Here is a 55,390-nt window from a genome sequence, read left to right on the forward strand (position 1 = left end):
CCCTGCCCGGACGACAAGGTGAACCGAGCCTTCGTGGCAGACATGCCAAACGAGCTGTGGGTTTCGGATTTCACCTATGTCTCCACCTGGCAGGGTATGGTTTACGTCGCCTTCGTGACCGACGTCTTTGCCCGCAAGATCGTCGGCTGGCGCGTCTCGACGTCGATGACGACAGGCTTCGTGCTCGACGCACTAAACCAGGCCATCTGCCAGAGGGCGCCGTCCGAGGCTGACAAGCTAATCCACCACAGCGACCGCGGCAGCCAATACCTGTCGATCCGATACACCGAGCGACTGGCAGAGGCGGGTATCGACACATCCGTCGGCAGCGTCGGGGATTCCTATGACAATGCCCTCGCGGAAAGCATCATCGGACTGTTCAAGACCGAGGTCATCAAGTTCCTTGGACCCTGGAAGTCGGTTGGTCAGGTCGAATGGGAAACCCTGAAATGGGTCGACTGGTATAACAACACGCGCCTGCACAGCGCCATCGGATATGTCACACCGAACGAAGCAGAGGAGGCTTTCTACGCTGCCTTGAATAACGTCGAAAAAGCCGCGTAATCATTGAACCAGAAACTCTCCGGTAAACCCGGGGCGGTTCATCGGCTGGAAGCGGGCCGCCGGCTTGCGGCGGTTCCGAACGGCCTATGTCGAGGTCGCCCGCAAGAACGGCAAATCGGCCCTGCTGGCCGGGATCGCGCTCTATGCGCTGGTGGCGGATGGCGAGGCCGGGGCGCATGTCTATGCCGCCGCGACCACGCGCGATCAGGCGCGGATCGTCTTCGGCGAGGCCGAGCGGATGGTCGCGGCGAGCCCGGCGCTGTCCGCCCGGGTGACCCGCACGGTGAACAACCTCGCGGTGCTGCCCACTGCCTCCTGGTTCCGGCCACTGTCGGCCGATGCCAGCAAGATGGACGGGTTGAACGTGCACTTCGCCGCCGTGGACGAGGTGCATGAGCATCCGGGACCCGAGATCATCCAGAAGCTCAACACGGCCACCGGTGCGCGGCGCCAGCCGCTGATCGTCGAGATCACTACCGCCGGCCACGACCGCCACTCGGTCTGTCGCCAGCATCATGAGTTCTCGGTCAAGGTGCTCGAGGGGACGCTGCCGCAGGAGACGGCCGATCCCTGGTTCGGCTTCATCGCCACCATCGATGAAGGCGACGACTGGACCGATCCGAAGGTCTGGGTGAAGGCCAATCCGAGTCTTGGCGTGACGGTGAAGCCGGATGATCTGAAGCGCCAGATCGACGAGGCGCGCGAGATGCCGGCGCAACAGAACGCGATCCGCCGGCTGCGCCTGAATGAATGGACCGAACAGGTCACCCGCTGGCTCGACATGGAGGTCTGGGCGGAGGGTGGACTGCCGGTAACGGCCGGCGGCGCGGACATCGCGGGGGAGCTTGCCCGTCTGGAGCAACTGCTCGCGGGACGTGAATGCTATGGCGGGCTGGATCTCGCCCGGGTCAACGACCTATCGGCCCTTATGCTGCTGTTTCCGCCGACGCGGGATTCGGCGCTCGGGAGCCTGGCCGAGAAGTGGATCACGCTCAGCCGCTTCTGGGTACCGGAGGAGGACATCCTGCGCCGCGCCCGGCGCGACCGGGTGCCCTATGATGTCTGGCGCGACCAGGGGTTCCTGGTGGCCAGGCGCATCTGCTCTTGCGCGGCAATGCCTATGCCATGATCGTCCGCTCCCGCGGTTCGGTGCAGGCGCTGATCCCGCTGCATCCGGATCGGGTCGAGGTGGTGCAGGACAAGGACCTGGCGCTGAGCTTTCTCTATACCCGCCCCGATGGAAGGCGTCTGCGGCTGACGCAGGACGAGGTGCTACATCTGGTCGGGCTGACGCTGGATGGAGTGCGGGGGGTCTCACCCATCGCCTATGCCCGCGAGACCATCGGGCTGGCGCTGGCGATGGAGGATCATGGCGCCACCACCTTCCGCAATGGCGCCCGAGTCTCGGGCGTGCTCAGACACCCGCAGAAGCTCGGACCCGAGGCGGTGGCCAATCTCAAGGCCGGGCTCGAGGCATTCCGCGCCGGCGGCGATCAGGAGGGCAAGCACCTCATTCTCGAGGAAGGTATGGATTACGCCCGTATCGCGATGACCGCCGAGGATGCGCAATGGATCGAGAGCCGCAAGTTCAGCCGCAGCGACATCGCCATGTTCTTCGGGGTGCCGCCGCATATGATCGGCGATACCGAGAAGTCCACCAGCTGGGGCACCGGCATCGAGCAGCAGTCGATCGGCTTTGTGGCCTATACGCTCGAGGATCACCTGACCATGTGGGAGGAGGCGATCGACCGCGACCTGATCGGCGCGGATGATCTGCTCTATGCCCGCTTCAACCGCGCAGCCCTCGTCAAGGGCGATATCAAGGCCCGCTGGGAGGCCTATGTGAAGGGTCTGCAATGGGGTGTGTGGAGCCCCAACGAGATCCGCGCGCTCGAGGACCAGAATCCACGTGCCGGCGGCGACATCTATTATCCGCCGCCCAACATGACGGCTGCGGCCGGGGACGCGGGTGACGATGCGGACGCGCCCACAAGCGAAGGAGTTTCCGATGAGCCTGCGTGATCTTCCTGCCGGACCGGCCTTGCCGCGCCCCGCGGCGTTCCAGGCCGATGCGCCATCAGACGCATTGGTCCGCTGGGCCGAAATGCCGGTCGCCGCGCAGGTCACTTCCGTCACCGAGAGCGACAGCACCATCACCATCTTCGACGTGATCGGCGAGGATGATATGGGCGGCGGGGTGAGCCTGCGCCGGATCGCAGCGGTCTTGCGCAGGATCGGGCCGCAGGCGGTGACGGTGCAGATCAACTCCCCCGGCGGCGACATGTTTGAAGGCATTGCCATCTACAACCTGCTGCGCGCCCATCCGGCCGCGGTCACCGTCGAGGTGTTGGGCCTCGCGGCCTCGGCGGCCTCCATCATCGCCATGGCCGGCGACGAGATCCACATGAGCCCCGGCAGCTTCCTGATGCTGCACAATGCCTGGGGCGTGGTGATCGGCAATCGCCACGATATGGCTGAGGCCGCTGCGCTCTTCGAGACATTCGATGCCGCGCTCACTGAGATCTATGTCGCCCGCAGTGGCCGGTCACCCGGCGAGATTGCCACGCTGCTCAATGCCGAGACCTTTCTCAGCGCCGAGGAGGCAATCGCGGCGGGGATGGCGGATGGCATGGTGGAGGGCGGTGACAAACTACCGCGCGCCGAAGCCGTGCCGCGCATCACCGCGCCGATCCGGCCCGACATTCACGCCCGGCGTCGCATCGATGCGGCGCTGGCCGGGCAAGGCATCCCCCGCAGCGAGCGGCGGGCGATGATGCGACAGATTGGCGGCATGCGAGACGCTGCTGCGACGGCCATGCCGGACGCTGGCCTTGACCCTGCTGCCCTTCGGCAGCTCATCGATACCATCCGTTCATAAGGACATCACCCATGACCTTCCATCATGCCTCCCGCATCCGCGGGACAGTTCGCCTGCGCGCCGAGGCCGGCGACGCCAACGCCATCCTCGCCGATCTGAACCGCGCCTTCGCCGCCTTCAAGGACGAGCATCAAGCCGAGATCAACGGCATCAACGCGAAGTTCGCCGATGTCGTGCAGGCCGAGAAACTCGAGCGCATCAATACCGAGATCACCAAGCTGCAGTCTGCGCTGGATGAGACCAACACCATGCTAGCCGCAGCCAAGCTGGGCGGCGCAAGCAGCGCGGATCGGGCGGACAGCCCCGAGACCCGCGAGCACGCCCGCGCCTTCAACCAGTTCTTCCGCCGCGGCGTCGAGGCCGGGCTTCGGGAACTGGAGGTGAAGGCCGCGCTTCGCACCGACAGCGATCCCGATGGCGGCTATGTCGTGCCTGATCAGATGGAACAGACCATCGACCGGGTGCTGGGCTCGGTCTCGGCCATGCGGTCGATCGCCAGCGTCATCTCGATCTCGGCCGGCAGCTACAAGAAGCTGGTCAATCAGGGCGGGGCCGCAGCCGGCTGGGTCGGCGAGCGTCAGGCCCGCCCCGAGACCGCCAGCCCGAGGCTCGCTGAACTGGCTTTCCCGGCGATGGAGATCTACGCCAACCCGGCCGCGACCCAGACCCTGCTCGACGATGCCCGTGTCGATATCGCTGCCTGGCTGGCAGAGGAGGTCTCGACCGCCTTCGCCGAGGCCGAGGCTGCCGCCTTCATCACCGGCGACGGGGTGAACAGGCCCCGCGGCATCCTGGCCTATGACACGGTCGCCAATGCCTCTTACGCCTGGGGCAAGATCGGCTACACCGCCTCGGGCGTCGCGGCCGCATTGACCGATGCCAGCCACAACGGCGTCGATGCGCTGATCGACCTCGTCTACGGGCTGAAGCAGGGCTACCGGCAGAATGCGCGCTTCCTGATGAACCGCTCACTGCAAGCCACCATCCGCAAGCTGAAGTCCAAGACCGAGGAGCTCTATCTCTGGCAGCCCCCGGTCCAGGCCGGCCAGCCGGCAACGCTGCTCGGCTATCCGATCAGCGATGACGACAACATGCCCGATATCGCCGCCGGAGCTTTCCCGATCGCCTTCGGGGATTTCCGGCGCGGCTATCTGATCGTCGACCGCTTCGGCATCCGGGTGCTGCGCGATCCCTTCACCAACAAGCCCTATGTGCATTTCTACACCACCAAGCGCGTCGGTGGCGGGGTGCAGAATTTTGATGCCATCAAGCTGCTGAAGATCGCGGCCAGCTGATCGCCCGGCTGAACCAAGGCGCGCGCGCGGCAGGGTTCAGCCCGCGTCTTCCCACCCACATTCCTGCACAGGAGGATCCGATGAAGGATCTGCATTCCAGTCTCTCGGTGGCCGCGGCCATCGACGTGGCCACGCTCACCGACGACAGCACCCCCGTGGCCATTGACCTGCGGGGTCATGACGGTGCCGAGATCATTCTCGCCATTGGCGCGGGCGGCATCACCTTCACCTCGACCAACAGGATCGAGCTCATCCTGACCCATTCCGATGACGACAGCAGCTATGAGGCGGTGACCGCAGCCGACCTGCTGGGCGTCCCGACCGTGGGCGAAGGCGGCATCGTCAAGGCGCTGGTCGAGGCCCACGCCACCGCCGCCGTCTATCGCTTCGGCTATGTCGGCACCAAACGCTATCTGAAGCTGCTGGCGGCGCTTGAAGGCACCCATGCCACCGGCACGCCGATTGCCGGCCTGGTGATCAAGGGTCACGGCCAGGTCAACCCACAGGAAAATCAGGGCTGAGCTCTGATGCAGGACTGCCTGTGCCCTTCTCAAGGAGCATTGCCATGTTCACGCTTACCCGCATAGTCGCCCCCGCGGAGGCGCCGGTCATGCTGGCCGAGGCCAAGGCGCAGCTCCGCGTCGATCATGACGATGAGGATCCGCTGATCCAGCAATACATCGATGCCGCCACCGCCTGGCTCGATGGGGCGTCCGGGATCCTTGGCCGCTGCCTCGTGAGCCAAACCTGGCAGATGGATCTGGACGCAATCACCGGTCCGATCCTGCTGCCATTTCCTGACAGTGTGATCGACAGCGTCGTCTTCACCGATGCGACGGGCGGGGATGTCGATTACGTGATTTCCCGTCAGGACGAGGGGCTGCTCCTTCGGTCCAGGACCGGCTTCGGCCGCCCCGCCACGATCACCTTCATCGCAGGCTATGGCGCCCCGGCCGATGTTCCTGCCACTCTCCGCCAGGCCATGCTGCTCCTCATCGCCCATTGGTTCGAGAACCGCGCGGCAATCAGCCTCGGGCCAAGCGCGTCGGCGCTGCCGCTGGCGCTTGATGCGATGCTGGCTCCGCATCGCAGGATCAGACTGTGACGATGGTCGCCGGGCGTCTGCGGCGCAGGGCCACCTTCCAGGAGGCGGTGTTGATCCGCGATCCGGACGGCATGCTGATCCAGGGGTGGGAGGATCGCTTCACCCGCTGGTGCCATATTCATTACCTGCGCGGCTCGGAGACCGTCATGCAGGCACGGCTGGTCTCGAAGTCGCCGGTCATCCTGACGGTCCGGGCAAGCACCGAGACGCGCGCCGTCACCTCGGAATGGCGGGCAGTGATTGCCGGGGTCATCTTCGATCTCAAGGAGGATCCCCGACCCGGCGAAGATGGTGCCGTCTTCGAGATGCTCGCCGAGGCGTGAAAGGCGCCGCGTCGACTTGGACTATTCAGGGGCTCGAAGGCGCGCCGGATCATGCGGTGCTGGCGTGCTGCGGGACAAGACATCGATGTGTCAGTGATATCCGAGCCGGGCAATCACCCTGCAGGAAGCAGCAAATGCCTCGACCGCAGCGTCACGCCCGGCCCGGTTCACGGTTCACAGTTTCAAAAAGCGGCAGAGATTCGCTGCTGGTGGATGATGGCACAGGAGGCCCAGTCTGTCCCGCGACGAAACGGGCACAGTTGTGCACTGTCAATGATCACCGGATAGAACGGTTTGCCTTCGCCGCCATCGGCAAGTCTCGCCGCGATGCGCTCTGAGCGGCACGGGCGCTACGCGCACCCAAACCCCTGCCGCTCTTTGGCAGCGATGGCGAAGGCGGACAGGAGCCGGAGGTCACACTGCCAGCAATGACGCTCGGACATCCTGCTCTGGGCCCTCGACGCCAGTGGAGGTGCGGCATGAGGTTCCATCCCAAGGGCTATGGCGGGCAGCGCAGGTCGCCCGATGAGGTGAAGCGCGACGGCTGGCGCGAACAGGGCGTGCTGGCCGTCAGCGTGGATGACCAGCGTCTGACCTGGCCCGAGCGCGAACTCGTCGAGCAGCTGGGCACGCGTCTCTATGGCCCGCGTCCGGCCGAGGACCTGCGCCATGGCTGAGCACAACTGGACCGCCGAAGACGTCGCCGATCATTTCGAGGAGGCGTTCCGCACCCTGCGCAAGCTGCCGCCCGTGAAGGTGCAGGGCTATTTCAACGCCTGGCCACAGGTCATCCGCACCGAACGCGAGATCCTCGCCATGGAGCCCGAACCGATGCGGGTCTGGCCCTCGGCCGCCGCGATCTCGCGGCTCGAGCAGACCTTCGACTGGGTGCTCTGGCTCGGCGAGAGTGAACGCCGCCTGATCTGGTGGCGAGCTGCCCGGCGGCCGTGGAAGCAGATCACCCATGAGCTGGGCGTCGACCGCAGCACCGCATGGCGCCAGCACAAGCTCGCGCTCACCAAGATCGCCGCGCGGCTGAATGCGCGCTGAAATACTTGGCTCGGGCGGTCTCGTAGGATGCCACCCGAACCAACTCGTACTGCCTTCCACGGCGCCGCGCTCGGGAAGTACCTGTTTGTCGGAGGAAAATCGACTTGCGAAGCTCGAGAAAGTATACTGATACGGCACGGGCGGCGGGATCAACGTCACAATCGTGGCGCGCGACGCCGAGAGCTTCCGGCAGTCGCGCACGCAGGTCGCGGCGGATATCGCCCGCGCGGTCTCGCTCGGGCGGAGGGGCATGTGATGGCGTTCCATGAGGTGCGGTTCCCGGACAACATCAGCCGGGGCGCGCGCGGCGGGCCCGAGCGGCGCACGCAAATCGTCGAGCTCGCCTCCGGGGACGAGGAGCGCAACGCCAGCTGGGCCAACTCGCGCCGCCGCTACGATGTCGCCTACGGCATCCGCCGCGCTGACGATCTGGCGGCGGTGGTTGCCTTCTTCGAGGCGCGGAATGGCCGCCTCCATGGCTTCCGCTTCAAGGACTGGGGCGACCACAAGTCCTGTCTACCCTCGGGTACGCCATCGCCAACCGACCAAGCCATCGGCACCGGCGACGACACGACGACCGCCTTCCAACTGGTCAAGCGTTACGCCTCGGGCGCGCAATCCTGGACGCGCGCCATTGCCAAACCAGTGACCGGAACCGTGCGCATCGCCCTCGCTGGGGTCGAGCAGCCCTCCGGCTGGTCCGTCGACACCACGACCGGCCTCGTCACCTTCAGCGCCGCGCCGGGCGCTGGCGTCGCGATCACCGCGGGCTTCGAGTTCGACGTGCCGGTCCGTTTCGACACCGACGTGCTCGACGTGACGCTCGACCTCGAGCGGCTCGGCTCGATCACCTCCATCCCGCTGCTGGAACTGCGCCGATGAAGACCCTCGACCCCGCCCTGCAGGCCCATCTCGACGAGGGTACGACGACGCTTGCCTGGTGCTGGCGTATCGCCCGCGCCGATGGCGCGAGTTTCGGCTTCACCGACCACGACCGGACGCTCAGCTTCGACGGGACCGACTTCGAGCCCGAGAGCGGGCTCACGGCATCCGAGGTGCGGTCGGGATCGGACCTGTCGGTCGATGCGCAGGATGCCGAGGGGGTGCTGACCTCGGACCGCATCACCGAGACCGACATCCTCGACGGCCGCTGGGACTACGCGGAGGTCGATGTCTGGCGCGTGAACTGGGCCGACACCGGCCAGCGCGTCCTGATGCGGCGCGGCGCCATAGGTCAGATCCGGCGCGGGCGGCTCGCCTTCGTCGCCGAGGTCCGCTCGCTCGCCCACGTCTTGGGCCAGACGGTCGGGCGGACGTTCCAGGCGACCTGCGACGCCGCGCTTGGCGATGCGCTCTGCGGCGTCGATCTGGAGGATCCCGCATTCAAGGGCACCGGCGGTGTGATTGATCTCCTGCGGGACCGGGCGTTCACCGCCTCGGGGTTGGGCGCATTCACGTCCGGCTGGTTCACCTTCGGCACGCTCGAATGGACCTCCGGCGCGAACGCGGGGCAACGACATGACGAACGGCCACTCCAGAAGAGTACTCCGCTGTCTGCGGCGACACCTTCCAATTCCGGTGCATCTGGCCCGGGGCGGGGCGGCTGGCGGGCCGTCAGGCAAGCGCGGCGAATAGGCCCAACGCGACGAGAATCAGGGTGACCGAGGTCGCCGCGTGGTCGTTGATCAACCGCTCCAGCCGTTCCAGCCCCTCAGCGATCACCGGTAAGGTCTTTCCTTTCTCGACCGGCTTCTCTGACCCGCCCGCCGATACGGCGGCTTGAGTTGCAGCGGCCGCACGGGCGCTGAACCTCGCGACCACTCCGAGCAGGTCGCCTTCGGGGAGCGACGGGGCGCGCAATCCGGTTCCCACCGCGGCGATGACGAGAACCGCTGCGAGCCCGAGGGGCCAGGCGCTGGCGCTGAGCGCTAGTAGGTCGATCGTCCCGTAGGGCGCCATGCCCATCACCGGAGTATAGAGATACCACGGCAGGGCGAGCGTAGCGGCGGCCAGCGTCACCATCGGCACGACCATGAGACCGGGGGGGCGATCTGCCGTTTCAGCCTTGGGCAGAGTAAACAGAAAGCGCGCAAGCAGAAGCCCCGACGTTAGCGCGGAGAGGCCGACTAACGTCGCGCCAAAGTCGCCCGCAGGGCCCTTGATCGCCGATTTCGCCAAGGCCCCGGCGGTGAAAGGCAGCCCGGCGATCGACAAGGCGACCAGTGCAAGGACCGCGATGACCAAAACCCGCGACGCGCCACGCGCCTTGCCGGCGACGCCGACGCCCAGAAACAGCGCCCCCTTTGCGAGCCCATGGTGCAGTGCATAAAGCGACACCGCCGGGAGCACCGAGACAGCCGGCAGGCCCGCCGCCAGCGCCGCGCCCATCGCGCCCATCAGGAGCCCCATTTGGCTGACGGTTGAATAGGCCAGCACGGTCTTGGGATCGCGCTGCATCGCGCCGTAAAGTGCCGCTGCGAATAGCCCGGTGAACGCAGCAAGGGCAAGCACAGTCCCGCTGACCGGCCACGCCTGACCCCACGGCAAAAATGTTACCAGTCCGAAAACACCTGCCTTGACAATGGCGCCCGACAGCACCGCCGAGGCTGGAACCGGCGCCGCCGGATGCGCCACCGGAAGCCAGACATGCAGCGGCACCAGACCCGCCTTGATGCCGAATCCCGCGATCAGCAGCCACTGGACCAAAGGATCGGCCGTTGGAGCGGCAAGGCTCACGCGGACTTTGTCGATAAGGGTGGTTCCCCCCGCCGCCTCGACGGCCATCAGGAACCCTGCCAGCAACGCCGTCTCACCGATCACCGCAAGGATGATGTAGACTGCCCCGGCCCACATTGAGGCTGGCTTGCGATCATGGATCACGAGCGGATAGGCAGCCAGCGACACCAGCGCGAAGTAGACGTAGAAGCTTGCTAGATCCGCCGCCAAGAATACCCCCAGATTTCCGGCAAGGACAAGCATCCAAAACAGTACGAAAGTTGGAGCCCGCGGATCGCCGCGCATGTAGCGCAGGGCATAGACCCCGGCGCAGAGCCATACCAGCCCGGCACCGCCCAGGAACATCGCGCCCGTGTCTGTCAGTCGTAGCCCGCCGTCGAGCAGGATCCATCTCACGCTGAAGGTGTCGTCTCGCGGCGCCAGTAACACGGCGGCGAGTGCCGGTAGCGGCCCGAGCGGCAGCGTCGGCAGCATCCTCGGCCCAAGTTTCGGCACTAGGCACAGGACACCTAGAAGGAGCGGCCAGAGGATCACGAACGGCAGCAGAAGGGTGGCTTCGGTTGTCATTTCAGGTATCCCCTCTCTGCGATCAGCACGGCCCAGCTCAGGGGGCTGAGCGGGAAAGTCGCAAAGAGTCCGGCTGCAAGCACTGTCAGGCCGGTCAACGCGGCAGGGAGGACCAGCATCCGATTCCAGGTGCCGTCCAGTTCCCGCACCGGCAACCGGCCTTCGGGTGGTGGAAGCAGGTAGGCGCGATAGAGAAGCGGCAGGAAGTAGAGTGCGTTCAGAAGCGACGATCCCGCCAGCACAGCGATGACCCATCGCGCGTCAGATTGCAGCCCGCCCAATCCCAGGTACCATTTCGAGATGAAGCCTGCGGTCGGCGGAATGCCGATCATGCCAAGCGCACCGATGCTGAATGCCGCCATCGTCACCGGCATCGCCCGCCCGGCGCCGTCGAGATCCGTCACCGACTTTATCCCCATCCGGTTGGCCAGTGTGCCCGCGCACATGAACAGGGTGATCTTCATGATCCCCTGATGCACTAGATGCACCAACGCCCCGATGATGGCGAAGGGACCGATCAGGCTGGCGCCGAGAATGATGTAGCTGACTTGGCTTACCGTCGAATAGGCGAGCCGCTTCTTGATGTCATTCTGCATCAGGGCGCGGAACGACCCGTAGAGGATCGTCGCCCCGGCCAGCATGGCGAGCGGCGTGGCGAGACCGAGATCCGAGACCGTCTCGATGCCGAAGACGTCGTAGATAATCCTCAATATCCCGAAGGCGCCGGCCTTGACCACGGCCACGGCGTGCAGAAGCGCGCTGACCGGCGCGGGTGCTGCCATGGCCTCGGGCAACCATCCGTGAAACGGGATGAGCGCCGCCTTGACCCCAAGCCCGCCGATACAAAGGATGAAGATTAGCGTGAGCTCGAGCCGCGGAATACCGGATAGGTCAGGCGGCGCAGTGAACTCGACCCTGCCTACGAGCGAACTCAGCCAGACGATGCCCGCCAGATAGGCGGCGCTGCCAGCCAGGGTGTAGATCAGGTAGATGCGCCCCGCGCGTAGAGACTTCTCGTCACCCCGGTGGACGACCAGCGGCCACGTCGCCAACGTCAGGAGCTCGTAGAACAGGAAGAACGTGATCGTAGTGCCCGACATGGCCACGCCGGTCGCAGCCAGGACGCAGAGGTTGAAGAACCCGAAAAAGCGCGCGAGGTGAGGGCCGCGCCCAAAATAGCCGATCGCGAAGACCGTTGTGATCAGCCACAGGAAGGCCGAGAGGGTGACAAACAGCAGCGCGATTGAATCAGCCCGGAGGATGAAGTCGTGGCCCGGCAGGAACTCGTAGCGCCATTCCGTGATCACGCCCTCCCGCGCTGCCAGCAGGAGAAAGCCCACGAGCCCCAGCTTGATCAGGGCGAAGCTGATGTTGGTCACGTCGCGCCATACCGCCATGCGGTCGGGCAGGGCGAAGCTGATCAGTGCCGGAACGAAGGGCAGGAAGACCAACAGCAGGGGGAGGAAATGGATCATCGGACATCCACCGCCACAGCCGCCGGCAGCCTTGCCGAGGTCGCACTGGCAGCGACATCGACCATCGCCTGTCCGGCGAACCCTAGAGACACTGCCAGAAGCGCCAACGCCAGCGGTGCGGCGGTGCGCAGCGGGGCCGTCGCCTCGACCACTGGCGTGTCGCTGCCGGCGAAGGTCCAGGCCAGCGGGTTGAATAGGTAGACTGCGGCCATCAACCCGCCGACGATCAGCACGGCGGCGGCGAACACGGCGCCCTGCTCCACTGCGGCCTCGAGCAGGAGAAATTTCGCGATAAAGCCGGCCGAAGGCGGCAGGCCCATCAGCGACACCGCAGCCAGCCCGAATGCCGCAACGGTCAACGGCATCGCCCGCGCAAGCCCGTGAAGGTCTTTGAGACGGTGGCCGTTGACGGCCTTGAGCATCAAACCCGCGGCAAGGAACATCGCCGCCTTGGCAAGCATGTGGGCAATCGCGTGGATCGTCATCCCGGCCCAAGCCCCGCCGCTCCCTGCCGCAGTCGCGACCAGAGGGAAGGCCAGCAGGAGATAGCCGATTTGCGCCACGGTCGAATAAGCCACGAGGGCCTTCAGGCTGTCCTGCCGGATCGCCTGAACCGAGCCGTAAAGGACTGCCAGCGCACCGAGCCAGCCGAGCACCTCCAGCCCTGCAGGAGCGACGATGGCCGGGAATGCCTCGAACCACAGGCGCAGCAGGATCACGAAGCCCACCTTCACGACGATCGCCGAAAGCAGGGCGCTGGCGGGGGCGGGTGCTGCTGCATGCGCCGGCGGCAGCCAGCCGTGCAGTGGAAAGACCGCCGCCTTGATCAGCAGCCCCGCCGTCATCACCGCGAGCGCCGTCTTGGTCGCGAGGTCAGGCCGCGCCATCTCGGCCAGGAGCGTCACATCCACCGTCGCATAATTCGCGAACAGGAGGGCCACGCCCAGCAGGTAGGCCAGTGAACCGACCAGAGCGATCACGAAATAGCGCAAGGCCGCGCGCAACGAGCCCATCGCCGCCATCGCCACCGCCGCCAGGCTGACCATCTCCAACGCGATGTAAAGGTTAAAGAGATCGGTGCTCAGGAACCCGGCATTCGCTCCGCCCCACAACAGGTAGAAGAGCGGCCAGAAGGCATAGCCGTGGGCGGTTTCCGATCGGTCCGGGCCAGGTGCGAATTCATGAAGCGCATACAGTCCAACAATCGAGGCGCAGGCAGCCGTGGCGCCCACCATCAGCTGTGCAACCCCATCCGCGCGCAATTGAACTCCCAGCGGCAGGTTCCAGTCGCCGACCACATGTGCCGAGCCCTCTGGCAGCAGCAACAGCCAGACCGTGAGGCCCGCCATGACCGGGATTGCCGTAAGCAGTAACCAGCGCACCCAGGTGCCAAGGAGCAAGGCCGCGATCATTAGGGCGAGCGGAACCGCGACAAGCAGGTCGAGCGGGCTCATGTGTGGTCGTCGGTTGTCTTGGCCGCCGCCTTGTCGTCCGGCGCACGCTCATCCTCGGCCACACGCAGAATCAGCGCCGCGCCGAAGGCAGTAAGCGCCACGGCGACGACGATTCCGGTGATCACCAGCGCCTGCGGGAAAGGGTCGGTCGAGGCAGCCCCGCGTCCAAGGCCACCCAAGACAAGAAAGATCCCTGCGCCAACCACGTTTACGGCCAGGATCTGACGCAGCGGATGGCGCAGGATCAGGAATCCATAAAAGCCGAGCCCCACCAAGGCCACGCCCGTCAATGGGTAAAGATGCAGGAGCACCGTCATGCCTCGGTCAGCCTTCGTGATCGGGCGCCACCGGCGGTCCGGCCACCTGCAGCGCGAGGGTAACGCCGATCGACAGCGCAAGGCTGTATTCGATAGCGACGATCAAGGCCTTCTCGAAGCCTGGCGGATAGAACAAGAACCGGCCCTGGGCGATGCCCGCCAGGCCAATAATGAGAAAGACCGCCGGGCCAAGCACCAGAGCCACGCGGAGGTAGCGGTCGTCGGCGCGCGGCCATGAAACCGCGCCGCCGATCGCGGCGATGATCAGACCGCCCGCCAGCACGGTTCCGGCCTGGAACGCTCCGCCCGGCAGGTCCGACCCCGCCCAGACCAGGTAGGCCGCCATGACCAGCGCCAGGGGCAAGAGCAGCCGACCGAAAGCTGCGGCCACGCCATGTCCCCCATTCTCCGCCAGTGCCAGCGCCGCGGGCCGCTGCGGCCAAGCACCGCGAGGGGCGAGCGACCAGACCGCCACAAGGGCGCCCAGCAGGACGAAAGCTTCCAATAAGGTATCGTAGGCGCGAAAGGCCAGTAGCACGCCAGTCACCGGGTTCTCGATGCCAAGGCCCGGCATCAGCGCGGCGATCGACCCACCCAAGTCGTCGGCGGGCGCGACACTCAGAACTGCGGATCCGATCAGTGCCGCGAAGCCAGCGCAGGCTACCAGTGCACCGGTTCGAAGCCAGCCGGGCATCTCGGCGCTGACAAGGTCGTCGCCAAGCGCCATCAGCCTTTGCCGCGTTAGGATCAGCAGAACTCCGGTGACGCCCGCTCCGATGGCGATTTCCGCCATCGCGACATTTACAGCGTCCATCGCGAGCCATGCCAGACCGAGCAAGTTTCCGAGCACGATGAAGAAGACGATCGCCGCCAGCGCGTTGCGCATAAGCAGCGCCGCGGCGGCAGTGCCGACGATCATCAGACAGAGGATCATGTCGAAGGCCAGCGTCATTCGTCGGAGCCCCGCTCGGCCGAAGTCTTCGCACGGCGAGCCATCAGCTGCGCGGTCGCTCCGGCGGCCATGAGCGCGAACAGCCAGACGGCGGCGATCTTGACGGCGGCGGCAACCGAGCCCCAGTGCAACGCGGCGGCAAGCGCCACGAAACCCAGACCGACGTTGTCGGCTTTGGTGAGCGCGTGCAGCCTCAATTCGGCATCTTGGAACCTGAGCAGCCCCAGCGATCCGGCCGCATAGAAGAATACACCGACGTAAAGAAGCGCGGGTACGAGGTAGTCCGTGAGGGTCATGGCTGTGTCTCTCGCGGCTTGCGCCCAGTGCTCCGGCGCTCGCGCACGAAGGCGAGAATTGCCACCGACGCTAGCACCGTCGCCACCAACGCGGCGTCCAGCATCGATGCGTCGTCCCTGGCCGCGCCCAGCGTCAGCGCCACGCCGACCCCGCTGGTCGCGACGAGTTGAGCGGCCATCACGTGATCGATCGCCCGTGGTCCGTGCCAGGCGCGAAAAAGCGCCAGCGCCAGCGCGAGCAGCAGGGCGATGGCGGCGAGCATGAAATGGTCAGTTGTGTCCACGATGCCCTCCGGTGTGGCGCGGGGCGGCGACAGGGGCACCGAACAGGCGAAGCACGCGGCGTTCCTCCGCTTCCAGGCTGCGCGTGTCGAAATCGTCAATGTCAAGCACGTGGACCTCCAGCGCGCCGCCGCGGACCCCTGCAGCCAATGAGCCGGGCAGAACGCTGACGACCCCGCCAAGCACGGCATTCACCTCGACGATATTCGTTGAGAGCGGAATCCGGAACCACCCGGGCCGGACCGGCAGACGTGGGTCGAGCACCCTCCGCGCGACATCCAGCCCCCCCCCCAGAAGCCGCGGAGCAGGAGGTGGGGCACGTACAGGACTGCCCACCCCAGCCGGATCCCCGGTTGTGTCGCCGGATACAGCACCAGGCTAACCCATGTTGCCAGCAGAACCGCTGGCGCCCCGTGGTAAAGCGCATCCGTCACGCCGCCCGTCAGCGCCAGCCAGAAGAGGGAGAAGGTGACGAGGCGTGCCACTGACGAATGCACTTGCATGATCTGAGTCCAATCTTCACACCCACCGACACCCGATGGTCCAGTCGCGTAGTGCATGGAAATGATCGACCAAGACTGACTAGTAAGGAGTTTTTTGGTTTAGCACAACTGGAAAGAAGCATTAGCAGCACGTTTCCAAGAAAAAATCGCGCAACGGGCGACTGCCAGTCGCCAGCGGAAACGCTTGCTGATCGCGACCCGAAAGCGTACATTTTAAAACGGTACTCCAGATTTAGGTCAATAAATCAGTCAGGCACCGTGCGCAGTTTCGTTTTATTCACGGGTTGATGCAGACGATGCCTATTCGTCCCTCCGACTCGCGCGGACTCCGTCCCACGGACCCGCCGATCCGCCCGGCGGGCGGGCGGTGATCGCCACCATGCGCGGCGAGGAACGCGCAATTTCCCCGTTGCTCACCGAGGCGCTGGGCCTCGACTGCATTGTGCTAACGAGCTTTGACACCGACCGGTTCGGGACCTTCACCCGTGAGATCGAGCGGACCGGGACGCAGCTTGACGCCGCGCTCGGCAAGATCGCCGCGGCCTTCGAGCATGGCCCGAATGCGCGCGTGGCGATCGCGAGCGAGGGCAGTTTCGGGCCGCACCCCTGGCTTCCGCTCGGCCGCGAGCTCGTGCTGCTTGTCGTTCGGCAGACCGGGCTTGAGCTCGCGGGCCACGATGCCACCCTCGACGCTCACTTTGCCCATTGTATTGTCGACGGCCCTGCTCCGGCCTTGGCGTTCGCCGAGCGCATGCGGTGATGGCTTGCATGAACGCCGACTGCTCGGCACTCAGATGGGCCACGACCGTTCGCGCGCGGTAAGAATTCTCCTCTCATGGACAGAAGTCCGTTGCCAAACGGCATTGCCCAAGGTTTAAGGTGGGGCCGTTGCTGCGGCAGCAGTATGAACCGCCTACCGCGCGACCAGTCGTTTTGCTGGATGCGGCAACAAATGGTGAAATTAACTTGGAAACCTCTCAGGCCTTATTGCTGCTCGAAGCCCTGGGCATCGGCCTACTGATCGGGATCGAGCGCGAGCGCAATGCAGGAGAGCCCGGAGGCCCCGCCCCGGCAGGCGTGCGCACCTTCGCGCTCGCCTCGCTGACCGGCGCGCTGAGTCAGATTGCCGGAGGGTGGCCGATGCTGGCCGTCGCCATCGCCGTCATCGGCGGCCTGCGCATGGTGACGCATCTGTCTCTGCCGGATCGGCAGGCGGGTCTGACCACCAGCCTTGCGCTGCTGATCGTGGTCATGCTGGGTGCATTGTCGATCGAGCACACCTTCCTCACGGCGGCTTCGGGAGTCCTCGTGGCGGCGCTGTTGGCGGCCCGCACGGTTCTGCGCGAGTTCAGCCGCTCGGTGCTCAACGATTTCGAGGTCCGCGACGGTCTGATCCTCGGTGTCTCGACGCTCTTGATCCTGCCGATCCTGCCGAACGAAGGCCTGGGGCCGGGCGGGGCAATCAACCCGCAGAACCTGTTCGTGATCGTCATCCTGGTGATGGCGATCGGCGCTGTCAGCCACATCTCCACCCGGGTGTTCGGCGCAAGGCTGGGGTTGCCACTGAGCGGTTTCCTGTCCGGGTTCGTCTCGAGCACCGCGACCGTGGTGGCAATGGCGAAGAAAGTGCAGGATCGGCCGGTCGACACCTATCCGGCCGCTGCGGGTGTCACGTTCTCGTCGGTCTCCTCGCTCGTGCAGACAGGGATCGTGCTGCTCTTCCTCAGCCCTTCGATGTTTGCTCTGTCAGCGCCGATCCTGATCGTCCCGACCGCGGTGGCGCTGCTCTACGGGACGGCGCTTGCGCGTTTCGGATCGCGCGACGGGCCAAGAGAGCGTGAGGGTCTCGACCTTCCCAGCCGCATCTTCAGCATCCGGGCGGCCATCAGCTTTGCCCTGACCGTCGCCACGGTCATCGTCGTCTCCGCGTTGCTGAATGATCAATTCGGGAGCGAGGCGGTCCTGTGGTCAGCCGCACTCGCGGGCCTCGTCAGCACCAGTTCCGCCGCTGTTGCGCTGGCCTCGCTGGTTTTGGCCGGGCAGTTGCCGGCATCCGAGGCGGTCGTGCCGCTGGCAGCAGCGATCAGTGTGAATGCCGGTGTGCGGATCGTCCTGGCCCTTCGCGGAGGGGCGACGCCGTTCGGCTGGACTGTCGCCGGCGGCCTGCTGCTGACCGCCGCCGCCGTCTGGGCAGGGTGGTGGTTTGCAGCCGCCATCAGCAGCATGATCACGGAGTGAGCTTCGTGCCGCGGCGTTGACAGGGAAAGTGCTATGTGTGGAGAGCGATATGGCCCAGCAACAGCCCACAAAGACGATCGATCTGGCGCTTCAGGGCGGCGGATCCCACGGGGCGCTGACTTGGGGTGTGCTCGACCGCATCCTCGAAGACGAACGGCTGGAGATCGCAGGCATCAGCGGGACAAGCGCTGGGGCGATGAATGCCGTGGTGCTGGCGCAAGGGTTCCACCAGGGCGGCCGGGACGGAGCGCGCGATGCGCTCGCCGCCTTCTGGCGGGCGGTGAGCGATGCGGCGCGCTTTTCGCCGGTGCAGCGCAACTGGTGGAACAGGCTCACCAGCAACTTCAACCTCGACAGGTCGCCCGGCTATCTGTACTTGGACAATATGACGCGGTTGTTCTCGCCCTATGAGCTCAATCCGCTGAATATCAACCCGTTGCGCGACCTTGTTGCCAGCACGGTCGACTTCGATCGGGTCAATTCCTGCGCGATTCCGAAGATCTTCGTCACCGCCACCAACGTTCGGACCGGCCAGGCGCGCGTCTTTACCCAGCCGCATCTGTCGGTGGAAACGATCATGGCCTCGGCCTGTCTGCCATCGGTGTACCAGGCGGTCGAGATCGACGGCGAGGCCTATTGGGACGGCGGCTACATCGGCAATCCGGCGCTTCACCCCCTCGTCGACCAGACCGACTGTCGCGACATGGTCATCGTCCAGATCAATCCGATGACCCGCCGCGAACTGCCGCGAACGGGGCGGGATATTCTCAACCGAGTGAATGAGATCAGCTTCAATTCCAGCCTCATCAAGGATCTGCGGGCGATCCAGCTGCTGCACCAGCTTATCGATGCGGAGGGAATTGAGACGGAGCGATACCGCGACATGCGGGTTCATTTGATCCATGCCGCTGAAGAATTACAGGATCTGGACTCCTCGAGCAAGCTCAACGCCGAATGGACATTCCTCACCCACCTGCACGAGCGCGGCCGGGCTTGGGCGCACCAGTGGCTAAAGGCGAATTATGACGGGATCGGTGTACGCTCCACCTTCGATCTCGACGCGTTGTTCGCCGACTCGCTTCGTCTGGTTAGGGCGCCCGAGCGGTCGAGCACCAACCGGTCAGCGGAGTAGTCGCCAATGTATGGCATCTTGGTTGTCGTCGCCGCGCTCGGTGGGCTCATTTATCTCGCCTATCGCGGCGTAACCCTGCTGATCCTGGCGCCGGGCCTTGCCATGCTCGCCGTGCTCGCCTCGCTCGAACGGCCCCTGCTTGCCAGCTACACCCAGATTTTCATGGTGGCGGCGGGCGACTTCATCGTCCAGTACTTTCCGGTCTTCCTGCTCGGCGCCATCTTTGGCAAGCTGATGGAGGACTCCGGCAGTGCTGAGGTTCTGGCCAATGCCACGATCCGCAAGCTTGGCAGCGAACGTGCGATCCTTGCCGTGGTGCTGTCCTGCGCGGCGATGACCTATGGCGGGGTATCGCTGTTCGTCGTCGCGTTCGCGGTGTTTCCGATCGCTGCTGCAGTGTTCCGTCGCGCCGACCTCCCCAAGCGCTTGATACCGGGCACCATCGCTCTTGGCGCCTTCACCTTCACCATGACCGCGCTGCCCGGTACGCCGGCGATCCAGAACGCCATCCCGATGCCTTATTTTGGCACTTCGCCGTTTGCCGCGCCGGGGCTCGGCATCCTGACCGCCCTGATCATGTTTGCGCTTGGCCAACTGTGGCTGGAGCGACGGGCGCGGGCCACCTCCGAAGGCTATGGCGATCACCCGGACACAGCACCGCTCGCCGCCACGGCCTTGCGCGACCGCGCCGCGGCCGAAGGCTTCGACATTGCCGAAATCTCCGCCGAAGCGCGTCCGGCCGAGCTGCCGTCCCTGATGCTGGCGGCAATGCCGCTTGCCACAGTAATTGCCGTCAATCTCGCCTTCACCACCCTCGTCATCCCGGCCATGAACACTGACTACCTTGCTGCTTCAGAATATGGCGCGACGACAATCGATTCGGTGCGCGGCATCTGGTCCATCATCGTTGCTCTGGTCATCTCGATCCTAGTGATGATTGCCGTGAACCGGTCGCGCCTGCCTAGGCTGAACACCACCCTCGACGCCGGCGCCCACGCCTCGCTGCTGCCGATTTTCAACACCGCGAGCCTTGTCGGATTCGGGTCCGTCATCGCCTCGCTGTCGGCCTTCGCCCTGATCCGCGATTCGGTGGTCGACATCGGCGGCGACAATCCCCTGATCTCGGTTGCGGTCTCGGTCAGTCTTCTCGCCGGTATGACCGGCTCGGCCTCCGGTGGCATGAGCATTGCGCTCACCACGCTCGGCGCCGTCTATCTGGAGACGGCCCAGGCCGCAGGCATCTCGCCCGACCTGATGCACCGGGTGACTGCGGTGGCCACCGGCGGGCTCGACGCATTGCCCCATAACGGTGCCGTCATCACGCTGCTGGCAATCTGCGGCCTGACGCACCGCGAGGCCTATTTTGACATTGCCGTCGTCGCCGTGGTTGTGCCGATCATCGCGCTGATCGTGCTGATCACCCTGGGAACGTTGCTGGGGAGTTTCTGAGAAGGAATCCCAGTCAAGTCAGCCCGGCCTGCAAAGGTATTCCGCCAGAGGCCGGTGGCGCGCGTGCAAGCATACCTCCGTGCATCGTCATCCGCGTGGAGAGGCAGCTCGCCACAAGAGAAGGTTGGACGTCAGGCCCATCCCCTCCGCCACCTTCCCCAGCAGCATCAGCAAAAGCAGCCGCTTGGACAATGGCCCAGCGCCGCACATCCGGCCGGTTACCCCGTACCTGAATCGCGGCGTTTTGTGACCGCAGCTGCCGGGGATGTCCGGCGTCAGCCGGTCGTCACGCCACCCGCCGAAAACCTGGGCGTTCAGGCGCTGCGGCCGTGGCGGATGCCGGCCTTGACCCGGACGGTCGGGTTGCGGCCGACCTGAAAATTTTCCTCATCGTCGAGCAGGCGGAACCCCGCCGCGATCAGGCCTTCGACATCCTGACGGGCAAAGATGATGTTCATCGGCAGGTTGCCGGCGAACGGATCCCAGTCGTAACAGGCGATGGCCTTATGGCTCAGCTCGCCAAGACCCACCCCCGGCACGGCAAGGAAAAGCCCCTCGAGCGCGGTGATACCATTGGCAAAGATGGCATCGGGCATCCTGCCGTCGCGGCGCGCGAATTCGGCCTTTAGCGCCTCGGCGATTTCGGGCGGGCGATAGCCGCAATAGTTGAAGGCATCGTCGCGCACCGGCAGGCCGGCTCCGGCAAAGGCACGGCGCACGCCCTCCATCCGCTCGATGGTCGAGTTGTCCAGAGCATCGCCACCGAAAAAGAGGAAATCGAAATCCGACCTGCCCGGAAGCTTTGCGATCAGCTCTCGGGTCATTTCCTCGGCGGCGGCGCGGTTGTCGGAAATGGCCGAGGGCGCCTCGGTGCCGGGAAGGTCGATATTGATCGAGGGGATGCTCGCCTCGCGGCAAAGACGGTTGGCGGCGCGCGGATCCCTGACGCCCGCGACGAACAGAAACTCGACCTCATGCGCGACAAGACTCGCGACCGAGGAAAGTTCGGTCGCCGGGTCGCGCTGGGTGCTGACGACGATGGGGCACAGGCCGCGCCGGCGGGCCTCGATCTCGAAATGCTCGGTAAGGCCGGCAAAGAAGCGGTTGCGATAATGCGGCACGATCATCCCGGCAAGGCCCGAGCGTTTCAGCCGCAGACTGCGCGCCTTGAGATTGGCCGTATAGCCAAGCCTGCCCGCCGCGGCCAGCACGCGTTCGGCCGTTTCGGGGCGGATCCGATAATCCTGCCAGCGTCCGCTCATGACCAGACTGACCGTCGAGGACGATGTCTTCGCAGCCTTGGCCAGGTCGTAGATGGTTGCGCGCTGGCGCGGTCCGGTCACTGCGGCCCCCCCCCTTCTAGCTACTTAGCGGAACTGCCCCTGCCTCACCAGTTGAAAACTCGGCGGCAGAAAATCACCGCCGCATCTGATTTGCTAAATCCATTTAGCCTTGACGCAAAAACGATTTTGCAATTACGTTCCCCTTGCGGGTCAGGATGCGTCGACAGACGACGCCCTGACAGGGAGCCGCGAAGACAAATCGTTCAAAACGGGAGGAGAGACATGACTCCGAAGGAGTTCTTCGAACGGGCCGCCACAGACCGGCGCCGGTTCCTGATCGGATCGGCGCTTGGCGCCGGATCGCTGATGCTGCCGGGCGTCGGCCTGCGCCGGGCCATGGCCGCCGATGACTATGCATTGGCAAGCTCGATCCGCTCTCTGTCGAACGCGTTCCATTCGGCATGGAACGCCGGCGGCGAAGCCTTTGCAAAAAGCGTGAGCGGGAAATATTCCGCGCTGGTCACCGAAGGGAACAGCGAAAAGGGCGTGGCCGACATCCGCGCCTTTCTGGCGCAGAACGGGGCGAAATCGGTTCTGGGCTGCGACCCGAACGATTCGCCGGATGCGCGCCCGATCGTCGAGGCGGTGCATGCCGCCGGCGGCTTTGTCACCACCGTCTGGAACAAGCCCGACGACCTGCACCCCTGGGATTTCGGCAATAATTACGTCGCCCACATGTCCTTTGACGGCGCCCCCGCCGGCCAACAGACCGCCGACGCGCTTTTCGAGGCGATGGGCGGATCGGGCGGCATCGTCGCGCTTGGCGGCATTCCGTCGAACGTTCCCGCGATCCAGCGCAAGGCCGGCCTGATGGAGGCGATCAAGGCCAATGGCAAGGTCGAGCTTCTGGACTTTCAGGATGCCGATTGGGACGCGACCAAGGCCAATAACATCGTCTCGGCCTGGATCACCCGCTTTGGCAGCGACATCAAGGGCATCTGGGCGGCGAATGACGGCATGGCCATCGGCGCGCTCGAGGCGCTGCGGGCCGAGGGTCTGGCGGGACAGGTGCCGGTCACGGGCATCGACGGCACCAAGGACGCCGTGACCGCCGTCAAGAACGGCGAGATGGCGGCGACGGTCGATTGGGATCCGTTCTGGATCGGCGGCATCGCGCTGTCGCTGTCCTATCACGCCGCGACCGGCGCCATCACCCCCGAGAAAGAGCCAAAGGACCATCGCGAATTCTATGCGACCGGCAAGCTGATCGGGAAAGCCGATATCGAGGAGTACTGGAAGACCCATATCGAGACGTCTCCGCCCGCGCCCGACTGGAACGACCTATGGGGCCGTTTCGACAAGGCCATCGCCGGCTGAGTCCGCCGGGCATGCCCGCGCCGGGGCGCCCTTTGGCGTCGCGCCCCGGCACCCGTTTCCATATGGCACCGCCCGCGCCGTCCGCAGGGTGAAGTAAAGGATGCGACACATGTCCGCATTGTTCATGAGGCGCTGGATGCCGCTGATCGTGCTGATCGGCCTTTGCATCGCAATCGGGGTGATCGAGCCGCGTTTCCTGTCGCTCGACAATCTGGTGCGCGTTCTGTCCTCGGCCTCGATGCCGCTGGTGATCGCGCTTGGCGCGACCTTCATCATCATCATGGGCTCGATCGACCTGTCGATCGAAGGCTCGCTTGCGTTTTCGGGCGCGGTGATCGTGTCGTTCCTGTCCGGCCCTGCCAGCATCGGCGTCGATCTTGGGGTTTTTGCGGCGCTGATGGGGGTGCTGGCGGCGGCGCTGTTTGGCGCGCTGATTGGCTGGATCCATGTCCGGGCGCAGATCCCCTCGTTCATGGCCAGCCTGGGCATGGGCTTTGTCGGCATCGGCATCGCCACCCTGATCCTGGGCGGCGAACGGGTGCCGGTCGCCAATGACCTGATCCGAAGCCTGTCGCTTGGCCGGCTGATGGGGGTGCCGCTGAACGTCTATGTCGCGGGGGCGATGTTCGCGCTGGCCTGGTATATCCAGTATCACACCCTCCTTGGCCGCCACATCGTCGCCCTTGGCGGCGGCGAGGATCTGGCGCGCGCCAGCGGCGTCAACATTCGCCGGACCCGCATCGCGGCCTTTGCGCTGGCCGGGCTGTTCTTTGGCGTGGGCGCGACGCTCGCCTGCGCGAAACTGGGCGCGGCCAGCGCCATGATCGGCTCGGGCCAGCTTTTCGCGGCGATCAGCGCGGTGGTCGTCGGCGGCACGGCCCTGACCGGCGGTCAGGGGGGCGTCGTCAACACGCTGGTGGGCGTGCTGATCGTCATGGTCATCGGCAATGGCATGATCATCATCGGCCTGCCGACCTATGTGCAGCAGGGCGTGCTTGGCGCCGCCGTCATCGTCGCGGTGCTGCTGAACATGTCGGGCAAGAAGCCCGCGCTGGTGAAATAGGTGCGCCGTGCTTGAGCTGAGAAACATCCAGAAATCCTTCAACGGCTTTCCGGCACTAAAGGACGTGTCGGTCACCGTCGCGCCGGGACAGGTCGTCGGGTTGGTCGGCGAAAACGGCGCCGGCAAGTCGACGCTGATGAAGATCCTGAACGGCATCCACCGGCCCGATGGCGGCGAATACCGGCTGGACGGCAAGCCCGTGGCGCTGAACGGCCCGCGCGAGGCGATGGGCCACGGCATCGGCATGGTCTATCAGGAACAGTCGCTGATCCCCAGCCTGACCGTGGCCGAGAACATCTTTCTGGGCAACGAGGACCGCTTCGTCCGTCTCGGCCGCGTCGACTGGAAGGCGATGGGCGAGGCCGCCCGCGCGATCATGGCCGAGGTCGAGCTGCATATCGACCCCTTCACGCTGACCTCGGATATCAGCTTCATGCATCGCCAGATGGTCGAACTGGCCAAGGTCCTGACGCTCAAGGACATGGCGCCAGGCAATATCTACATGCTGCTGGACGAGCCGACCTCGGTTCTGGAGCAGGAAGAAATCGACATCCTTTTCGGCGTGATCCGCAAGATCAAGGAACGCGCCGGCATCGTCTTCGTCTCGCACCGGCTGGACGAGGTGATCGAGATTTCCGACATCATCTATGTCCTGAAGGATGGTCAGGTGGTCAAGACGCTGGCCCGTGGCGAGGCAACGCCGCCCCTGATCCACGAACTGATGGTGGGCCGTTCGGCGGCGCAATCCTATTACCGCGAAACCGACCGCAAGCCGCCTTCGGACAAGGTTCTGCTGGAAATCGCGGGGCTGGGCAAGGCCGATGCCTTCCAGGGGATCGACCTGACGCTGCACGAGGGCGAGGTGATCGCGCTTGTCGGCACCGAGGGCGCGGGAACCGAGCCGCTGATCCGTTCGGTCTTTGGGCTGGAAAAGGTCGATGGCGGCCAGATCATGTTTCAGGGCAAGCCCATCACCAACGGCATCTGCGCGCAGGCGGTGGCCGCGGGCATCGGTTACGTTCCGCGCGAACGCAAGATCGAAGGCATCATCGAGCCGATGACCATCGAGGAAAACGTGGTCCTGCCGAACCTGCGGCGGATGACGCGCGCGGGGCTGCTAGATTTCCCAAAGATCCGGGCGGCGACCAAGCACCTGTTCGGCCCCTTGCGGATCAAGGCCGAAAGCCGGCTTGCGACCGCGAAAAGCCTGTCGGGCGGCAACCAGCAAAAGGTGGTGCTGGCCAAATGGTACAATACCGGCGCGCGGCTGTTCCTGCTGGATCATCCGACGCGCGGGCTGGATGTGGGCGCGAAAGAGGATGTCTATGACCTGATCCGCGAGATCTGCGCGCGCGGGGCCGGTGTCCTGTTGATCGCCGACACGCTGGAAGAGGCGATCGGCCTGTCGCACCGGATCATCGTCTATCGCGACGGACGCGAGACCGCCCGCTTTGACAACGCCGATCCGGCGAGGCCGGTCACGCCGCTGGACCTGATCGGACATATGGTGTGACAGAATGAAACTGAACGCAAAAAGCCCGCTGGTTCCGCTTGCGGCCCTTGTCGCCGCCGTTCTGGTCGTCGGCATGATCGACCCGACCTTCCTTTCCCCGCATGTCCTGATCAACCTTTTCGCCGATTCAGCGACGCTGTTCCTGATGGCCATCGGGCTGACCTTTGTCATCATGATCGGCAGCATCGACCTGTCGCCGCAGGCGGTCGCGGCGCTGGCCTCGGTCATCCTGGCGCAGCTGTTGCCGGGCTGGGGCTATTGGGCCATTCCGGTGGCGCTGCTGGCCGGCATCGTCGCCGGCGCGGCCTCGGGCTTTACCTATGCGGTGCTGAAAATCCCCAGCTTTGTCGCCACGCTGGCGGTTGGCGGCATCATCGCCTCGCTGACGCTGGCGCTGTCGGATCAGCGGGCGATCCAGCTTGATACCGCCTTGCGCGCCGAGAAACTTGACTGGGCCATCGGCACCACCTTCGGGCTGCCGAACGAGGTCTGGTTGTCGCTGATCGTGCTGGTGGTGGCGCTGGTGGTCGAACAGGCGACGCCCTTTGGCAAATATGAAAAGGCGGTTGGCTTTAACGAATTCGGCGCCCGGGCGAACGGGGTGCGGCTGACCCGGATCAAGATGACCATCTTCATGATCGCAGGCTTCATGTCGGCCTTATCGGGTGTGGTTCTGGCCGCGCGGCTGACGGCCGGGTCGCCCACCATCTCGAACGAATTCCTGCTGCCGGCGATTGCGGCGGTGGTGCTGGGCGGCACCTCGCTGGCCGGTGGCAGCGGCGGCGTGCTGCGCACCCTGATCGGTGTCATGCTGATCGCGGTGTTCCGCACCGGGATGAACTTTGCCGGGGTCAACGTGCTGGCCCAGCAGATTGTCTTTGGCCTGATCCTTGTGCTTGCGGTGGCGCTCAGCATCCACCGCACGCCAGACAACATCGTCAAATAGTTCAATAGAAACAGGAGATAATGATGACCGCCACAAGCATTCTGAACCGCTTTCGCCTTGACGGGAAGGTCGCGCTCATCACCGGGGGGACCCGCGGGATCGGGCTTGCCACGGCCTATGCCTTCGTCGAGGCGGGCGCCAAGGTCTATATCAGCAGCCGGAGCGAAAATTACGAAGACGACGGCAAGCTGATGGCATCGGGCCTTGGCGTGACATTCATCGCGGGCGATCTGTCGGACCCGGCCGAATGCGCGCGGGTCGTGGCCGAGGTGGTCAAGGATGCAGGCCGCCTTGACGTGCTGGTGAACAATGCCGGCGTCGCCATCCACGGCGACACGCCCGATTTTTCCCAGGAAAACTGGCGCAAGCTGATGTCGCTGAACGTCGATGCGGTCTTCTGGTGCTGCAAGGCCGCGATCCCGCATCTGCTGGCGGTCGGCGGCGGCACCATCGTCAATATGGGCTCGATGTCGGGGATTGCCTCGAACATCCCGCAAAATCAGGTCGCCTATAACAGCTCAAAGGCGGCGGTTCACATGATGACCAAAAGCCTTGCCAGCGAATTCGCGGCACAGAACATCCGCGTCAACGCCATCGCGCCGGGCTATATCGACACCGACATGTCGCGCGGCGGCTTCTCGAACCCGGAATGGTTCCCGGTCTGGAGCGGCATGACCCCCATGGGCCGCGTCGGCCAGCCCGAAGAAATCGCGGCCATCGCGCTGTTTTTGGCCTCGCCCGCCTCAAGCTATATGACCGGCGACGTGGTGGTTGCCGATGGCGGCTATACAACCCGCTGAATCGAAAAGGGAAAGACAATGACAAATTGCAACCGGCTTGCCGGCAAAAGCGCGCTGATCACCGGCGCCGGGCGCGGTATCGGCAAGGAATTCGCCCGCGCCTATGTGCGCGAGGGGGCGACGGTCGCCATTGGCGATATCAACCTTGAGGCCGCAAAATCCGCCGCCGCCGATATCGGCAAGGGGGCCTATGCGGTCGAACTGGACGTGACCCGTCAGGACAGCATCGACGCCGCCATCGCCGCCGTGGTCGCCACGACCGGCAAGCTTGATATCCTGATCAACAACGCCGCGCTCTTCGACGCGGCCGAGACGGTCGATATCACCCGCGCCAGCTATGACAGGCTTTATGCGGTCAATGTCGCGGGCACGCTGTTCACCCTGCAAGCGGCGGCGCGGCAGATGATCGCGCAAGGTCATGGCGGCAAGATCATCAATATGGCCAGCCAGGCCGGCCGGCGCGGGGAAAGCCTTGTCGCGGTCTATTGCTCGACCAAGGCGGCGGTGATCTCGCTGACCCAGTCGACGGCGCTGAACCTGATCAAGCATCGGATCAACGTCAACGCCATCGCCCCCGGCGTGGTCGATGGCGAACATTGGGCGCATGTCGATTCCATGTTCGCCAAGCTGGAGGGCAAGGCCCCGGGCCAGAAAAAGGCCGAGGTCGAGGCCGGCGTTCCCGCAGGCCGCTTTGCCACGCCCGACGACCTGACCGGGATGGCGGTGTTTCTGGCCTCGTCGGATGCCGATTACATCCTCGCCCAGACCTATAACGTCGATGGCGGTCAGTGGATGAGCTGACCCCCGTGCCCCCTTGCGCGGGGCGGTCCGGCGCAAAGCCTGTACCTGTGCAGAGACCGGCGGCGGAATTGGTGCCCGCCACCGCGCGCCGCCACCGCCGGGGTCACATTGGCGGGGCCGGATCCGTCCGGGCTGCGGCGGGCGGAAACCGGGCGGCATCCGCGCGAAACACCTCTGGCTCGACGGTCAACAGCACATTGCCCGCCGCCCTTTTTTCCAAAAGCTCATAGGCGCGCTGAATCAGCAGGTGATGGCGTTGGCGGATCATGTGCACCGGAAAGCGCATCAACGTCCCATAGGGTTCATAGTCGAAACAACCGAATGACGTGGCCTGCAATTCGGCCTCGGGCAGCTGGCCCAGAAACCGCAAAAGCGCCTCGAACACGTTGATGGAATTCGCAAACAGCCCCGCCGGCAACCCGCCAAGCCGGTCATAAAGCCGATGCAGTTCGGCAAGCGCGATTTCGGGATCATAGCCGCAGGCGATGACCTGATCGTCGTCGCAGCGCCCGAAGGCGGCGTTAATCGCCGCACGAAAGCCCGCAATCCGGCGCGACGAGGCATGCAGCCGCGCATCGCCCCCGATCAGATAGACCCGATCCTGCGCGGGACGCGGATATTGCGGTGGCGGCCGCATGGTTTCGATGATCGCCTCGGTCAGGCGGCGGGCGCCCGTCTCATTGTCGGTGATGACCGATGGCGCATCGGGGCAAGGCTGGTCGATAAAGACATGCGGAAGCTGCGCGCTGCGACAGATCCGGCTGATGCGCAGCGGATCGGCGGCGCCCGCGACAAAAAGCGAATCGATGGAATAGGCCATCAGATCCTGAACCGTGCTTTCCTCTTCCTTGGGGTTGCGCTGGGTCGCGATGATGATCGGGCATTGCCCGCGCGACCGCGCCTCGACCGTGAACCGCTGGCTGAGGTCCGAGAAGAAGCGGTTGTTATGCTCGGGCAGGATCAGACCGACCAGACCGGATCGCGCCGTCCGCAGGCCCCGGGCCTGAAGGTTGACGGAATAGCCCATCTGTCCGGCAAGGCCGATGATCCGCTCGGCCGTCTCGGCCTTGATGCGGCGGGCCTTCCAGCTGCCGTTCAGCGCCGCGCTGACCGTCGAGGGCGAAACCCCCATCTGCTGGGCGATGTCATAGATCGTCTGCTTCTGTGAAGGCTTCATGGTGCCGGCCGCCGTGCATTCACGCTTCTTGACAGAATATGCTCGAATCGAGTTATATTGAAAAATCGATTTTGCAATACTCTGTCGCTGTTGTTCGGTCGGGAGGCCAGAGCAGGAGCGTTATTAAAACCAGACCTGCACAATCGATTGCACAATGCCGGATCCAGCGGACCGGGGCAAGCAAAAACATTCGGGGTTCGCCCCAAGGGAGGAATTCGATGAAAAAGTTTCTGGCTTTCGCCAGCGTCCTTGCGCTGTCCACGGGGCTTTCGGGCACCGCCTTCGCGCAGGAAATCGGCGTCGTCGTCAAGATCGGCGGCATTCCGTGGTTCAACGCGATGGAAGAGGGCATCACGAAAAAGGCCGGGGAACTGGGCGTCACCGCCGAGATGATCGGCCCGGTTTCCGCCGACCCCGCGCTTCAGGTTCAGGCCATCGAGGACCTGATCGCCAAGGGCGTCGATGTCATCGGCGTGGTGCCCAACGACGAAAAGGCGCTTGAGCCGGTCCTGAAGAAGGCCCGCGACGCCGGGATCAAGGTCGTCGCCCACGAAGGCCCCGGTCTTGAAAACATCGACTGGGACTTTGAGCTTGCTTCGGCCCAGGGCTTTGGCGAGGCCCATGCCAAGCTTTTGTCCGACCACATCAAGGGTCCGGGCAAATATGCGGTCTATGTCGGCTCGCTGACGGTTCCCCTGCACAATGCCTGGGCCGATGCCGCCATCGCCTGGCTGAAAGCCAACCGCCCCGACCTTGAAATCGTGGGCGAGCGTTATGGCGTGGCCGAAAACGTCGATGACAGCCGCTCGACCGCGCTTGACCTGATGGCCGCGAACCCCGACATCAAGGGTTTCCTTGCCTTTGGCAGCCAGGGCCCGATCGGCGCCGGCCGCGCCATCGAGGAAAAGCATATGGGCGGCAAGGTCTTTGTCGTCGGCCCCTTCTCGCCCGGACAGGGCGCCAAGATGGTCCATGACGGCGTGTTGACCGGCGGCTATATGTGGAACCCCGCGCAGGCCGGTGAGGTTTTTGTCACCCTTGGCAAGATGCTGGCCGACGGGACCGCGATCAAGGCGGGCGACGACATTCCCGGCCTTGGCGTGGTTCAGCCCGACCCGGCGACCAAGGACATCATCACCGACAACCTTCTGGAACTGAACGCCGACACCGTCGACGGTCTGGCCGAACAGGGTCTCTGACCCCGTCGCGCAAGAATGCCGCGGGCAGCAATGCCCGTGGCGCCAGAGTTCAGGGGGTATAAATGGCAGGCAACGGGGGCGAAAGCTTCGCGCTGCGCCTGAAAGGCGTCTCCAAGGTGTTTGGAGGGGTCAAGGCGCTCGACCACGTGGATTTCGACGTGCGCGCCGGCGAGGTGCATTGCCTTGCGGGCGAAAACGGCTGCGGCAAATCCACACTCATCAAGATCGTGGCCGGCGTTTATCGCCCGGAATCCGCCGAGCTGATCGAGCTGTTCGGCGAGAAGCTCGAGGCCATCAATCCGGTGGTGGCCCGCGCCAAGGGCGTGTCGGTGATCTGGCAGGATCTGGCGCTTTTCCCGAATATGAGCGTGGCCGAGAACATCGCCTTTGACGATCTCGTCGGCCTGCGCCCGCGCGGCGTCGATTATGCGACGATGAAGACGCGGGCCGCGGCCGTGCTGGCCCGCCTTGGCGTGACGCTGGATCTGGCCGCGCCGCTTGAAAGCCTGCCGATCGCGCAGCGTCAGGTCGTGGCCATCGCCCGCGCGTTGATGAACGACGCACGGCTGATTTTCATGGACGAGCCGACCGCCTCGCTGACGCAGGCGGAAACCGACCGGCTGCTGGATATCGTGCGCAAGCTCTCTGCCGATGGCGTCGCGGTGGTCTTCGTCAGCCACCGCCTGGCCGAGGTTTTGGACATTGCCGAGCGGGTGACGGTGGTGCGCGACGGCAAGCTTGTCGGCGTCTATCCCACCGAGGGCATGACGCAGGCGCGGCTGGGCGAATTGATGACCGGCCATGTCCTCGAGGACAAGGTGGTCGCGACCGACAGATCGGCGGCGCCCGTGGTCTTTGAGGCGCAGGGGCTGAGCCTGCCCGGCCAGTTCGAGGGCATCGACCTGACCATCCGCGCGGGCGAGGTCGTCGGTCTGATCGGCCTCATTGGCGCGGGCCGGACCGAGCTTGCCCATGCCATGATCGGCATGAGCCAGCCGACCGCCGGCTCGGCGCGCCTGAACGGCGCCGCCTATCGGCCCGGATCGATCCGCGAGGCGATTGCCAAGGGCCTCGCCTATGTTTCGGAGGACCGGCTGCAACTCGGCCTGTTGCAAAAGCAATCCATCGCCGACAACGCGGCCATCGCCGTCCTGAACCGGCTGCTCGACCGCTTCCGGCTGATTTCCTTGGCGGATAAATACGCGCTGATCGCCGGCTGGGGCAAAAAGCTGGGGATCAAGATGGGCGCGCCGGACAACCCCATTTCCACACTGTCGGGTGGCAACCAGCAAAAGGTGGTGCTGGCCAAATGGCTTGCGACCGAGCCCAAGCTGATCATCCTCGACAGCCCGACCGTGGGCGTCGATGTGGGCGCGCGCGCCGGCATTTTCCGCATCGTGCGCGACCTTGCCGATCAGGGGCTGGCGATCCTTCTGATCTCGGACGAGGTGACAGAGGTGCTTTATAACTCTGACCGGGTGCTGCACATGGCGCATGGCCGTCTTGTCGGCAGCTACGATCCGCGAACGACCTCGGTTCAGGAACTGGAGGCCGCGATCTATGCATGACTTCATCAGATATCGCCGGGTCGAGTTCCGCCTTTTCGTCGTTCTGGCGGCGCTTTGCGTTCTGTTGTCGCTGACGACGGACACGTTTCTGACCTTTGGCAATCTCAGTTCGCTGCTCAATAACAACTCGGTCAACCTGATCTGGGCGGTGGGCCTGTTGGTCGTGCTGATCTCGGGCGGGATCGACATCTCCTTCGCCGTGGCATCGAGCGTCGTCCAGTATCTGGCGGCCAAGTTCCTGATCGGCATCGGTGGCGGCAACTGGGTTCTGGGCTTTCTTGTCTGCGGCGGCATCGGCATCGCGCTTGGCCTGATCAACGCGGCGCTGATCTATGGCTTCAACATCATCTCGATCATCGTCACCATCGCGACCTTCAACGCCTATTTCGGGCTGCTGATGTATTTCAGCGGCGGGCGCAGCATCTATTCCCTGCCCGACTGGTGGACCGACCGCATCGCGATCTTTTCGCATCAGGCCGCCGATGGCAGCTGGTCCGATTTGACCCTGCCTGTCGCGGTCATGGCGGCCTGTGTCGGCGCCACCTGGTTCCTGATCCGACGGATGAACCTTGGCCGCCAGCTTTATGCCTTTGGCGACAACCCCGAGGGCGCGCGCCGCGCCGGGGTCAACCTTGCGGTGATGCAGGCGCTGGCCTTTGGCTGGTGCGGGCTGATGGCCGGGATCGCCGCGCTGATGCAGGTGAACATCGTGCAAGAAGTCGTGCCGAACGCCCTTTACGGGCGCGAACTTGACGTGCTGGCCGCCGTGGTTCTTGGCGGCGCACGGCTTGGCGGCGGCAAGGGCACGGTCACCGGCTGCATCCTTGGGGTGATGTTCGTGGCGATCACGCAGAACGGCCTCAACCTTCTGGGCATCTCGCCCTTTGCCTTCCAGATGATCATCGGGGCCGCGATCCTGATCGCGATTTCCACCTCGAACATCGATTTCGGCAAGGTCCGGGCCTTTGCGGGAGAGCGGAAATGACAGCCATCATGGACCGGGCGCGGGCCTTTTTCGGGCGCGAGACCTTTGGGCTTCTGATCCTCATGGCGATCATGGTCGTGGGCTTCAGCCTCGCCAGCCCGAAATTCCTGACGCCCGCGAACCTTGCCTCGATGGGCTTTCAGGCGCCGCTTCTGGGGCTTTTGACCATCGCTATGTTGGCGCCGATGATCTCGGGCGGCTTCAACCTTGCCGTCATCTATACCGCCAATATCTCGGGCCTCGCGCTTGCTGCGGTGCTCTTGCATTTTGGCGGACCCGAGGCCGGGTTCGGCGCGATCCTTCTGGGCATCGCGGCGGCGCTGATCGCCGGCACGCTTGCGGGCGCGGTGATGGGCGTGGTCATTGCCTATGTCGGCGCGCATCCGATCCTGGTGTCGCTGGCGATGATGATCTTTCTGCGGGGCCTGGGCGAGTTCCTGACCAAGGGCGGCGACATCTCGGGCTTTCCCGAAAGCATCGCGGTCCTTGGCCATGGCAGCCTTTTGGGCATCCCGGTGCCGCTGATCCTGTTCGGGCTGGTGGCGCTGGTCTGGCACATCCTTCTGCGTCGCAGCCGCCACGGCTTTTCGGTCTATATGGTCGGCTCGAACATCCGCGCGGCGGAATATTCCGGCCTCAACACCAAGCGCACGCTGGTGATGATCTATGCGCTGTCGGGCATGGTCTGCGCCATCGCCGGCATCCTGATGCTGGCCCGGTTCAACTCGGTCCGCGTCGGGCATGGCGAGGCGCTGTTGCTTGTCACCGTCCTTGCCATCTTTCTTGGCGGCATCGATCCCTTTGGCGGGCATGGCAAGGTCGCGCCGGTGATCCTTTCGGTTCTGATCCTTCAGATCCTGTCCTCGGGGCTGAACCTGATCGGGGCAAACCAACACCTCGCCACGGCGGTCTGGGGCCTGTTCCTGATCGCGGTGATGATCCTGCGATCCGACAAGCTGGCGAGTTTCTCACGTTTCATCCTCAGAAAGGGCTGACATCATGGAAGGTTTTGGCGTTCACACCAGCATGTGGACGATGAACTGGGACCGCGCGGGCGCCGAGCGCGCCGTCGCGGGCGCCAAGAAATACGACGTCGATTTTATCGAAATACCGATGCTGCGCCCGCATGAGATCGATACCGACCATACCCGCGCGCTTTTGGAAAAGAACGGCCTGCGCGCCATCTGCTCGCTTGGCCTGCCGCAGGAATGCTGGGCCTCGGTCCACCCGGAAAAGGCCGGCGAATACCTGAAACTCGCGCTCGACAAGACCAAGGCCTGCGGCGCCGAGGCGCTGTCCGGCGTCACCTTCGGCGGCATCGGCGAACGGACCGGCGTCAGCCCGACCGAACAGGAATACAGCAACATCGCCAAGGCGCTGGCCGTCGGTGCCGCGCATGCCAAAAAGATCGGCCTGCTTTTCGGGATCGAGCCGGTCAACCGCTATGAAAACCACCTCATCAACACCGGCTGGCAGGCGCGCGACATGATCCACCGCGTCGGCGCGGACAACATTTTCATCCACCTTGATACCTATCACATGAACATTGAGGAGAAGGGCGCGGGCAACGGCATTCTGGATGCGCGCGAGTTCCTCAAGTACATCCACCTGAGCGAAAGCGACCGCGGCACGCCCGGCGAAGGCACCTGCGACTGGGACGAGGTTTTTTCCACGTTGGCGGCGATCAACTTCAAGGGCGGCCTCGCCATGGAAAGCTTTATCAACATGCCGCCCGAGGTGGGCTTCGGCCTTGCCGTCTGGCGCCCCGTCGCCGAAAGCCATGATGAGGTGATGTCAAAGGGTCTGCCGTTCCTGCGCAACAAGGCGCAGCAGTACCGGCTGATCTGATGGCATCGACGGTCGGTTTCGACGGTCTTGTCACGGTCGCGCGGGGTTTACTCGCGCGGCCGGGGCGTCAGGTTCTGGCGATTGCCGGTGCGCCGGGCGCGGGCAAGTCGACGCTGGTCGAAAAGCTGGCCGAGGCACTGGCAGGCGAGCCCGTCGCGATTCTGCCGATGGACGGCTATCACTACGACGATGGTGTTCTGCACGCGATGGGCCGCCGCCCGTGGAAGGGCGCGCCCGACACTTTCGACGTGGGCGGCCTAAGAACCACGCTCAAGCGCCTGCGCGACCCGGCCGAGGGCGCCGTCGCGGTGCCGGTCTTTGACCGCAATCTTGAGATTTCGCGCGGCAGCGCCCGGATCATCGGCCCCGAGGTGCGGCTTATCCTGGCCGAGGGCAATTATCTGCTGCTCAAGCGCGATCCATGGCCCTCGCTTCGCGCGCATTTCGACGCGACGGTGATGATCGACGTGCCCGAGGCGGAACTGAAACGGCGGCTTCGCGGGCGCTGGGTCGGCCACGGCCTGACCCCGCCCGAAATTGACACCAAGCTCGAGGACAACGACCTGCCGAACGGGCGCGTCGTCATCGGAGAAAGCATCGCGCCGGATTACCTGTTGCGGGCGGAACAGGGCGGCTAGATCCCGCATCTTGGCGGCGACCAGTCCCGGCGCCGAAACCTGTACCATGACCCGACCGGGCGGGCGACCAACGACCGGCGCCCGGTCGCGACCTAATACAGGTTCAGATCCTTTAGCAGCCGCGGCCAGGCATCGATGCGTTCACGGGTGCGGTCCGGGTCCTTGCCGGCGACGGCATGGACGATCAGGTTCAGCAAGGTGGCCATGGGGCCGGTGCTTTCCAGAAACGTGCCGACCTTGGTCGCGCCGTGAAACACCAGCGGGGTCTGTTCATAGGCCCAGCTGTTGAATTCATCGGTGATGACGATCAGCTCAAAGCCCAGCTTGCGGCACAGCGCGGCAATGGGCGCTGCCTCGCGCGCATAGGGTACGACATCGATCAGGATCAACAGACGGCTGCGCGGTCTCTGCCCCTGATGGGTGACCCATTCCGACAGGCCCGAATCATGGGGCGACAGAAAGCGCACGGAATTGCGGGTGATCGCCAGACGGCGGGCGAAATCCTCGGCCAGGCCGCGAATGGTCTGAAACCCGGTGACATAGACCACGTCGCGATCCCAGATAAGGTCGATGGCCCGCCGCCATTCCGGCCGCTTCAGCTGGGCCGTCAGGCTCAGGATCGCCTCGGCCTCACGGGTGATCGCGGCGGCGATGTCATCGGGCAGGCCCGCCACATCGCCGGCCATATCGCCGGGCGCCTCGCCCATGCGATCCGCCAGCCGCGCGGTTTTCAGATCGCCCTTCAGCGCCGCCATGCCCTTATAGCCGATGCGCCGCAGAAACCGGCTGACGGTGATTTCGCTGACCCCCGCCTTGGCCGCCAGCGAAGCCCCGGTCTCAAGCGCAAGATCGGCCTCGTTCAGCAACAGGAACCGGGCGATGCGGGCCTCGGATTTGGTCAGATCGGGCAGGCACGCCTTGAGATTGGCGGCGAATCTGCTGTCGACCGAGATATTGGGGCGATCTGTCATGGCGCAGTTATATCATTATTGAAAAATGATAGACATCTGTCATTATCTGCGCCGGGACAGTCGATCCGCGCCGCGCAAACCGGCGCCTCGACCGAAGGGGGACGGGCAAATAATGCGATCAGGGGCAGGTCTGGCACGGGGTTTACCGACAGCGGGGACAGAGGCCCCAGTCTGGCCGAGGACCGGCGCCTTCGCAACGGCCTATCCCCGCCCGCCTGTGCCCCCGCCTGCGTATCCCGCCTGCGTACGCCCCCTGCGTCCCGTGAACAGAACTGAGAGGACATCATGACAAAACCGCGCGCCCGGGATCTGGGCATACCCTTCGACGGCGAAACCGGGCCGCTGAATGCGATCACCGATGTGGCGGGGGTATCGGTCGGCTATGCGACGCTGACCGATCCGGCGCGGAACATGCGCACCGGCGTCACCGCCATCATCCCCCGCAGCGACGAGACCGGCACCCCGACCCCGGTCTGGGCCGGTCAGTTCGATCTGAACGGCAATGGCGAAATGACCGGCACGCATTGGATCAACGATGCGGGCTATTTCATCGGGCCGGTATGCATCACCGACACGCATGGCGTGGGCGCGGTCCATAGCGGGGCGACGAAATGGATGCTGGACCGCTATGGCGATTATTTCGCCAAGGAACATGCCTGGGCGATGCCGGTCGTGGCCGAAACCTATTCGGGCGTCCTGAACGACATCAACGCCATGTTCGTCGAGCCGCATCACGCGATCGAGGCGCTGAACGCGGCACAGGGCGGGCCGATCGCCGAAGGGTCGGTCGGGGGCGGCAACGGCATGATCTGTTACGAATACAAGGGCGGCACCGGCACCTCGTCGCGGATCGTGCGGCTGGCGGGGCAAAGCTATACGGTCGCGGCGCTGGTTCAGGCCAATCACGGCATCCGACCCTGGCTGACCATCGCGGGCAAGCATCTCTGGCCGGAATTCGACGATCACCTGTTGCTGTCGCGCGAACAGGGCTCGATCATCGTGATCATCGCCACCGACGCGCCGCTGACCGGCTTGCAGCTGCGCCATTTCGCCAAGCGCGCGGCGCTTGGCATCGGGCGGGCCGGAACGCCGGGGGGCAATAATTCGGGCGATATCTTTCTGGCCTTTTCGACGGCGAACCGCGCCGCGACCATGCCGCAGCTGGATCAAGAGGTGCTGAGCCACAGCCATATCAACAACGAATTCCTTGATCCGTTCTATCTGGCGGCGGTCGGCGCGGTGAACGAGGCGGTGATCAACGCCCTTGTCGCGGGCGAGGACGCGCCGACCTTCAAGCCGCCCGGCTACACCGTGAAGGCCATCGATATCGACAAGCTGCGCGAGGTGTTCAGCCCATAGCGCGCCATCGCGCGAGGGGCGGGGAAAATGCGCCCGCGCGGCAACAGACCGCCGGGCGGCATCACATAAAGGGAGGAAAACATGAACACATCCACATCCGGCGCCGAAGCGCCGCCGGCGCAGAAGGTGCCGTTTCTGGTCAAGCTCGGCTATTCATTCGGCACTTTCGGCGAATCCATCGCCTATAATCTGTTCTACGTCTATTTCCTGCTGTTCCTGACCGCCGTGGTCGGGCTGGATCCGGCGATTGCGGGCACGATCTCGCTGGTGGCGATCGTCTGGGACGGGATCACCGATCCGCTGGTCGGCTATCTGTCGGACAATTCGCGCAATCGCGCCGGACGGCGGCGGCCGTTCATCCTGCGCTTTTGTGCGCCGCTGGCGGCGGTGCTGGTCTTGCTGTTCACGGTCTTTCCCGACCTGTCGGGACCGGCGCAGGTGTTTTATTTCCTGCTGATGAACGTGCTGTTCTGGACCATGTTCACCCTTGTCGACGTGCCCTATATCGCCCTGGGCGGCGAATTGTCGGATGACGGCAACGAACGGACCCAGATCCGCACCATGGCGACGATGTGGAATTTCGTGGGCTTCGTGGTGGTTGCCGCCGGGACCGTGCCGCTGGTCGTATCGCTGGCCGATCCGGTCGGTTATCCGGGGGAAAAGGCCTTCGCCGATCCCGGCGCCTGGGGCAAGGTGGTCATCGCCTTTGGCTTGCTGGTGCTGGTGGCTTTTCTGGTTGCCCATGTCGCGACCCGGGGGCGCGAAACCACCGTCCCGCAAAAGGACAGCGCCACCAGAGCCGGGTTCATCGGCGACTATCTGTCGGTCATGCGCATCCGCGAATTTCACCCGCTGATCGGCTTTAACGTGATCAGCCAGATCGGCGGCTATATGCTGACCGCGCTGGCGGTGCATTACTTCATCTATCACATGGGCGCGTCCGAAAGCCAGATTTCGACCATCTTCCTGGTCTATGGGATCATCGTCGTCGCCATCTCGCCGCTGATCGGCGGGGCCGCCAACCGCTTTGGCAAGAAGCCGGTGCTGATCGCCTGCAACGGGATCAATGTGCTGATCTTTCTGTATTTCTGGCAGGCGGGGTTCAACTTTACCAATGTCTATCTGTCGACCGCCGGCATCGGGCTTTATTTCGGGTCGTTCTATATTCTGGCCATCGCCGCGACCTATGACATCGCCGAACTGGACAAGGTGCGCCGCAATGACCGCGAAAGCCGGCAGGGCATCATCTTTGCCTTTTTCTCGTTCATGATGAAGATCGGCGTCGGGCTGGGCATGTTCTTCAGCGGGCTTTTGCTGAAGGCGACGGGATTCGATCCGACGGCGGCACAGCAATCGGAACGCGCGCTATGGGGTCTGCATCTGGGCTTTACCCTGATCCCGGCGATCCTGTTCCTTTTGGGGATCGCGATCCTGTCCCGCTATCCGATCAGCCGCGCGCGACAGGTTCAGATCGACGACGAGGTCAAGATGCTGGACGCGGCCGGCTGATCCCGGCGGGCGCAGGGGCCGGTACGGGTCCCTGCGCCCTTTGCGATGCGGGCATGATGGCGGGGGCTAGGACTTGACCGGCACCGCGTTCTCGAACCGGCGAAAGATCCAGACAAGGATCGCCGTCAGGACAAGATAGATCGCCGCCAGCAGCAGCAAGGGTTCATAGGTCAGATAGGTTTCCTGCCGCACCCGCGAGATCACCCCGTAAAGATCGACCACCGTCACCGTCGCCACCAGTGGCGTGGATTTCAGTTGCAGGATGGTTTCGCCGTTCAGCGTCGGCAGGGCGCGGTGGATCGCGCGCGGCAACCAGATACGGCGCAGGATCTTGCCCCGCGTCATGCCAAAGGCCTGTCCGGCCTCTAATTCGCCCCGGGGGACACCGGCAAAGGCGCCGCGCATCACCTCGCCCTCATAGGCGGCAAAGGACATGGTCAGCGCCACCAGCCCATAGGGCCATGCCTCGCGCAGATAGGGCCAGAGCATGCTGTGACGGATGCCGGGGATCGACGGGAAAAGCGAGCCAAGGCCATAATAAAGCAGCCAAAGCTGCAACAAAAGCGGCGTGCCCCGGATCACCGTGCAGAACCCGACCGCCGGCGCCTTGAGCCACCACGGTCCGGTCACCTGCACAAGGCCGATGGGCACCGCCAGCAGAAAGCCAAGGATGACCGAGCCGAAGAGCATCATCAACGTGACCACCAGCCCCTGCGCAAGGCGCGGCAGATAGTCGGGCAACCAGTCCCAGCGTCCAAAGACGACGACCGCCGCGACCAGCGCGATCCCGATCAGGATCAGCAGGATCCGGTGCGGCGGAATGCGCAGCCCGGCGCGGGATTCATCGGTGGCGAAATCGTCGGCGGCATTCATCTTATGCACCCCTTACAAGACCGCGACGCGCCCGGCGCTCGATCACGCCGATGGCTGCGGTCGAAACCAGCGACAGCGCCAGATAGAGCGCACCGGCGGTCACGAAAAACAGCATGTAATGCTTGGTCGCGCCGGCGGCCTGGCGGGTGACAAGGGTCAGCTCGCTGAACCCCACCACCGCCAGAAGCGCTGTGTCCTTGGTCGCGACCAGCCACAGATTCGCCAGCCCAGGCAGCGCAAAGGGCAGCATCGCCGGCAAGGTGATGCGCCGCAGCGTCTTGGCCGGGGACATGCCAAAGGCCTTGGCGGCCTCAAGCTGACCGGGGGCGATCGACCGGATCGCGCCCCGGATCACCTCGGTCGCATAGGCGCCCTGCACGATGCCCAGAACAAAGATGCCGGCGGCCAGCGCGCTGATTTCCACGGTGCCATATCCCATCATCACCAGCACCTGGTTCAAAAGGTCGGCCCCCGCGTAATAGAGGATCAGGATCAGCACCAGTTCCGGCACCGCCCGGACGATGGTCGTATAAAGCCCCAGCAGATCCCGCAGGACCGGGCCGCCGTAAAGCTTGCCCACTGCGCCGAAAATGCCGATGAGCAATCCCAACGAATAACCGCCGATGGCGATCTGCAACGTCTTGACGAATCCCGCCAGCAGCACCCCACCCCAGCCGGGCGGATTGAACGCAAGCAAGCTCCAGTCGATCAGGCCGTGCGGTTCCATATGAGGATCCTGTTTCCGAGTGATGAGAGGGGGCCCGGATGCCGGGCCGGACCAGCGGCCCTATTCGCCGTAGACGTCGAAATCGAAGTATTTCGCGTTGAATTTGGCATAAGTGCCGTTTTCGCGAATGGCCTTGATCGCCGTGTTCAGCTTGTCCTTCAGCTCGGTGTCGCCCTTGCGCAGGCCGATGCCCACGCCCTGCCCCAGCACATCGTCATCGGGCGCCACGCTGCCCTTGATGTCGCAACAGGCGCTGCCGGTTTCGCTGTCCAGAAAGGTCTGAAGCGCCAGCTGATCGGCCTGAACCGCATCGACCCGGCCGGCGGCAAGGTCGTTATTGGCCTCGTCCTGGGTCTGGTATTCCTTGATCGTGGCGCCGGCGGGTTCGAAATGCTTTTTCGCATAGGCCTGATGGATGGTCGAAGCCTGAACCCCCAGAATCTTGTCGTTCAGCCCCTCGGGCGTGGCCTCGAACTGTGTGTCCTTCAGCCCGATCACCAGTGTCGGAACCTTGTAATAGTGATCGGTGAAGTCGATGGTCTTTTCGCGTTCGGCGGTGATCGACATCGAGGTGACGATCATGTCGATCTTCTTGGTGTTCAGCGCCGGGATGATCCCGTCCCATGAAACCGGGGTGATGACGCAATCCAGCTTCGCCTCGGCACAGACGGCATCGGCAAAGTCGATTTCCCAGCCGCTCCACTTGCCCGAGGCATCGGGCACGGTAAAGGGCGGATAGGGCTCGGCCGCGACGCCGACCTTGACCTGTTCGGCGGCCGCCGGCCCCGTGACAGCAAGCCCAACGGCAAGCGGCAGACCCGTCGCAAGAACCTTCAATAGCTTTTTCATTCTGTTTCCCTCCTCCCGGATTTTTCAGTGGATCGAGCTGATGAATTTTTTCAGCCGTTCGGATTTCGGCGCGCCAAAGCATTCCTCGGGCGTGCCCTCTTCGGCGATCTTGCCCTCGTGCAGGAACACGACATGGCTGGCCACCTGACGCGCGAATTTCATCTCATGCGTCACAAGGATCATCGTGCGCTTTTCCTTGGCCAGATCGCCGATCACATGCAGCACCTCGCCCACCAGTTCCGGGTCCAGCGCCGATGTCGGTTCGTCAAACAGCATCGCATGGGGATCTACGGCCAGCGCGCGGGCGATGGCGGCGCGCTGCTGTTGTCCGCCCGACAGAAAGCCCGGATAGGCATCACGCTTGGCCTTAAGCCCGACCCGGTCCAAAAGCGCCTCGGCGCGGGCGATGGCCTCGTCCCGGGACACGCCCATGACCTGCACGGGCGCCTCGATGACATTTTGCAGGACGGTCATGTGCTGCCACAGGTGAAAACCCTGAAACACCATGCCCAGCCGGCTGCGGATGCGCTCGATCTGGCGGCGATTGGCCGGCATCTGTCCGCCCCGGCCGTCGGTCTTCATCTGGATTTCTTCGCCATGGATCGCGACCGATCCCGAGGTCGGCATTTCCAGCATGTTGACACAGCGCAGAAAGGTCGACTTGCCCGAGCCGCTGCCACCGATGATGGCGATGACATCCCCCTTTTTCGCCTCAAGCGAGATGCCCTTCAGCACCTCGAACGCCCCGAAACGCTTGTGCAGATCCTTGATCGAGATGGCTGCTTCCCGCTCGCTCACTCCGACTTCCTCCCCTTTGAACGTCCCGGGAATCGCGCCCCGGATCTGTTTTCATGCAGTATCGTCAATGATTTGCGCAAAACTCTCTGACACCTTCCTGTCAGATGACGTCGCGGATTCTCGAAACTATACACTTGAATAGTTTTTCTACAAATGCACAATTTCAGAATGAGAGAAAAAGCAACGCCGGAGAGAAAGACGTGACTGGTTCGTTCAGGCGCATGCCCGATTTCGATCGGCAGGCAGACATGATCGAGACGACGCTGGACTGTATCGCCGATCTTGGCATCCAGGCCACGACGGTGCGCGCGGTCGCGGCACGGGCCGGTATCAGCAACGGCTTGATCCGGCATCATTTCGGGTCCAAGGAAAACCTGCTTCTCGCCGCCTATCGCCGGACGATCGAGATGATGACCGAGCCGGCGCTGGCGGTGTTGCAGGCGACCGAGGGCACCCCGCATGAACGGCTGGCCCGATTCGTCGTGGTCTCGCTCAGCGGGGCGGTGGCCGATCCGCGGCTCTTGTCGCTTTGGGCGACCTTTATCAGCCAGATCCATATCGACCCGAATCTGTCGCGCGCGCATCGCGCCGGTTATCACGCCTATCGCAACGCCGCCGAGGCGCTGATCGGTCAGGTGCTGGATGCCGAGGGGCGCGCCACCACGGATGCCGAACGCAAGCGCGCCGCCATCGCCATCAGCGCCGTGATCGACGGCCTGTGGATCGAGGGCGGGCTCAGCGACGGGGAATTCGACGAGGAGCTGCAAGTCTCGATCGGCCTCAGATCGGTCGAGGCGCTCTTGGGTCTTTCACTCCCGGATATCACACAGAAAAGGAGCTAGGCGGAATGCGCTATGCGTCGATCACCGAACGGCTGGCGGGCCTTGGCTCGGGCAAATGGGATATTCACCTGCGCGGCCGCAAGCTTGCGGCCGAGGGCAAGCCGGTGATCGAGCTGACCATCGGCGAGCCGGATATCCCCCCCGACGACCGCCTGCTGGATGTCTGCAATGCCGCCATGCGCGCCGGCCGCACCCGCTATTCCAACGGCCGGGGCGAGCCGGAATTGCTGGCGGCGCTGGCGGCGAAATACAGCAAGCGCAGCGGCCGCAAGGTCACGCCCGAGAATGTGCTGGTCGTCACCGGCACGCAAACCGCGCTTTACGCGGCGATGATGGCGCTGGTCGGGCCCGGCGACAAGGTGCTGATCCCCGACCCTTATTACGCCACCTACGAGGCCGTCGTGCGCGCGCCGGGCGCCGAACTGGTGCCGGTGCCGCTGGACCCGGCGCGCGGCTTTCACCTGACCGCCGCCGCGCTGGAAGCCGCGATCACGCCCGACGCCCGCGTGCTGTTGCTGAACAACCCGCATAACCCCAGTGGCGCCTCGCTGTCCCGGGCCGAAATCGCGGCCATTGGCGAGGTCTGCCGCCGGCATGACCTGTGGATCGTCAGCGACGAGGTTTATGAGCAGCTGATCTTTGACGGCGACTTCGCCTCGCCTTTCGACATCGCCGAACTGGCCGAACAGACGGTGGTGCTGTCTTCGCTGTCCAAATCCCATGCCGCGCCGGGCTTCCGCTCGGGCTGGATCATCGGGCCGGCCGAGTTCTGCAACCGCCTGTTGCCGATCTCGGAAACCATGCTCTTCGGCGTGCAGCCCTTTATCTCGGACATGGCCACCTATGCGCTGACCCATGACCTGCCGACCGCCGCATTGATGCGGGGCGCCTATGCGGCGCGGGCGGGCATCATCGCCCGGACGCTGGGCCAGGTGCCCGGCCTGCGCCCGGTCACGCCCGAATCCGGCATGTTCGTGCTGGTGGATGTGGGCGGCACCGGGCTGGATGGCGCCGCCTTTGCCGCGCGGCTTCTGGATGAGCAACTGGTTTCGGTCATGCCGGGCGCGTCCTTTGGCGCGGTGGCGCGAACCTTCATCCGGCTTAGCCTGACCGTCCCCGACGAGGTGCTGGCCGAGGCCTGCACCCGCATCGCCACCCTTGCCCGCAACCTGACCCACGCCGAGGTGCTGTGATGACCGATACGACCGTAGGGCTGGAACTGGTCCGCCATCTCGAGGCGCTTGGCGTCGATGTGGTCTTTGGCATTCCGGGCGTCCACACGACCGAGCTCTATCGCGGACTTGCCACCTCGACGATCCGGCACGTCACCCCCCGGCACGAGCTGGATGCGGGTTTCATGGCCGATGGCTATGCCCGCGCCTCGGGCAAGCCGGGGGTCTGTCTGCTGATCACCGGGCCGGGCATCACCAATGCCATCACCGCCATGGCACAGGCGCGGGCAGATTCGATCCCGATGCTGGTCATTTCGGGGATCAATGCGCTGGCGACCCATGGGCATTATCGCGGCCACCTGCACGAATTGCCCGACCAGTCCGCCACGCTGAAAACCATCGCCAAGCATTCGGAACGCCTGATCCGTGCCGATGACATCGCCGATGCGCTGGCGCGCGCCATGGCGGCGATGAACAGCGGCCGCCCCGGCCCGGTCCATATCGAGATCCCGACCGACCTGATGGAGGCCCCGCTGAGCCAGCCGCGCGACCTGCCGCCCTCGGTGGCCGCCCCCATGCCGGATGCACGCCTGATCGATCAGGCGGCGGGGCTTTGCGCCAAGGCTGTCGCGCCGGTGATCCTTGCCGGTGGCGGCGCGGTCTGGGCGGATGACGCATTGCGGGCGCTGGCGATGCGGCTCGACGCGCCGGTCGTCACCACGACGAATGCGCGCGGGCTGCTGGCCGGTCACGCGCTGGCCGTCCCCGCCAGCCCCAGCCTGCCCCCGGTCCGCGCGCTGATCGAGGCCAGCGATCTGGTCATCGCCGTGGGCACGCAATTCGGCCCGACCGATTACGACGCCTATCTTGATGGCGGCTTCAAGGCGCCGCCGAACACGATCCGTATCGACCGCGACCCCGAGGCGGCAAAAACCAGCTTTCCCGCCACCGTCACCCTGTGCGGCGACAGCGCGGCGGTGCTGGATCGGCTGAACGCGGCGCTGGCCGCCCCGCCCGCCCCCTCGTCCACAGGGGCCGCGCGCGCGGCCGAGACGCGGCAGGCCGCGATGGCCGCGCTGTCGCCCAAGATGCAGGTGATGACCGAGGTTCTGGCGGTGATCCGCGACACCTTGCCCGGCTGCACCATCGTCGGCGATTCCACCCAGCTCGTCTATGGCGGCAACCTTTATTGGGAGGCCGCCGCCCCGCGCAGCTGGTTCAACGCCTCGACCGGTTATGGCGCGCTTGGCTATGGCCCGCCCGCCGCGATCGGCGCAAGCCTCGCCCTGCCCGACGCGCCGGTGGTCTGTCTTGTCGGCGATGGCGGCTTTCAGTTCTGCCTCGGCGCGCTTGGCAGCGCGACGGACGAGGCCAGCCGGGTGATCTTTCTGGTCTGGAACAACAACGGCTATCAGGAAATCGAGGATCACATGGTCTCGCGCGGGATCACCCCGGTGGGTGTCCGCCCCTCGGCCCCCGATTTCCGCAAGATCGCCGAGGGCTATGGCATCCCCTCGGAACGGATCCGGCTGACCGACGGCAACAGCCAGGCGGCGCTTGCGCCCGGCAAGCTGGACCTCGCGCCGCTGGCCGCCGCGCTGATCCGCGCCCGCGCGGCCCAAGGTCCGGCGCTGATCGAGGTGATGACGCCATAAACCGGGCCGGTCGGAAAAACCGGCCCCGGCTTTCAGACGACCAATGATCCGCAGCAAGGGGGTCCGGCTCAGTGACCGAAACCCGTGCCGGCCATCGAAAGCAGCATGGAAAGCAAGGCGATAAAGAGACTGGCGAGCGCGCAAAGGATCATGGGACGCAGCCCCAGTTTCACGAGCTTGCCGAAATGGGTGTCAAGGCCCAGCGCCGACAGCGCCGCCGTCAGAAGGATCGGCGTCGCGGTGATCGCCATATGCCGGACCGCCTCGGGCACAAGGCCCAGAGTGTTGACGCCGGACAGGACCAGAAAGGCGATGACGAACCAGGGGATCAGCGCGGGACGCGGCCCCGGCATCGCGGCGCTGTCCCGGTCGCTGCTGCGGCGGGCGCGCGCGGCCAGACCGAAGACAAGCACCGCAAGCAGCGTCACCCGCGTCAGCTTGACGATCATGGCGATATGGCCGGCCTCTTCGCCATGCTGAAAGCCCGCGCCGACGACCTGCGCCACCTCATGCACCGAAAGGCCGATCCAAGTGCCATAGGTCGCAGGCTCCATCCCGATCCAGCTGCCGATCAGCGGATAGAGGAACATGGCAAGCGTCCCGAACAGGGTGATCGCGGCCACGGCATAGGTCACATCCTCGTCCTTGGCCTGAATCACGCTGTTCACGCCGGCAATCGCCGCGGCACCGCAGACCGAGGTTCCGGCCGCGACCAGCGTCGTCAGCTGCGGCTCGACCCGCAGCGCCCGGCCCAGAGCCAGCGTCACGAAGAACGTCGCGGCAAGCGCGATGGCGGCGCTGGCAAAGCTCCAGAAGCCAAGGTCCACGATCTGATCCAGCGTGATCTGCAGCCCCAGAAGGGACACCGCGATGCGCAAAAGCCGCTTGCCCGCGATATTCAGGCCCGGCCGCGTCTGCGGCGGCAGCGGGACAAGGTTGCATAGCACGACGCCGAAAAAGATCCCGATGATCATCGGACTTAACGCGGCAAGGGGGCCAAAGCCGCGCAGGCCGTACGCCGCCGCCGTGATGGTTGCCACCAGCCAGAGGCCGGGCAGATATTTGCCCAGAAACCCCCGCAGTTTCCGCAACGCCGCCGGATCGGGATTCTGCGACGGCAGGATCAACGGGGTTTCATTTGACTGCGGCATGGCCCGTCCGTTCTTCTGTGAATGCTGGTTCTGATGGGGATGGCTGACCGCAGACAGTGCGCCCCCGGGGCACATGGCCCCGGGGACTGTCCCTGGTCTGATCCACCGGCCCCAGGGAGGGGGGGCCGGTGCGTCCGGTCAGGAATTGGTCGTCTCGGACCCGGCATGGAAGTTGAAGACCGCCCCTTCGCGGATGCCCGAGGGCCAGCGGGTCGTCATCGTCTTCAGTCGCGTGTTGAAGCGCACGCCTTCCATCCCGTGGATATGGTGATCGCCGAACAGCGACCGCTTCCAGCCGCCGAAGGAATGATAGGCGACCGGCACCGGGATCGGCACGTTCACCCCCACCATGCCGATGCGGACGCGGCTGAAGAAGTCGCGCGCGGTATCGCCATCGCGGGTAAAGATCGCGGTGCCGTTGCCGTATTCGTGCTCGTTGATCATGCGCACGGCGTCCTCATAGGCCTCGGCCCGCACGACCGAGACGACCGGCCCGAAGATCTCGTTGCGATAGATCGACATGTCGGTGGTGACGCTGTCGAAAAGGCAGCCGCCAAGGAAATAGCCGTCCTCATAGCCCTGAAGCCGCAGGTCGCGGCCGTCGACGACAAGGCGGGCGCCTGCGGCCTCGCCCTCGGCGATATAGCCCTTGATGCGCTCAAGCGCCTCGCGGCTGATGACCGGCCCCATATCCGAGGCGCTGTCGGTATAGGGCGCCACGTTCAGCGACCGGATCCGGGGTTCCAGCTTTTCGATCAGCCGGTCGGCCGTGCCTTCGCCCACCGGCACCGCGACCGAAATCGCCATGCAGCGTTCCCCGGCCGAGCCATAGCCCGCGCCCATCAGCGCATCGACCGCCTGATCCATGTCGGCATCGGGCATGATGACCATGTGGTTCTTGGCACCGCAAAGCGCCTGCACCCGTTTGCCGGCCGCCGTGCCGCGCGAATAGATGTACTGGCCGATGGTGGTCGAGCCGACAAAGCTGACCGCGTCGATGCCGGGATGGTCCAGCAGCGCGTCGACCGCCTCCTTATCGCCGTTCACCACGCTGAAGACGCCGGGGGGAAGGCCCGCCTCGTGCAGCAGTTCGGCGATCCGCATGACGACCGAAGGATCGCGCTCGGAGGGTTTCAGGATGAAGGCGTTGCCGCAGGCGATGGACACCGGATACATCCACAGCGGCACCATGGCCGGAAAGTTGAAGGGCGTGATCCCGGCGACGACACCCAGCGGCTGGCGGATGGCAAAGCTGTCGACGCCCGTGGCGACCTGTTCGGAATATTCGCCCTTGAGCAGTTGCGGAATGCCGCAGACGAATTCGACCACCTCGATGCCGCGCGCGATCTCGCCCTTGGCGTCCGACAGAGTCTTGCCGTGCTCGGCCGAAAGCAGGGGGGCCAGCTCGTCGATATGGCGGTTCAAAAGGTCGCGAAAGCGGAACATAACCTGCGCGCGCTTGGCGGGCGGGGTCGCGCCCCAGGCGGGCTGGGCGGCCTGGGCGCGGGCAACGACGGCATCGACCTCGGCCTTCGAGGCCAGCGCGACCTCGCCGGTTTTCGCCCCGGTGGCGGGGTTGAAGATCGAGGCGCGGCGGCCGGACTGACCGGCAACCTTGCGACCGTCGATGAAGTGACCGATCTCTGACATGGGGCTGTCTCCTTGCATGCATGCCTGTCAGCCCCAACCGGGGCGGGATGCGGTGCAGATTGCGTCCGCGACCGGGCCCCGGCATAGGGACAGTCCGCCGCAACCCGCTGGCACAGTGGTGGGTCCCCGGGCCATCCCCTTGACCGGGGATGCGTTCTGGGCACCATGGCATGGGTCGACGGCGGCCCGAGAAATAGCGAGCGGGTGACCGGATGACGATGAACATGCGCCTGCCGCCTCTGGACCCTTCAAGCAACGTGCCCTTGCAGGACCAGCTGTGCGAAAGGATCTCGCTGGCCATTGCGGCGGGGCGGATCGGCACCGGCACGCGGCTGCCATCCTGTCGGGCGCTGGCGGCACAGATGGGCGTCGCAAGAAACACCGCGATCGCCGCCTATCAGCGGCTGATTTCCGACGGGCTGGTGGTGGCGACGCCGCGCTCGGGCTATTTCGTCGATCCCTCGGCCGATCCCTCGGCCTGGCAGGAACGCGGCGGCGCGCAGGGCGCGTCCGGCGTGCCGGGGATCCTGCGGCGGCATCCGCCGCGCTTTCATCCGGCCAGCCACCGCGTCATCTCGCGGCCTTGGGACTGGTCCTCGAGCCCCTATCCCTTTGTCTGCAACCAGCTGGATCCCGGCGAATTCCCGATGTCCGACTGGCGGCGCTGTTCGGCCTGGGCGCTGAGCCGGATGCTGGCGGCCACCACGACCAGCGACCATCTTTATGCCGATTGCTCGGAACTGGTCGAACAGCTGGTGACGCGGCTTTTGCCCCGGCGCGGCATCTTCGCCAATCCCGACGAGGTGCTGATCGTCGCGGGCGCCCAGCAGGCGATCTATCTGATCGCCGAGCTTCTGGGCGGCCCGGATCGCCGCGTCGCGGTCGAAGAGCCGGGCTATCCCGATGGCCGCAACATCCTGCAACTGCATTTCGGCGATGTCGTGCCCGTCGGCACGGATGCGCAGGGGCTGCGGGTGGCCGACCTGCCCGAGGATGCGACGGCGGTCATGGTCACCCCGAATCAGCAGTTCCCGCTGGGCGTGGTGCTGTCGCCGGAACGGCGGCAGGCGCTGCTTGACTGGTCGGACCGGACCGGCGGCGTCATCATCGAGGATGACTATGGCGCCGAGATCGAACCGGCGGGCACCGAAAGCACCGCGCTTTACAGCCAGAACAAGCGCGCCTTCATGCTGTATGTGGGATCGCTTTCCAAAAGCATCTCGCCGGGGTTGCGGCTGGGCTATCTGGTCGGGGCCGAGGATTTCATCCGCGAGGCCCGCGCGCTGCGCGGCATGATGATTCGCCATTGCCCGCCAGTCCTGCAAATGACGGCGGCACAGTTCATCCGTCTGGGCCATTACGATGCGCGGCTGACGCGGCTGAAATCGCTTTATCGGCGCCGGCTCGAGATACTGGACGCGGCCCTTGCCCGCCACATGCCCTATGCCCGGATCCAGCCCGACACCGTCGGTAGCATGCGGCTGGTGTCCCTGCCCGTGGCCTCGGCGGCCGAGGTCGAGACGCGGGCGGCGCGCGAAGGTGTGCTGCTGGATTCCACCGGCCCCTGCTATGGCCAGAGAGGCGCGCGCCCGGCGCTGATCCGCATCGGCATTACCGCCATCGGCGAGGCCCGGATCGAGCCGGGGATCAAGGCGCTGGCTGCCGTGGTCGACCGCTACAGATGCGAGCCCGACCCCCTGTCCCCCCCGTCCTGAGCCAGCCTGTCCTGCGGCCGGACTCTCTGTGCCAGCGAGTTTGACCGATCTGTGACTGTCCCTGTTGCTGCCCTTGGGTCAGCGTTGGAACAAATCAACAGGGAAAGCCCATGAATCAGAACCCAGCGTTCCTGGATTTCCGGAACGTCCAGAAAAGCTATGACCAACGGACACTCGTGGTCAAAAATTTCAATCTTTCGGTCCGGCAGGGGGAGTTCGTGACCCTTCTCGGGCCGTCAGGCTCGGGCAAATCCACGGTGCTGATGATGCTGGCCGGATTTGAAAGCGTCACGGCGGGCGACATCATGCTGGCGGGCAAGTCCATCGCGCATGTCGCCCCCTATAAGCGCGACATCGGGATGGTGTTTCAAAGCTATGCGCTGTTTCCGCATATGACGCTTGAAGAAAACCTCGCCTATCCGCTGCGTCTGCGCAAAGAACCCGCCGACAAGATCCGCGTTGCCGTCCAGCGCCATCTTGAGATGGTCGAGCTGGGCGCCTTTGGCAAGCGCACGCCAGCGCAGCTGTCGGGAGGACAGCGGCAACGGGTGGCGCTGGCGCGGGCGCTGATCTTTTCGCCGCGGCTCGTGCTGATGGACGAACCTCTGGGCGCGCTCGACAAGAAGCTGCGCGAACAGATGCAGCTGGAGATCACGCGCCTGCACAAGCAGCTGGGCTTTACGGTGATCTATGTCACCCATGACCAGACCGAGGCGCTGACCATGTCGGACCGCATCGCCGTCTTCAACAACGGCATCGTCCAGCAATGCGACGTGCCCGAGGCGCTTTATGAACGTCCCGGCAACGGTTTTGTCGCGGATTTCATCGGCGAGAACAACTTCCTGCCGGGCAAGGTCGAGGGGGTCGACGGCGACACGGTGCGCGTGCGCATTTCGTCCGGCGATGTCGTCACCACCCGCCGCGCCGATGCGACGGAAACGGGCGCGACCTGCAATGTCTCGGTCCGGCCCGAAAAGCTATTCATCCTGCCGAACGAGCATCCGTTCGATACGCAGCTGACGGCGACATTCACCACCCAACTCTATGTGGGCGATTTCATCCGCTATTTCTTCGTGCTGCCCGACGGCACCGAAATCGTGGTGAAGACACTGAACGATGTCTCGGCACCAAAACTGACCGAGGGACAGAGCGTGCGGCTTGCCGCGCTCAGCAAGGATTGCGCGGCCTTCCTGCCGCACAAGTCGGCCCACTAAGGGTCTGCCCGCAAGGGCCTAAAACCAACTGGGGGGAGAATACGACCAATGAAACATGTCAAACGGCTGGTGGCGTCCGCATCATTGCTGTGTCTGTGCACACCCGTGCTGGCGCAGGATCTGACCGTGGTGTCCTTTGGCGGCGCCTATGGCGAGGCGCAGCGCAAGCACATGATCGAGCCTTTCGAGGCCGAAACCGGCAAAATGCTGATCTTTGAGGATTATTCCGGCGGCGTGGCCGAGATGAAGGCGCAGGTCGAGGCGGGAACCCCGCTTTGGGATGTCGTCGATGTCGAGATGATCGACCTTGAACGCGCCTGTTCCGAGGGGCTTTTGGAGGTGATCGACAAGAGCCAGCTTCCCGCCGGCGAGGACGGCACCGCTGCGCAAGATGATTTCTACCCGGATGCCATCGCCAATGAATGCGGCGTGGGCGTGATCCTGTGGTCGATCATCTATGCCTTTAACCCGGCCAAATTCGGCGGCCAGGAACCGCAAAGCGTGGCCGATGTCTTTGACACGGCAAAATTCCCCGGCCCGCGCGCCCTGCGCAAACGCCCGCAGGTCAACCTGGAATGGGCCCTGATCGCCGATGGCGTGGCCCCGGCCGATGTCTACAAGGTGCTGGCCACCCCCGAGGGCCAGGACCGCGCCTTTGCCAAGCTGGACACGATCCGCGACAGCATCGTCTGGTTCGACAGCTGGTCGCAGGCGCCGCAGCTTCTGAACGATGGCGGCGCGGTGATCGTGCAATCCGCCAACGGCCGGATCTATGATGCGATCGTGAAGGACAAGGCCCCGTTCAAGATCAGCTGGGCCGCGAACGTCTATGACCTTGATGTCTGGGCGATCCTGCGCGGGTCGAAAAACGTCGATACGGCAATGGACTTCATCAAATTCGCCACCAGCACCACCCCCCTGGTCGGCGTTCAGGACGTGGCTTACGGGCCGACGCGCAAATCCTCTGCGGCCCGCGTCTCGCCCGAAGTGTTGCCGAATTTGCCCTCGAGCCATCTGAAAGAAGGTCTCAAGGCCGATTCCGCCTTCTGGGCCAATTACGGCGAAGCCTTGGGTGAGCGTTTTAACGAGTGGTTGTTGAAGTAAAGGCTCACCCCGGGGGGCGGGAAAACCGCCCCCCTCCCTTGCCGACCGCAACGAAAGGATGACCCATGTCCGTCGCCCTTCCTGCCGATGATCCGACCGCAGACCAGTTGAGCCAGGAAGAACGGGCCGCTGCGCGCCGCGAGGTTCGCGGATTGCGCCGCCGTGCCCTGTTTCTGGTGCTGCCGCTTTTGATCTTTCTGATCGTCACCTTTGTCTATCCGATCGGGGCGATGCTTTCCCGCTCGGTCTATAATCCGGTTGTCTCGGAACTGATCCCAGACAGCGCCAAGGCGCTTTCGGCCTGGGACGGCACCGGCATGCCCGACACGGCGGCCATCACCGCCTTTGCGCTGGACCTGCGGCGCCTGCAAGAGGAACGGAACGCCGGGCGGCTGGCGCAGGAATTAAACCGCATCACGCCCGGCCTTTCCGGCACCGTGCAAAGCACCGCCCGCAAACTGCGCACCATCGCCCCCGAAGAGCTGGCCGCAGACGCCCCCGCCACACTGACCGGAATCGACCCGGCCTGGTCGCAGCGGCCCGTCTGGGCCACGCTGAAAGAGGCCACCCGCGTCTTTACCGACCGCAATTTCCTGACCGCCCTCGATCTTGAGCGGGCCGAGGATGGCAGCATCAGCGGCCGGACCTCTGCCCGGATCTATCTGAAGCTCTATGCCAAGACGATGAAGATCGGCTTTTTCATCACCCTGCTCACGCTGGTTCTGGGCTATCCGCTGGCCTATTTCCTGACGCATCAGCCGCGGCAGCGGGCCAATATGCTGATGATCTTTGTCCTCCTGCCGTTCTGGACCTCGCTTCTGGTGCGCACGACGGCCTGGATCGCGCTTTTACAGACCAACGGGGTGATCAACTCGCTGCTGATGGGTCTTGGCCTGACCTCGTCGCCCATCGAGGTGCTCTATACCGAAACCGCGACGATCATCGCGATGACGCATATCCTTTTGCCCTTCATGGTGTTGCCGCTTTACTCGGTGATGATCAGCCTTGACGGCAGCTATGTGCGGGCGGCGATGTCGATGGGCGCAACCCCGTTCCGCGCCTTTCTGACCGTCTATCTGCCGAACACCGTGACGGGGATTTCGGCGGGGGCGATGCTCGTCTTCATCATCTCGGTCGGTTACTACATCACGCCCGCGCTGGTGGGCGGGACCGATGGTCAGATGATCTCGAACCTGATTGCCTTTCACATGCAGCAATCGAACAACTGGGGCCTTGCGGCGGCGCTTGGATCGCTTCTGCTGGCGCTGATCCTGGTGCTTTACTGGATCTTTGACCGGCTGTTCGGCATGGACAACATCAAGCTGGGATAAGCGATGAAACCTCACTGGCCCGCCTATTACACCCTCGCGCAGAAAGCCGGCTCTCTGGGGGTCACTTTCTACGCCTGCCTGGTGCTGTTCTTTCTGATCATGCCGATCCTTGTGATCGTGCCGCTGTCGTTCAACGCCCAGCCGTTCTTTTCGTTCACGCAGGGGATGCTGCGGCTGGACCCGGACGCCTATTCGCTGAAATGGTATCGCGAGATCATCGACAATCCGAACTGGATGCTGGCGGTCCGCAACAGCTTTTTCATCGGCATCGTCGCCACATTGCTGTCGGTGGCGCTCGGGACGCTCGCGGCCGTCGGGATGACCTGCCCCTATATGCCCGCGCGGCGGCTGATCATGGCGATCATGCTGTCGCCGATGATCGTGCCGGTCATCATCATCGCGGCGGGCATGTTCTTTGCCTTTTCGCGCTTTGATCTGGTCGGCACCTTCACCGGCCTGATCATCGCGCATACGGTGCTGGGCATTCCCTTCGTGCTGATCTCGGTCTCGGCCACGCTGTCGGGGTTCGACACCTCGCTTTACCGCGCGGCGCTCAATCTCGGGGCCTCGCCCATGCGGGCGTTCCGGGACGTGACGATGCCGCTGATCCGGCCGGGGGTGATTTCGGGCGGGCTTTTCGCCTTTGTCACCTCATT

At 64.6% G+C, this 55,390-nt stretch carries 55 protein-coding genes and 1 pseudogene (1 of these 56 cut by a window edge); 39 read left to right on the forward strand and 17 right to left on the reverse strand.

All coding sequences use genetic code 11. From position 1 onward, the window contains the following. The 13 genes and pseudogenes from ACFOMH_RS16990 to ACFOMH_RS17050 all read left to right on the forward strand — a co-directional run. Nucleotides 1–564: IS3 family transposase (locus tag ACFOMH_RS16990; protein WP_377745990.1), on the forward strand; the 564-nt coding region annotated here is incomplete at its 5' end. 40 nt (nt 565–604) lie between these two features. Next, on the forward strand, nt 605–1,693 hold the full coding sequence (locus ACFOMH_RS16995) for a terminase large subunit (protein WP_377746093.1): 1,089 nt from the start codon (nt 605–607) through the stop codon (nt 1,691–1,693). Next, entirely contained in the window at nt 1,690–2,586 is an 897-nt protein-coding gene (locus ACFOMH_RS17000; protein WP_377745992.1) for a phage portal protein, read from the forward strand. Before ACFOMH_RS16995 ends, ACFOMH_RS17000 begins: the two co-directional genes overlap by 4 nt. Continuing rightward, nucleotides 2,573–3,442: a head maturation protease, ClpP-related gene (locus ACFOMH_RS17005; RefSeq protein WP_377745994.1), complete on the forward strand. Its 870-nt coding sequence runs from the start codon at nt 2,573–2,575 to the stop codon at nt 3,440–3,442. Before ACFOMH_RS17000 ends, ACFOMH_RS17005 begins: the two co-directional genes overlap by 14 nt. A gap of 11 nt (nt 3,443–3,453) precedes the next feature. Continuing rightward, nucleotides 3,454–4,737: a phage major capsid protein gene (locus ACFOMH_RS17010; protein ID WP_377745996.1), complete on the forward strand. Its 1,284-nt coding sequence runs from the start codon at nt 3,454–3,456 to the stop codon at nt 4,735–4,737. 80 nt (nt 4,738–4,817) lie between these two features. Next, a complete protein-coding gene (locus ACFOMH_RS17015) occupies nt 4,818–5,258 on the forward strand; it encodes a hypothetical protein (RefSeq protein WP_377745997.1) in 441 nt (146 codons plus the stop codon). Nucleotides 5,259–5,302: 44 nt separating this feature from the next. After that, the gene (locus ACFOMH_RS17020; protein ID WP_377745999.1) at nt 5,303–5,842 is read left to right on the forward strand and encodes a head-tail connector protein; all 540 of its coding nucleotides are present in this window, start codon (nt 5,303–5,305) and stop codon (nt 5,840–5,842) included. A 2-nt stretch (nt 5,843–5,844) separates the two neighbouring features. Continuing rightward, on the forward strand, nt 5,845–6,165 hold the full coding sequence (locus ACFOMH_RS17025) for a phage head closure protein (RefSeq protein ID WP_377746095.1): 321 nt from the start codon (nt 5,845–5,847) through the stop codon (nt 6,163–6,165). Nucleotides 6,166–6,644: 479 nt separating this feature from the next. Then, the gene (locus ACFOMH_RS17030) at nt 6,645–6,842 is read left to right on the forward strand and encodes a hypothetical protein (protein WP_164129540.1); all 198 of its coding nucleotides are present in this window, start codon (nt 6,645–6,647) and stop codon (nt 6,840–6,842) included. After that, on the forward strand, nt 6,835–7,215 hold the full coding sequence (locus ACFOMH_RS17035; RefSeq protein WP_377746001.1) for a DUF6362 family protein: 381 nt from the start codon (nt 6,835–6,837) through the stop codon (nt 7,213–7,215). Before ACFOMH_RS17030 ends, ACFOMH_RS17035 begins: the two co-directional genes overlap by 8 nt. A gap of 148 nt (nt 7,216–7,363) precedes the next feature. Further along, nucleotides 7,364–7,471, forward strand: a pseudogene (locus ACFOMH_RS17040) (phage tail tape measure protein); the annotation flags it as partial. After that, nucleotides 7,471–8,097, forward strand: a complete 627-nt coding sequence (locus ACFOMH_RS17045) for a phage distal tail protein, Rcc01695 family (protein ID WP_377746002.1) — start codon at nt 7,471–7,473, stop codon at nt 8,095–8,097. The pseudogene ACFOMH_RS17040 and the gene ACFOMH_RS17045, both read left to right, overlap by 1 nt. Further along, nucleotides 8,094–8,876, forward strand: a complete 783-nt coding sequence (locus ACFOMH_RS17050) for a DUF2163 domain-containing protein (protein WP_377746004.1) — start codon at nt 8,094–8,096, stop codon at nt 8,874–8,876. Before ACFOMH_RS17045 ends, ACFOMH_RS17050 begins: the two co-directional genes overlap by 4 nt. Here ACFOMH_RS17050 and ACFOMH_RS17055 read toward each other — a convergent pair. From ACFOMH_RS17055 to ACFOMH_RS17090, 8 genes are read right to left on the reverse strand one after another with little or no spacing between them, the layout of a single operon-like run. Continuing rightward, a complete protein-coding gene (locus tag ACFOMH_RS17055) occupies nt 8,830–10,518 on the reverse strand; it encodes a complex I subunit 5 family protein (protein ID WP_377746006.1) in 1,689 nt (562 codons plus the stop codon). The genes ACFOMH_RS17050 and ACFOMH_RS17055 overlap by 47 nt on opposite strands. Next, nucleotides 10,515–11,993, reverse strand: coding sequence for a complex I subunit 5 family protein (locus ACFOMH_RS17060; RefSeq protein ID WP_148912973.1), 1,479 nt, complete (start codon nt 11,991–11,993; stop codon nt 10,515–10,517). Before ACFOMH_RS17060 ends, ACFOMH_RS17055 begins: the two co-directional genes overlap by 4 nt. Then, a complete protein-coding gene (locus ACFOMH_RS17065; RefSeq protein WP_148912974.1) occupies nt 11,990–13,447 on the reverse strand; it encodes a complex I subunit 5 family protein in 1,458 nt (485 codons plus the stop codon). The genes ACFOMH_RS17060 and ACFOMH_RS17065 overlap by 4 nt, the downstream gene beginning before the upstream one ends. Then, nucleotides 13,444–13,764 carry an NADH-quinone oxidoreductase subunit K gene (locus ACFOMH_RS17070; protein WP_148912975.1) on the reverse strand — a complete coding sequence of 107 codons (321 nt, stop codon included), beginning with the start codon at nt 13,762–13,764 and terminating at the stop codon, nt 13,444–13,446. The genes ACFOMH_RS17065 and ACFOMH_RS17070 overlap by 4 nt, the downstream gene beginning before the upstream one ends. 7 nt (nt 13,765–13,771) lie before the next feature. Next, nucleotides 13,772–14,716 carry an MnhB domain-containing protein gene (locus ACFOMH_RS17075; protein ID WP_148912976.1) on the reverse strand — a complete coding sequence of 315 codons (945 nt, stop codon included), beginning with the start codon at nt 14,714–14,716 and terminating at the stop codon, nt 13,772–13,774. Then, nucleotides 14,713–15,012: a cation:proton antiporter gene (locus ACFOMH_RS17080; RefSeq protein ID WP_148912977.1), complete on the reverse strand. Its 300-nt coding sequence runs from the start codon at nt 15,010–15,012 to the stop codon at nt 14,713–14,715. The genes ACFOMH_RS17075 and ACFOMH_RS17080 overlap by 4 nt, the downstream gene beginning before the upstream one ends. Next, complete coding sequence (locus tag ACFOMH_RS17085; protein WP_199257650.1) at nt 15,009–15,296, reverse strand: monovalent cation/H+ antiporter complex subunit F; 288 nt, start codon at nt 15,294–15,296, stop codon at nt 15,009–15,011. The genes ACFOMH_RS17080 and ACFOMH_RS17085 overlap by 4 nt, the downstream gene beginning before the upstream one ends. Continuing rightward, on the reverse strand, nt 15,283–15,630 hold the full coding sequence (locus tag ACFOMH_RS17090) for a Na+/H+ antiporter subunit E (protein WP_377746009.1): 348 nt from the start codon (nt 15,628–15,630) through the stop codon (nt 15,283–15,285). Before ACFOMH_RS17090 ends, ACFOMH_RS17085 begins: the two co-directional genes overlap by 14 nt. A 534-nt stretch (nt 15,631–16,164) precedes the next feature. Here ACFOMH_RS17090 and ACFOMH_RS17095 point away from each other — a divergent pair. The 4 genes from ACFOMH_RS17095 to ACFOMH_RS17110 all read left to right on the forward strand — a co-directional run bounded on the left by ACFOMH_RS17095 (nt 16,165) and on the right by ACFOMH_RS17110 (nt 20,616). After that, a complete protein-coding gene (locus ACFOMH_RS17095; RefSeq protein WP_148912979.1) occupies nt 16,165–16,557 on the forward strand; it encodes a hypothetical protein in 393 nt (130 codons plus the stop codon). Nucleotides 16,558–16,685: 128 nt separating this feature from the next. Next, nucleotides 16,686–18,035, forward strand: a complete 1,350-nt coding sequence (locus ACFOMH_RS17100) for an MgtC/SapB family protein (RefSeq protein WP_377746012.1) — start codon at nt 16,686–16,688, stop codon at nt 18,033–18,035. A gap of 49 nt (nt 18,036–18,084) precedes the next feature. Further along, nucleotides 18,085–19,167, forward strand: a complete 1,083-nt coding sequence (locus tag ACFOMH_RS17105) for a patatin-like phospholipase family protein (RefSeq protein WP_148912981.1) — start codon at nt 18,085–18,087, stop codon at nt 19,165–19,167. Nucleotides 19,168–19,173: 6 nt separating this feature from the next. Further along, nucleotides 19,174–20,616 carry a GntP family permease gene (locus ACFOMH_RS17110; RefSeq protein ID WP_148912982.1) on the forward strand — a complete coding sequence of 481 codons (1,443 nt, stop codon included), beginning with the start codon at nt 19,174–19,176 and terminating at the stop codon, nt 20,614–20,616. Nucleotides 20,617–20,930: 314 nt separating this feature from the next. On the opposite strand, the gene ACFOMH_RS17115 is transcribed toward ACFOMH_RS17110, so the two are convergent. Further along, entirely contained in the window at nt 20,931–21,959 is a 1,029-nt protein-coding gene (locus tag ACFOMH_RS17115; protein ID WP_374426865.1) for a LacI family DNA-binding transcriptional regulator, read from the reverse strand. A gap of 222 nt (nt 21,960–22,181) precedes the next feature. On the opposite strand from ACFOMH_RS17115, the gene ACFOMH_RS17120 reads away from it, so the two are divergent. The 6 genes from ACFOMH_RS17120 to ACFOMH_RS17145 all read left to right on the forward strand — a co-directional run bounded on the left by ACFOMH_RS17120 (nt 22,182) and on the right by ACFOMH_RS17145 (nt 28,399). Then, the gene (locus tag ACFOMH_RS17120) at nt 22,182–23,276 is read left to right on the forward strand and encodes a sugar ABC transporter substrate-binding protein (protein ID WP_377746015.1); all 1,095 of its coding nucleotides are present in this window, start codon (nt 22,182–22,184) and stop codon (nt 23,274–23,276) included. 109 nt (nt 23,277–23,385) lie between these two features. Beyond that, on the forward strand, nt 23,386–24,339 hold the full coding sequence (locus ACFOMH_RS17125; RefSeq protein ID WP_374426871.1) for an ABC transporter permease: 954 nt from the start codon (nt 23,386–23,388) through the stop codon (nt 24,337–24,339). Nucleotides 24,340–24,346: 7 nt separating this feature from the next. Continuing rightward, the gene (locus ACFOMH_RS17130; RefSeq protein ID WP_377746017.1) at nt 24,347–25,852 is read left to right on the forward strand and encodes a sugar ABC transporter ATP-binding protein; all 1,506 of its coding nucleotides are present in this window, start codon (nt 24,347–24,349) and stop codon (nt 25,850–25,852) included. 4 nt (nt 25,853–25,856) lie between these two features. Further along, nucleotides 25,857–26,798, forward strand: a complete 942-nt coding sequence (locus tag ACFOMH_RS17135) for an ABC transporter permease (protein WP_377746018.1) — start codon at nt 25,857–25,859, stop codon at nt 26,796–26,798. A 20-nt stretch (nt 26,799–26,818) separates the two neighbouring features. After that, on the forward strand, nt 26,819–27,598 hold the full coding sequence (locus tag ACFOMH_RS17140) for an SDR family NAD(P)-dependent oxidoreductase (RefSeq protein WP_377746019.1): 780 nt from the start codon (nt 26,819–26,821) through the stop codon (nt 27,596–27,598). An 18-nt stretch (nt 27,599–27,616) separates the two neighbouring features. Beyond that, nucleotides 27,617–28,399, forward strand: coding sequence for an L-iditol 2-dehydrogenase (locus ACFOMH_RS17145; RefSeq protein WP_377746021.1), 783 nt, complete (start codon nt 27,617–27,619; stop codon nt 28,397–28,399). Between the two features lie 103 nt (nt 28,400–28,502). Here ACFOMH_RS17145 and ACFOMH_RS17150 read toward each other — a convergent pair whose 3' ends face one another. Then, nucleotides 28,503–29,576 carry a LacI family DNA-binding transcriptional regulator gene (locus ACFOMH_RS17150; RefSeq protein WP_377746023.1) on the reverse strand — a complete coding sequence of 358 codons (1,074 nt, stop codon included), beginning with the start codon at nt 29,574–29,576 and terminating at the stop codon, nt 28,503–28,505. Nucleotides 29,577–29,794: 218 nt separating this feature from the next. Between ACFOMH_RS17150 and ACFOMH_RS17155 the strand changes: the two genes are divergently transcribed. The 6 genes from ACFOMH_RS17155 to ACFOMH_RS17180 all read left to right on the forward strand — a co-directional run bounded on the left by ACFOMH_RS17155 (nt 29,795) and on the right by ACFOMH_RS17180 (nt 35,814). Beyond that, nucleotides 29,795–30,775 carry a substrate-binding domain-containing protein gene (locus tag ACFOMH_RS17155; RefSeq protein WP_377746025.1) on the forward strand — a complete coding sequence of 327 codons (981 nt, stop codon included), beginning with the start codon at nt 29,795–29,797 and terminating at the stop codon, nt 30,773–30,775. A 62-nt stretch (nt 30,776–30,837) separates the two neighbouring features. Then, nucleotides 30,838–32,343, forward strand: a complete 1,506-nt coding sequence (locus ACFOMH_RS17160) for a sugar ABC transporter ATP-binding protein (RefSeq protein WP_377746027.1) — start codon at nt 30,838–30,840, stop codon at nt 32,341–32,343. Then, on the forward strand, nt 32,336–33,328 hold the full coding sequence (locus ACFOMH_RS17165) for an ABC transporter permease (RefSeq protein WP_377746029.1): 993 nt from the start codon (nt 32,336–32,338) through the stop codon (nt 33,326–33,328). Before ACFOMH_RS17160 ends, ACFOMH_RS17165 begins: the two co-directional genes overlap by 8 nt. After that, nucleotides 33,325–34,323, forward strand: coding sequence for an ABC transporter permease (locus tag ACFOMH_RS17170; RefSeq protein ID WP_377746031.1), 999 nt, complete (start codon nt 33,325–33,327; stop codon nt 34,321–34,323). The genes ACFOMH_RS17165 and ACFOMH_RS17170 overlap by 4 nt, the downstream gene beginning before the upstream one ends. Nucleotides 34,324–34,327: 4 nt before the next feature. Continuing rightward, entirely contained in the window at nt 34,328–35,176 is an 849-nt protein-coding gene (locus ACFOMH_RS17175) for a sugar phosphate isomerase/epimerase family protein (RefSeq protein WP_374426898.1), read from the forward strand. Then, the gene (locus ACFOMH_RS17180) at nt 35,176–35,814 is read left to right on the forward strand and encodes a nucleoside/nucleotide kinase family protein (RefSeq protein WP_377746033.1); all 639 of its coding nucleotides are present in this window, start codon (nt 35,176–35,178) and stop codon (nt 35,812–35,814) included. Before ACFOMH_RS17175 ends, ACFOMH_RS17180 begins: the two co-directional genes overlap by 1 nt. Nucleotides 35,815–35,906: 92 nt before the next feature. Here ACFOMH_RS17180 and ACFOMH_RS17185 read toward each other — a convergent pair whose 3' ends face one another. Continuing rightward, the gene (locus ACFOMH_RS17185; RefSeq protein WP_377746034.1) at nt 35,907–36,785 is read right to left on the reverse strand and encodes a MurR/RpiR family transcriptional regulator; all 879 of its coding nucleotides are present in this window, start codon (nt 36,783–36,785) and stop codon (nt 35,907–35,909) included. A gap of 285 nt (nt 36,786–37,070) precedes the next feature. Between ACFOMH_RS17185 and ACFOMH_RS17190 the strand changes: the two genes are divergently transcribed. Then, nucleotides 37,071–38,144 (forward strand): DmpA family aminopeptidase, encoded by a 1,074-nt coding sequence (locus ACFOMH_RS17190; protein WP_377746036.1) that lies wholly within the window; start codon nt 37,071–37,073, stop codon nt 38,142–38,144. An 81-nt stretch (nt 38,145–38,225) separates the two neighbouring features. Continuing rightward, nucleotides 38,226–39,653 (forward strand): MFS transporter, encoded by a 1,428-nt coding sequence (locus ACFOMH_RS17195; protein WP_377746037.1) that lies wholly within the window; start codon nt 38,226–38,228, stop codon nt 39,651–39,653. 66 nt (nt 39,654–39,719) lie between these two features. Here the strand turns inward: ACFOMH_RS17195 and ACFOMH_RS17200 are convergent, their stop codons facing one another. From ACFOMH_RS17200 to ACFOMH_RS17215, 4 genes are read right to left on the reverse strand one after another with little or no spacing between them, the layout of a single operon-like run. Next, a complete protein-coding gene (locus ACFOMH_RS17200; protein ID WP_377746039.1) occupies nt 39,720–40,526 on the reverse strand; it encodes an ABC transporter permease in 807 nt (268 codons plus the stop codon). Nucleotide 40,527: 1 nt separating this feature from the next. Continuing rightward, complete coding sequence (locus ACFOMH_RS17205; protein WP_377746040.1) at nt 40,528–41,253, reverse strand: ABC transporter permease; 726 nt, start codon at nt 41,251–41,253, stop codon at nt 40,528–40,530. 60 nt (nt 41,254–41,313) lie between these two features. Beyond that, nucleotides 41,314–42,102 carry a transporter substrate-binding domain-containing protein gene (locus ACFOMH_RS17210; protein WP_377746042.1) on the reverse strand — a complete coding sequence of 263 codons (789 nt, stop codon included), beginning with the start codon at nt 42,100–42,102 and terminating at the stop codon, nt 41,314–41,316. Between the two features lie 24 nt (nt 42,103–42,126). Further along, nucleotides 42,127–42,900, reverse strand: a complete 774-nt coding sequence (locus tag ACFOMH_RS17215) for an ABC transporter ATP-binding protein (RefSeq protein WP_374426922.1) — start codon at nt 42,898–42,900, stop codon at nt 42,127–42,129. Between the two features lie 221 nt (nt 42,901–43,121). On the opposite strand from ACFOMH_RS17215, the gene ACFOMH_RS17220 reads away from it, so the two are divergent. Genes ACFOMH_RS17220 through ACFOMH_RS17230 form a run of 3 tightly spaced genes read left to right on the forward strand, consistent with a single transcriptional unit; the run spans nt 43,122 to nt 46,569 of the window. Further along, a complete protein-coding gene (locus ACFOMH_RS17220; protein ID WP_377746044.1) occupies nt 43,122–43,742 on the forward strand; it encodes a TetR family transcriptional regulator C-terminal domain-containing protein in 621 nt (206 codons plus the stop codon). Between the two features lie 5 nt (nt 43,743–43,747). Further along, nucleotides 43,748–44,935, forward strand: a complete 1,188-nt coding sequence (locus ACFOMH_RS17225) for a pyridoxal phosphate-dependent aminotransferase (RefSeq protein ID WP_377746045.1) — start codon at nt 43,748–43,750, stop codon at nt 44,933–44,935. Beyond that, nucleotides 44,935–46,569: a 5-guanidino-2-oxopentanoate decarboxylase gene (locus tag ACFOMH_RS17230; protein ID WP_377746047.1), complete on the forward strand. Its 1,635-nt coding sequence runs from the start codon at nt 44,935–44,937 to the stop codon at nt 46,567–46,569. Before ACFOMH_RS17225 ends, ACFOMH_RS17230 begins: the two co-directional genes overlap by 1 nt. Before the next feature lie 68 nt (nt 46,570–46,637). On the opposite strand, the gene ACFOMH_RS17235 is transcribed toward ACFOMH_RS17230, so the two are convergent. After that, nucleotides 46,638–47,720, reverse strand: a complete 1,083-nt coding sequence (locus ACFOMH_RS17235) for a YeiH family protein (RefSeq protein WP_377746049.1) — start codon at nt 47,718–47,720, stop codon at nt 46,638–46,640. A 138-nt stretch (nt 47,721–47,858) separates the two neighbouring features. Beyond that, entirely contained in the window at nt 47,859–49,370 is a 1,512-nt protein-coding gene (locus ACFOMH_RS17240) for a CoA-acylating methylmalonate-semialdehyde dehydrogenase (protein ID WP_377746050.1), read from the reverse strand. A 212-nt stretch (nt 49,371–49,582) separates the two neighbouring features. Between ACFOMH_RS17240 and ACFOMH_RS17245 the strand changes: the two genes are divergently transcribed. The 5 genes from ACFOMH_RS17245 to ACFOMH_RS17265 all read left to right on the forward strand — a co-directional run. Further along, nucleotides 49,583–51,085, forward strand: a complete 1,503-nt coding sequence (locus ACFOMH_RS17245) for an aminotransferase-like domain-containing protein (RefSeq protein WP_377746052.1) — start codon at nt 49,583–49,585, stop codon at nt 51,083–51,085. Between the two features lie 110 nt (nt 51,086–51,195). Continuing rightward, the gene (locus ACFOMH_RS17250; protein ID WP_377746054.1) at nt 51,196–52,299 is read left to right on the forward strand and encodes an ABC transporter ATP-binding protein; all 1,104 of its coding nucleotides are present in this window, start codon (nt 51,196–51,198) and stop codon (nt 52,297–52,299) included. Nucleotides 52,300–52,347: 48 nt separating this feature from the next. After that, nucleotides 52,348–53,403: an ABC transporter substrate-binding protein gene (locus tag ACFOMH_RS17255; protein ID WP_377746056.1), complete on the forward strand. Its 1,056-nt coding sequence runs from the start codon at nt 52,348–52,350 to the stop codon at nt 53,401–53,403. A gap of 65 nt (nt 53,404–53,468) precedes the next feature. After that, nucleotides 53,469–54,734: an ABC transporter permease gene (locus tag ACFOMH_RS17260; RefSeq protein ID WP_377746057.1), complete on the forward strand. Its 1,266-nt coding sequence runs from the start codon at nt 53,469–53,471 to the stop codon at nt 54,732–54,734. Between the two features lie 3 nt (nt 54,735–54,737). Next, on the forward strand, nt 54,738–55,390 hold the 5' portion of the coding sequence (locus tag ACFOMH_RS17265; RefSeq protein ID WP_377746059.1) for an ABC transporter permease. Its footprint extends 199 nt past the window's final position; 653 of the gene's 852 nt are visible here — the first part of the coding sequence; its start codon is at nt 54,738–54,740; the stop codon falls past the right edge of the window.

Source organism: Paracoccus mangrovi (assembly GCF_042648425.1).
Classification (GTDB): Bacteria; Pseudomonadota; Alphaproteobacteria; order Rhodobacterales; family Rhodobacteraceae; genus Paracoccus; species Paracoccus mangrovi.

Excerpts from the sequence above, each read along its gene's own strand:
- ACFOMH_RS17000 (WP_377745992.1), top strand. The coding sequence starts at position 1,690 with ATGATCGTCCGCTCCCGCGGTTCGGTGCAGGCGCTGATCCCGCTGCAT.
- ACFOMH_RS17005 (WP_377745994.1), top strand. The coding sequence starts at position 2,573 with ATGAGCCTGCGTGATCTTCCTGCCGGACCGGCCTTGCCGCGCCCCGCG.
- ACFOMH_RS17010 (WP_377745996.1), top strand. The coding sequence starts at position 3,454 with ATGACCTTCCATCATGCCTCCCGCATCCGCGGGACAGTTCGCCTGCGC.
- ACFOMH_RS17015 (WP_377745997.1), top strand. The coding sequence starts at position 4,818 with ATGAAGGATCTGCATTCCAGTCTCTCGGTGGCCGCGGCCATCGACGTG.
- ACFOMH_RS17020 (WP_377745999.1), top strand. The coding sequence starts at position 5,303 with ATGTTCACGCTTACCCGCATAGTCGCCCCCGCGGAGGCGCCGGTCATG.
- ACFOMH_RS17025 (WP_377746095.1), top strand. The coding sequence starts at position 5,845 with ATGGTCGCCGGGCGTCTGCGGCGCAGGGCCACCTTCCAGGAGGCGGTG.
- ACFOMH_RS17030 (WP_164129540.1), top strand. The coding sequence starts at position 6,645 with ATGAGGTTCCATCCCAAGGGCTATGGCGGGCAGCGCAGGTCGCCCGAT.
- ACFOMH_RS17035 (WP_377746001.1), top strand. The coding sequence starts at position 6,835 with ATGGCTGAGCACAACTGGACCGCCGAAGACGTCGCCGATCATTTCGAG.
- ACFOMH_RS17045 (WP_377746002.1), top strand. The coding sequence starts at position 7,471 with ATGGCGTTCCATGAGGTGCGGTTCCCGGACAACATCAGCCGGGGCGCG.
- ACFOMH_RS17050 (WP_377746004.1), top strand. The coding sequence starts at position 8,094 with ATGAAGACCCTCGACCCCGCCCTGCAGGCCCATCTCGACGAGGGTACG.
- ACFOMH_RS17055 (WP_377746006.1), bottom strand. The coding sequence starts at position 10,518 with ATGACAACCGAAGCCACCCTTCTGCTGCCGTTCGTGATCCTCTGGCCG.
- ACFOMH_RS17060 (WP_148912973.1), bottom strand. The coding sequence starts at position 11,993 with ATGATCCATTTCCTCCCCCTGCTGTTGGTCTTCCTGCCCTTCGTTCCG.
- ACFOMH_RS17065 (WP_148912974.1), bottom strand. The coding sequence starts at position 13,447 with ATGAGCCCGCTCGACCTGCTTGTCGCGGTTCCGCTCGCCCTAATGATC.
- ACFOMH_RS17070 (WP_148912975.1), bottom strand. The coding sequence starts at position 13,764 with ATGACGGTGCTCCTGCATCTTTACCCATTGACGGGCGTGGCCTTGGTG.
- ACFOMH_RS17075 (WP_148912976.1), bottom strand. The coding sequence starts at position 14,716 with ATGACGCTGGCCTTCGACATGATCCTCTGTCTGATGATCGTCGGCACT.
- ACFOMH_RS17080 (WP_148912977.1), bottom strand. The coding sequence starts at position 15,012 with ATGACCCTCACGGACTACCTCGTACCCGCGCTTCTTTACGTCGGTGTA.
- ACFOMH_RS17105 (WP_148912981.1), top strand. The coding sequence starts at position 18,085 with ATGGCCCAGCAACAGCCCACAAAGACGATCGATCTGGCGCTTCAGGGC.
- ACFOMH_RS17110 (WP_148912982.1), top strand. The coding sequence starts at position 19,174 with ATGTATGGCATCTTGGTTGTCGTCGCCGCGCTCGGTGGGCTCATTTAT.
- ACFOMH_RS17120 (WP_377746015.1), top strand. The coding sequence starts at position 22,182 with ATGACTCCGAAGGAGTTCTTCGAACGGGCCGCCACAGACCGGCGCCGG.
- ACFOMH_RS17125 (WP_374426871.1), top strand. The coding sequence starts at position 23,386 with ATGTCCGCATTGTTCATGAGGCGCTGGATGCCGCTGATCGTGCTGATC.
- ACFOMH_RS17135 (WP_377746018.1), top strand. The coding sequence starts at position 25,857 with ATGAAACTGAACGCAAAAAGCCCGCTGGTTCCGCTTGCGGCCCTTGTC.
- ACFOMH_RS17140 (WP_377746019.1), top strand. The coding sequence starts at position 26,819 with ATGATGACCGCCACAAGCATTCTGAACCGCTTTCGCCTTGACGGGAAG.
- ACFOMH_RS17145 (WP_377746021.1), top strand. The coding sequence starts at position 27,617 with ATGACAAATTGCAACCGGCTTGCCGGCAAAAGCGCGCTGATCACCGGC.
- ACFOMH_RS17150 (WP_377746023.1), bottom strand. The coding sequence starts at position 29,576 with ATGAAGCCTTCACAGAAGCAGACGATCTATGACATCGCCCAGCAGATG.
- ACFOMH_RS17155 (WP_377746025.1), top strand. The coding sequence starts at position 29,795 with ATGAAAAAGTTTCTGGCTTTCGCCAGCGTCCTTGCGCTGTCCACGGGG.
- ACFOMH_RS17160 (WP_377746027.1), top strand. The coding sequence starts at position 30,838 with ATGGCAGGCAACGGGGGCGAAAGCTTCGCGCTGCGCCTGAAAGGCGTC.
- ACFOMH_RS17165 (WP_377746029.1), top strand. The coding sequence starts at position 32,336 with ATGCATGACTTCATCAGATATCGCCGGGTCGAGTTCCGCCTTTTCGTC.
- ACFOMH_RS17170 (WP_377746031.1), top strand. The coding sequence starts at position 33,325 with ATGACAGCCATCATGGACCGGGCGCGGGCCTTTTTCGGGCGCGAGACC.
- ACFOMH_RS17175 (WP_374426898.1), top strand. The coding sequence starts at position 34,328 with ATGGAAGGTTTTGGCGTTCACACCAGCATGTGGACGATGAACTGGGAC.
- ACFOMH_RS17180 (WP_377746033.1), top strand. The coding sequence starts at position 35,176 with ATGGCATCGACGGTCGGTTTCGACGGTCTTGTCACGGTCGCGCGGGGT.
- ACFOMH_RS17185 (WP_377746034.1), bottom strand. The coding sequence starts at position 36,785 with ATGACAGATCGCCCCAATATCTCGGTCGACAGCAGATTCGCCGCCAAT.
- ACFOMH_RS17190 (WP_377746036.1), top strand. The coding sequence starts at position 37,071 with ATGACAAAACCGCGCGCCCGGGATCTGGGCATACCCTTCGACGGCGAA.
- ACFOMH_RS17195 (WP_377746037.1), top strand. The coding sequence starts at position 38,226 with ATGAACACATCCACATCCGGCGCCGAAGCGCCGCCGGCGCAGAAGGTG.
- ACFOMH_RS17200 (WP_377746039.1), bottom strand. The coding sequence starts at position 40,526 with ATGAATGCCGCCGACGATTTCGCCACCGATGAATCCCGCGCCGGGCTG.
- ACFOMH_RS17205 (WP_377746040.1), bottom strand. The coding sequence starts at position 41,253 with ATGGAACCGCACGGCCTGATCGACTGGAGCTTGCTTGCGTTCAATCCG.
- ACFOMH_RS17210 (WP_377746042.1), bottom strand. The coding sequence starts at position 42,102 with ATGAAAAAGCTATTGAAGGTTCTTGCGACGGGTCTGCCGCTTGCCGTT.
- ACFOMH_RS17220 (WP_377746044.1), top strand. The coding sequence starts at position 43,122 with ATGCCCGATTTCGATCGGCAGGCAGACATGATCGAGACGACGCTGGAC.
- ACFOMH_RS17225 (WP_377746045.1), top strand. The coding sequence starts at position 43,748 with ATGCGCTATGCGTCGATCACCGAACGGCTGGCGGGCCTTGGCTCGGGC.
- ACFOMH_RS17230 (WP_377746047.1), top strand. The coding sequence starts at position 44,935 with ATGACCGATACGACCGTAGGGCTGGAACTGGTCCGCCATCTCGAGGCG.
- ACFOMH_RS17235 (WP_377746049.1), bottom strand. The coding sequence starts at position 47,720 with ATGCCGCAGTCAAATGAAACCCCGTTGATCCTGCCGTCGCAGAATCCC.
- ACFOMH_RS17240 (WP_377746050.1), bottom strand. The coding sequence starts at position 49,370 with ATGTCAGAGATCGGTCACTTCATCGACGGTCGCAAGGTTGCCGGTCAG.
- ACFOMH_RS17245 (WP_377746052.1), top strand. The coding sequence starts at position 49,583 with ATGACGATGAACATGCGCCTGCCGCCTCTGGACCCTTCAAGCAACGTG.
- ACFOMH_RS17250 (WP_377746054.1), top strand. The coding sequence starts at position 51,196 with ATGAATCAGAACCCAGCGTTCCTGGATTTCCGGAACGTCCAGAAAAGC.
- ACFOMH_RS17255 (WP_377746056.1), top strand. The coding sequence starts at position 52,348 with ATGAAACATGTCAAACGGCTGGTGGCGTCCGCATCATTGCTGTGTCTG.
- ACFOMH_RS17260 (WP_377746057.1), top strand. The coding sequence starts at position 53,469 with ATGTCCGTCGCCCTTCCTGCCGATGATCCGACCGCAGACCAGTTGAGC.